Annotated in this window: 55 protein-coding genes, 1 tRNA gene, 1 other RNA gene and 1 pseudogene (1 of these 58 running past the window's edge); 24 read left to right on the top strand and 34 right to left on the bottom strand. The window is 65.1% G+C overall.

All coding sequences use genetic code 11. The features are described from left to right. The 3 genes from trpA to trpC all read right to left on the bottom strand — a co-directional run. On the bottom strand, nt 1-182 hold the 5' end (the start) of the coding sequence (gene trpA, locus C450_RS15760) for a tryptophan synthase subunit alpha (protein WP_005045128.1). It extends 658 nt beyond the left edge of the window; the window shows 182 of its 840 coding nt (coding positions 1-182); the start codon lies at nt 180-182; its stop codon lies off the left edge, out of view. Continuing rightward, entirely contained in the window at nt 179-1363 is a 1185-nt protein-coding gene (gene trpB / locus C450_RS15755) for a tryptophan synthase subunit beta (protein ID WP_241430415.1), read from the bottom strand. Before trpB ends, trpA begins: the two co-directional genes overlap by 4 nt. Nucleotides 1364-1458: 95 nt before the next feature. After that, entirely contained in the window at nt 1459-2223 is a 765-nt protein-coding gene (gene trpC / locus C450_RS15750) for an indole-3-glycerol phosphate synthase (protein WP_005045124.1), read from the bottom strand. Between the two features lie 95 nt (nt 2224-2318). Between trpC and C450_RS15745 the strand changes: the two genes are divergently transcribed. Further along, nucleotides 2319-2780, top strand: coding sequence for an MGMT family protein (locus tag C450_RS15745; protein ID WP_005045122.1), 462 nt, complete (start codon nt 2319-2321; stop codon nt 2778-2780). Between the two features lie 11 nt (nt 2781-2791). Here C450_RS15745 and C450_RS15740 read toward each other — a convergent pair whose 3' ends face one another. Both C450_RS15740 and lonB read right to left on the bottom strand, forming a co-directional pair. Further along, nucleotides 2792-3673, bottom strand: coding sequence for a CPBP family intramembrane glutamic endopeptidase (locus C450_RS15740; protein WP_005045118.1), 882 nt, complete (start codon nt 3671-3673; stop codon nt 2792-2794). 1 nt (nt 3674) lies between these two features. Further along, on the bottom strand, nt 3675-5729 hold the full coding sequence (lonB, locus tag C450_RS15735; protein WP_005045116.1) for an ATP-dependent protease LonB: 2055 nt from the start codon (nt 5727-5729) through the stop codon (nt 3675-3677). 240 nt (nt 5730-5969) lie between these two features. On the opposite strand from lonB, the gene C450_RS15730 reads away from it, so the two are divergent. The 3 genes from C450_RS15730 to C450_RS15720 are packed head-to-tail and all read left to right on the top strand — an operon-like array spanning nt 5970 to nt 7978. Next, a complete protein-coding gene (locus C450_RS15730; RefSeq protein ID WP_005045112.1) occupies nt 5970-6545 on the top strand; it encodes a nicotinamide-nucleotide adenylyltransferase in 576 nt (191 codons plus the stop codon). A gap of 24 nt (nt 6546-6569) precedes the next feature. Then, complete coding sequence (locus C450_RS15725; protein WP_005045108.1) at nt 6570-7370, top strand: SAM hydrolase/SAM-dependent halogenase family protein; 801 nt, start codon at nt 6570-6572, stop codon at nt 7368-7370. Beyond that, nucleotides 7370-7978: a trimeric intracellular cation channel family protein gene (locus C450_RS15720; RefSeq protein WP_005045106.1), complete on the top strand. Its 609-nt coding sequence runs from the start codon at nt 7370-7372 to the stop codon at nt 7976-7978. The genes C450_RS15725 and C450_RS15720 overlap by 1 nt, the downstream gene beginning before the upstream one ends. A gap of 98 nt (nt 7979-8076) precedes the next feature. Here the strand turns inward: C450_RS15720 and thsA are convergent, their stop codons facing one another. The 5 genes from thsA to C450_RS15695 all read right to left on the bottom strand — a co-directional run bounded on the left by thsA (nt 8077) and on the right by C450_RS15695 (nt 13087). Next, entirely contained in the window at nt 8077-9657 is a 1581-nt protein-coding gene (gene thsA / locus C450_RS15715) for a thermosome subunit alpha (protein ID WP_049910323.1), read from the bottom strand. Between the two features lie 164 nt (nt 9658-9821). Then, a complete protein-coding gene (locus C450_RS15710) occupies nt 9822-10820 on the bottom strand; it encodes a glycosyltransferase (RefSeq protein ID WP_005045103.1) in 999 nt (332 codons plus the stop codon). A 97-nt stretch (nt 10821-10917) separates the two neighbouring features. After that, a complete protein-coding gene (locus C450_RS15705) occupies nt 10918-11790 on the bottom strand; it encodes a hypothetical protein (RefSeq protein WP_005045102.1) in 873 nt (290 codons plus the stop codon). Between the two features lie 89 nt (nt 11791-11879). Further along, nucleotides 11880-12590 carry a class I SAM-dependent methyltransferase gene (locus C450_RS15700; RefSeq protein ID WP_005045100.1) on the bottom strand — a complete coding sequence of 237 codons (711 nt, stop codon included), beginning with the start codon at nt 12588-12590 and terminating at the stop codon, nt 11880-11882. 86 nt (nt 12591-12676) lie between these two features. After that, nucleotides 12677-13087 (bottom strand): pyridoxamine 5'-phosphate oxidase family protein, encoded by a 411-nt coding sequence (locus tag C450_RS15695; protein ID WP_005045097.1) that lies wholly within the window; start codon nt 13085-13087, stop codon nt 12677-12679. Nucleotides 13088-13222: 135 nt separating this feature from the next. Between C450_RS15695 and C450_RS15690 the strand changes: the two genes are divergently transcribed. From C450_RS15690 to C450_RS21740, 4 genes are all read left to right on the top strand, one after another. Further along, nucleotides 13223-13495 (top strand): MarR family transcriptional regulator, encoded by a 273-nt coding sequence (locus C450_RS15690; RefSeq protein WP_005045096.1) that lies wholly within the window; start codon nt 13223-13225, stop codon nt 13493-13495. A 42-nt stretch (nt 13496-13537) separates the two neighbouring features. After that, on the top strand, nt 13538-14347 hold the full coding sequence (locus C450_RS15685; protein WP_005045094.1) for an MBL fold metallo-hydrolase: 810 nt from the start codon (nt 13538-13540) through the stop codon (nt 14345-14347). After that, the gene (locus C450_RS15680; protein ID WP_005045092.1) at nt 14344-15015 is read left to right on the top strand and encodes a YkgJ family cysteine cluster protein; all 672 of its coding nucleotides are present in this window, start codon (nt 14344-14346) and stop codon (nt 15013-15015) included. The genes C450_RS15685 and C450_RS15680 overlap by 4 nt, the downstream gene beginning before the upstream one ends. A gap of 361 nt (nt 15016-15376) precedes the next feature. Further along, the gene (locus tag C450_RS21740; RefSeq protein ID WP_152424518.1) at nt 15377-16078 is read left to right on the top strand and encodes a DUF3800 domain-containing protein; all 702 of its coding nucleotides are present in this window, start codon (nt 15377-15379) and stop codon (nt 16076-16078) included. Nucleotides 16079-16403: 325 nt separating this feature from the next. Here the strand turns inward: C450_RS21740 and C450_RS15675 are convergent, their stop codons facing one another. Further along, nucleotides 16404-17141, bottom strand: coding sequence for a proteasome assembly chaperone family protein (locus C450_RS15675; RefSeq protein WP_005045089.1), 738 nt, complete (start codon nt 17139-17141; stop codon nt 16404-16406). 172 nt (nt 17142-17313) lie between these two features. Here C450_RS15675 and C450_RS15670 point away from each other — a divergent pair, with 172 nt between their 5' ends. Both C450_RS15670 and C450_RS15665 read left to right on the top strand, forming a co-directional pair. Then, nucleotides 17314-18222: an RsmB/NOP family class I SAM-dependent RNA methyltransferase gene (locus C450_RS15670; RefSeq protein WP_005045086.1), complete on the top strand. Its 909-nt coding sequence runs from the start codon at nt 17314-17316 to the stop codon at nt 18220-18222. Beyond that, a complete protein-coding gene (locus C450_RS15665; protein WP_005045082.1) occupies nt 18219-18767 on the top strand; it encodes a DUF7122 family protein in 549 nt (182 codons plus the stop codon). Before C450_RS15670 ends, C450_RS15665 begins: the two co-directional genes overlap by 4 nt. Nucleotides 18768-18782: 15 nt before the next feature. Here C450_RS15665 and sugE read toward each other — a convergent pair whose 3' ends face one another. Continuing rightward, entirely contained in the window at nt 18783-19103 is a 321-nt protein-coding gene (gene sugE, locus C450_RS15660; protein ID WP_005045081.1) for a quaternary ammonium compound efflux SMR transporter SugE, read from the bottom strand. 122 nt (nt 19104-19225) lie between these two features. Here sugE and C450_RS15655 point away from each other — a divergent pair, with 122 nt between their 5' ends. Together C450_RS15655 and C450_RS15650 are read left to right on the top strand one after the other, a co-directional pair. Continuing rightward, nucleotides 19226-20020, top strand: a complete 795-nt coding sequence (locus tag C450_RS15655; RefSeq protein ID WP_005045077.1) for a DUF7847 domain-containing protein — start codon at nt 19226-19228, stop codon at nt 20018-20020. Between the two features lie 173 nt (nt 20021-20193). Continuing rightward, nucleotides 20194-21045, top strand: coding sequence for a ZIP family metal transporter (locus tag C450_RS15650; RefSeq protein WP_005045075.1), 852 nt, complete (start codon nt 20194-20196; stop codon nt 21043-21045). 30 nt (nt 21046-21075) lie between these two features. On the opposite strand, the gene C450_RS15645 is transcribed toward C450_RS15650, so the two are convergent. Genes C450_RS15645 through C450_RS15640 form a run of 3 tightly spaced genes read right to left on the bottom strand, consistent with a single transcriptional unit; the run spans nt 21076 to nt 25071 of the window. Beyond that, nucleotides 21076-22659, bottom strand: a complete 1584-nt coding sequence (locus C450_RS15645; protein ID WP_005045074.1) for a DUF790 family protein — start codon at nt 22657-22659, stop codon at nt 21076-21078. Nucleotides 22660-22680: 21 nt separating this feature from the next. Further along, nucleotides 22681-23703, bottom strand: a complete 1023-nt coding sequence (locus C450_RS21735; RefSeq protein WP_152424517.1) for a hypothetical protein — start codon at nt 23701-23703, stop codon at nt 22681-22683. Between the two features lie 33 nt (nt 23704-23736). Next, nucleotides 23737-25071: a DEAD/DEAH box helicase gene (locus C450_RS15640; protein ID WP_005045072.1), complete on the bottom strand. Its 1335-nt coding sequence runs from the start codon at nt 25069-25071 to the stop codon at nt 23737-23739. Nucleotides 25072-25149: 78 nt separating this feature from the next. Here C450_RS15640 and C450_RS15635 point away from each other — a divergent pair, with 78 nt between their 5' ends. After that, nucleotides 25150-25806 (top strand): nucleotide exchange factor GrpE, encoded by a 657-nt coding sequence (locus tag C450_RS15635; RefSeq protein WP_005045070.1) that lies wholly within the window; start codon nt 25150-25152, stop codon nt 25804-25806. Between the two features lie 31 nt (nt 25807-25837). On the opposite strand, the gene C450_RS15630 is transcribed toward C450_RS15635, so the two are convergent. After that, the gene (locus tag C450_RS15630; RefSeq protein WP_005045068.1) at nt 25838-26536 is read right to left on the bottom strand and encodes a YqjF family protein; all 699 of its coding nucleotides are present in this window, start codon (nt 26534-26536) and stop codon (nt 25838-25840) included. Between the two features lie 229 nt (nt 26537-26765). On the opposite strand from C450_RS15630, the gene dnaK reads away from it, so the two are divergent. From dnaK to C450_RS15615, 3 genes are all read left to right on the top strand, one after another. Next, on the top strand, nt 26766-28700 hold the full coding sequence (gene dnaK, locus C450_RS15625; protein ID WP_005045066.1) for a molecular chaperone DnaK: 1935 nt from the start codon (nt 26766-26768) through the stop codon (nt 28698-28700). Between the two features lie 71 nt (nt 28701-28771). Further along, complete coding sequence (locus C450_RS15620) at nt 28772-29059, top strand: DUF211 domain-containing protein (RefSeq protein ID WP_049910319.1); 288 nt, start codon at nt 28772-28774, stop codon at nt 29057-29059. Next, nucleotides 29059-29646 (top strand): VIT1/CCC1 transporter family protein, encoded by a 588-nt coding sequence (locus C450_RS15615; RefSeq protein ID WP_005045061.1) that lies wholly within the window; start codon nt 29059-29061, stop codon nt 29644-29646. The genes C450_RS15620 and C450_RS15615 overlap by 1 nt, the downstream gene beginning before the upstream one ends. Before the next feature lie 170 nt (nt 29647-29816). Here the strand turns inward: C450_RS15615 and C450_RS15610 are convergent, their stop codons facing one another. The 3 genes from C450_RS15610 to C450_RS15605 form a co-directional block, all read right to left on the bottom strand. Further along, nucleotides 29817-31562 (bottom strand): Rieske (2Fe-2S) protein, encoded by a 1746-nt coding sequence (locus C450_RS15610; RefSeq protein ID WP_005045059.1) that lies wholly within the window; start codon nt 31560-31562, stop codon nt 29817-29819. 302 nt (nt 31563-31864) lie between these two features. Next, nucleotides 31865-32178: signal recognition particle sRNA (gene ffs / locus C450_RS20955), an RNA gene on the bottom strand. A gap of 350 nt (nt 32179-32528) precedes the next feature. Further along, nucleotides 32529-32942, bottom strand: coding sequence for a DUF7548 family protein (locus tag C450_RS15605; RefSeq protein WP_005045057.1), 414 nt, complete (start codon nt 32940-32942; stop codon nt 32529-32531). 102 nt (nt 32943-33044) lie between these two features. Between C450_RS15605 and C450_RS15600 the strand changes: the two genes are divergently transcribed. After that, nucleotides 33045-33452, top strand: coding sequence for a DUF5798 family protein (locus C450_RS15600; protein WP_005045056.1), 408 nt, complete (start codon nt 33045-33047; stop codon nt 33450-33452). Nucleotides 33453-33488: 36 nt separating this feature from the next. Here the strand turns inward: C450_RS15600 and C450_RS15595 are convergent, their stop codons facing one another. Together C450_RS15595 and C450_RS15590 are read right to left on the bottom strand one after the other, a co-directional pair. Further along, a complete protein-coding gene (locus C450_RS15595; RefSeq protein ID WP_005045054.1) occupies nt 33489-33896 on the bottom strand; it encodes a CoA-binding protein in 408 nt (135 codons plus the stop codon). A gap of 64 nt (nt 33897-33960) precedes the next feature. Further along, a complete protein-coding gene (locus C450_RS15590) occupies nt 33961-34800 on the bottom strand; it encodes a geranylgeranylglycerol-phosphate geranylgeranyltransferase (protein WP_005045053.1) in 840 nt (279 codons plus the stop codon). An 88-nt stretch (nt 34801-34888) separates the two neighbouring features. Between C450_RS15590 and C450_RS15585 the strand changes: the two genes are divergently transcribed. Beyond that, nucleotides 34889-34963 (top strand) — tRNA-Arg (locus tag C450_RS15585). A 275-nt stretch (nt 34964-35238) separates the two neighbouring features. On the opposite strand, the gene C450_RS15580 is transcribed toward C450_RS15585, so the two are convergent. After that, nucleotides 35239-35421, bottom strand: coding sequence for a hypothetical protein (locus C450_RS15580; protein ID WP_005045050.1), 183 nt, complete (start codon nt 35419-35421; stop codon nt 35239-35241). A 173-nt stretch (nt 35422-35594) separates the two neighbouring features. Between C450_RS15580 and C450_RS22165 the strand changes: the two genes are divergently transcribed. Further along, on the top strand, nt 35595-35753 hold the full coding sequence (locus C450_RS22165) for a hypothetical protein (RefSeq protein WP_161606974.1): 159 nt from the start codon (nt 35595-35597) through the stop codon (nt 35751-35753). 18 nt (nt 35754-35771) lie between these two features. Here C450_RS22165 and C450_RS15575 read toward each other — a convergent pair whose 3' ends face one another. The 5 genes from C450_RS15575 to C450_RS15555 all read right to left on the bottom strand — a co-directional run bounded on the left by C450_RS15575 (nt 35772) and on the right by C450_RS15555 (nt 42107). Further along, on the bottom strand, nt 35772-36479 hold the full coding sequence (locus tag C450_RS15575; protein ID WP_005045046.1) for a maleate cis-trans isomerase family protein: 708 nt from the start codon (nt 36477-36479) through the stop codon (nt 35772-35774). Next, entirely contained in the window at nt 36476-38161 is a 1686-nt protein-coding gene (locus tag C450_RS15570; protein WP_005045042.1) for a hydantoinase B/oxoprolinase family protein, read from the bottom strand. Before C450_RS15570 ends, C450_RS15575 begins: the two co-directional genes overlap by 4 nt. After that, entirely contained in the window at nt 38158-40179 is a 2022-nt protein-coding gene (locus tag C450_RS15565) for a hydantoinase/oxoprolinase family protein (RefSeq protein WP_049910335.1), read from the bottom strand. The genes C450_RS15570 and C450_RS15565 overlap by 4 nt, the downstream gene beginning before the upstream one ends. 38 nt (nt 40180-40217) lie before the next feature. Beyond that, nucleotides 40218-41426, bottom strand: coding sequence for an Nramp family divalent metal transporter (locus tag C450_RS15560; RefSeq protein ID WP_005045039.1), 1209 nt, complete (start codon nt 41424-41426; stop codon nt 40218-40220). 132 nt (nt 41427-41558) lie between these two features. Then, nucleotides 41559-42107, bottom strand: a complete 549-nt coding sequence (locus tag C450_RS15555; protein ID WP_005045038.1) for a ribbon-helix-helix protein, CopG family — start codon at nt 42105-42107, stop codon at nt 41559-41561. A 165-nt stretch (nt 42108-42272) separates the two neighbouring features. Here C450_RS15555 and C450_RS15550 point away from each other — a divergent pair, with 165 nt between their 5' ends. From C450_RS15550 to C450_RS15540, 3 genes and pseudogenes are all read left to right on the top strand, one after another. Next, complete coding sequence (locus tag C450_RS15550) at nt 42273-44027, top strand: MutS-related protein (RefSeq protein ID WP_005045036.1); 1755 nt, start codon at nt 42273-42275, stop codon at nt 44025-44027. A 186-nt stretch (nt 44028-44213) separates the two neighbouring features. Continuing rightward, nucleotides 44214-46488, top strand: a pseudogene (locus tag C450_RS15545) (DEAD/DEAH box helicase). A gap of 64 nt (nt 46489-46552) precedes the next feature. After that, nucleotides 46553-47011: a DoxX family protein gene (locus tag C450_RS15540; protein WP_005045034.1), complete on the top strand. Its 459-nt coding sequence runs from the start codon at nt 46553-46555 to the stop codon at nt 47009-47011. A 228-nt stretch (nt 47012-47239) separates the two neighbouring features. Here C450_RS15540 and C450_RS15535 read toward each other — a convergent pair whose 3' ends face one another. The 5 genes from C450_RS15535 to C450_RS15515 form a co-directional block, all read right to left on the bottom strand. After that, nucleotides 47240-48139: a polysaccharide deacetylase family protein gene (locus C450_RS15535; protein WP_005045032.1), complete on the bottom strand. Its 900-nt coding sequence runs from the start codon at nt 48137-48139 to the stop codon at nt 47240-47242. Between the two features lie 93 nt (nt 48140-48232). After that, entirely contained in the window at nt 48233-49219 is a 987-nt protein-coding gene (locus C450_RS15530) for an asparaginase (RefSeq protein WP_005045028.1), read from the bottom strand. A gap of 343 nt (nt 49220-49562) precedes the next feature. After that, the gene (locus C450_RS23010) at nt 49563-50201 is read right to left on the bottom strand and encodes a hypothetical protein (protein WP_241430414.1); all 639 of its coding nucleotides are present in this window, start codon (nt 50199-50201) and stop codon (nt 49563-49565) included. A 153-nt stretch (nt 50202-50354) separates the two neighbouring features. After that, entirely contained in the window at nt 50355-51494 is a 1140-nt protein-coding gene (locus C450_RS15520; RefSeq protein ID WP_005045025.1) for an NAD(P)/FAD-dependent oxidoreductase, read from the bottom strand. 263 nt (nt 51495-51757) lie between these two features. Next, entirely contained in the window at nt 51758-52645 is an 888-nt protein-coding gene (locus tag C450_RS15515) for a hypothetical protein (protein WP_005045023.1), read from the bottom strand. A gap of 52 nt (nt 52646-52697) precedes the next feature. Between C450_RS15515 and C450_RS15510 the strand changes: the two genes are divergently transcribed. Both C450_RS15510 and C450_RS15505 read left to right on the top strand, forming a co-directional pair. Next, nucleotides 52698-53411 (top strand): lipoyl protein ligase domain-containing protein, encoded by a 714-nt coding sequence (locus tag C450_RS15510; RefSeq protein ID WP_005045021.1) that lies wholly within the window; start codon nt 52698-52700, stop codon nt 53409-53411. A 24-nt stretch (nt 53412-53435) separates the two neighbouring features. Beyond that, entirely contained in the window at nt 53436-54722 is a 1287-nt protein-coding gene (locus tag C450_RS15505; RefSeq protein WP_005045019.1) for a dihydroorotase, read from the top strand. On the opposite strand, the gene C450_RS15500 is transcribed toward C450_RS15505, so the two are convergent. Both C450_RS15500 and C450_RS15495 read right to left on the bottom strand, forming a co-directional pair. Continuing rightward, complete coding sequence (locus C450_RS15500; RefSeq protein ID WP_005045017.1) at nt 54711-55055, bottom strand: DUF7268 family protein; 345 nt, start codon at nt 55053-55055, stop codon at nt 54711-54713. The two genes, C450_RS15505 and C450_RS15500, sit on opposite strands and share 12 nt — an antisense overlap. A 3-nt stretch (nt 55056-55058) precedes the next feature. After that, complete coding sequence (locus tag C450_RS15495; RefSeq protein WP_005045015.1) at nt 55059-56030, bottom strand: ABC transporter permease; 972 nt, start codon at nt 56028-56030, stop codon at nt 55059-55061. Nucleotides 56031-56135 lie beyond the last annotated feature (105 nt).

The raw sequence follows: 56135 nt of genomic DNA, 5'->3' as shown, positions 1-56135 counted from the left end.
GCCTGGATCGTCGGGCCCTCCGCGACGGGCTCGGAGAAGGGGAGGCCGAGTTCGATCACGTCGGCCCCGCCGCGTGCGAGCGCTTCGACGTATTCGAGCGACGCGTCGTAGTCGGGATCACCCGCCGCGAGGTACGGCACGAACGCCGGTCCCTCGGCGAAAGCCGCCTCGATGGCGTTCATCGGAGTCCCTCCGTGAAGACGTCCATTTCGGGCGCTTCGTCGATCTCGCGCCGATCGGTCTCCTCGATCACCGTTTCGAGGTCCTTGTCGCCCCGTCCGGAGACGTTCACGACGACTGTATCACCGAGGTCGTCGTGGGCCTCGTGGAGATGGGCGAGCGCGTGGGCGCTTTCGAGCGCCGGAATGATTCCCTCCGTGCTGGAAAGTCGATGAAACGCCGCGAGCGCGGCGTCGTCGTCGACGTTGGTGGCCCGAACCCGACCGGAGTCGACGAGGTGCGCGAGTTCCGGACCGACCCCCGCGTAGTCGAGCCCTGCCGAGACCGAGTGGGATTCGAGGATCTGGCCGTCGTCGTCCTGGAGGAGCCGCGTGCGCGCGCCGTGGAGCACGCCCTCTTCTCCCGTGGAGAGCGACGCGGAGTTGGGCGCGACGCCGCGTTCCTCGTCGACCGCGAGCGACGAGCCGCCCGCCTCGACTGCGTGGAGATCGACCCCGTCATCCGAAACGAACTCCGCGAACGCCCCCATCGTGTTCGATCCTCCACCTGCGCACGCGAGCACGCTGTCGGGGAGTCTGCCGGCCTGACCGCGGACCTGTCGCCTGGCCTCCTCGGAGATCACGGCCTGAAAGTCCCTGACCATCGCGGGGAACGGATGTGGGCCGACGACGCTCCCGAGCACGTAGTGGGTGTTTTCGACAGTCGTGGCCCAGTCGCGCATCGTCTCGTTGATGGCTTCCTTCAGCGTCCCGCGGCCCGCCGTGACCGGGGTGACGTCCGCACCGTTCAGCCGCATCCGGAAGACGTTGGGGCGCTGGCGGTTGATGTCGGTCTCGCCCATGTAGACCTCGCAGGGCATATCGAGGTGGGCGGCGGCCATCGCGGTCGCGGTACCGTGCTGGCCCGCGCCGGTCTCGGCGACGATTCGCTCCTTGCCCATGTACTTCGCGAGCAGGACCTGGCCGAGCGCGTTGTTCAGTTTGTGTGCGCCGCCGTGGAGCAGGTCCTCACGTTTGAGGTACACCTCGGTGTCGTAGCGCTCGCTCAGCCGCTCGGCGTGCTGGAGCGGCGTCGGTCGGCCGCCGAAGTCGCGGAGGCGATCGCGGAACTCGTCCATGAACCCGTCCTCGTTGTCGAGGACGTACCGCTCGTAGGCGTCGGTCAGCTCCTCGATCGCGGGCATCAGCGCCTCAGGGACGTACTGACCACCGTACTCGCCGAACTTCCCGTCCGTGTTCCGGCCCTCCGTGCCGATACCCGCACCGCCACCCGCGTCGCTCACGCTTCCACCTCCGCCGTCGTGAGTCGGCGTGTGTTCGCCTCAGGGTCGCCGTCCATGATCGCACTTCCAACGAGGAGTCCGTCCGCACCTGCCCGACGCATTCGCCTGGCGTCTTCGGAACTCCCGATACCGCTTTCGGCGATCAGCGTGACATCCGCTGGAGCCTCAGCAGCGACTTGCTCGAACGTCGAGAGGTCCACGTCGAGCCGCGCGAGGTCACGGTTGTTTACACCCACGAGCTCCGCACCCGCCGCGAGCGCGCGATCGAGCTCCGCCGCGGTGTGGACCTCGACCAGCGGCTGGAACCCGCGCTCGCGCGCCGCTTCGATCATCCCATCGAGATCGTCGAGAAAGCGCACGATCAGGAGCACGGCGTCGGCTTCGACGGTGTCCAGCTGGGCCTCCTCCAGCACGAAGTCCTTTCGGAGCACCGGAACGTCGACGGCCGCCCGTACATCGCGAAGGGCGTCGGGCGACCCGCCGAAGTGGGCGGGTTCGGTCAGTACCGAGAGCGCCGCCGCGCCGCCCTCGACCATCGCTTCGGCGAGTGCGACCGGGTCGGCGTCGCGCCGGCCGTCGGTCGTCGGGCTCGTGGGTTTGATCTCCGCGATCACCGGCACACGCCCGTCGGCATCGGCCGTCGAAAGCGCTGCGGGCAGCGAGCGCGCGTCGACGGACACTCGTTCGTCCCCACCCTCGCGCTCACGGGCGGCGGCGAGGATCGACTCGATCGCGGGGGCGTACCCCTCGCTCGCGTTCATAGTTGTACATCGAAGGACTGTTCTGTACATAAGACTTGCGTCGCGGGGGCGCACGGTAGCCGAATGTTGAAGGACGACACCGCTCAATCACCGTCATGACTGAGGAAGCCGGTATTTACGCCCGCGAGTCGTCGTATCTCGGTCGGTGTGTCCAGGTGGGGATCGCGAGCGGGCGCGTGGTTTCGGTCTCGTTTCCCGGCAGCCTCGCGAGCGAGGCAGAGTCCGATCACGACCTCCTCGATCGGATCTTCGACTATCTGGAAGGTGTCGAGGACGACTTCGAGGACGTCGAAGTAGCGCTGACCGTTCCCACCGACCAGCGGGCGGTGCTCGAAGCCGTCCGGGAGATCCCTTACGGGAGCCAGGTCACTGTCGAGCGCCTCACCCGCCGCATTGCCGATTTCGACGCCGACGAGGAGGACGACCGTGACCGCGTGCGGGCGGCACTCGACGGGAACCCCGTGCCGCTCGTGATCCCCGACCACCGCGTTCGCGACGCCCCGAGCGCCGCTCCGCCGAAAGTCGAACAGCGGTTGCGGTCGCTGGAAGGGTTGTAGAGAATCCGGGCTTACGACCACTCGACGGCGAGACTCTCGTGGACGACGAACTCCAGGGCGTTGACGAGGTAATGGGCGATCACGACGGCGAGGAAGCTGCCGGTCAGCACGAACACGCTCGCGAGCACGAACCCCAGCCCCCCGGTCGCGACCATTCCGATCGTGCCCTGCGCGCCGTGGCCGAGCGCGAACGCGATCGACGAAAGCACGGCAAGCAGCCACGGCGAGAGCCCGAACCCGGCCGCAAGCGCACCGATCAGCGCCGCCCGGAAGAGGAGTTCCTCGAAGATCGCGATGGTCGGCAGCACCACCCCGAGTAACACCGCCCACCCTGTCCGCGAGTCGGGGGCGAGCGACTCGCGGAGCGCGTCGGGCGTCTCGATCCCGGCCGCGTTCGCGCCGAGCGTGCCGAGTTCGTTGACGAGATAGAGCCCGACACCCACGACGATCCCGACCCCGAGCGCCGGTAGTCCGGTGCTGAGTGGGGCCCCATCCAACCCGAGTGCGGCGAGCGGGATCTCGGCGTACCACGCGCCACCGATCAAGACGACCGCGAACAGCCCCTGCGAGAGCGCAACGTTCGCGAGCAGCGCGCCGGTCGAAAACGACGGTGACCGACGAGTGCCGTCCGGCCCCGCCGATGGCTGTTCGATCGAGTCCCTGGCGTCGTAATCCAACGGACTGTCGGGTGAAACGTCCTCGTCACGACGAGTGGGAACGGGCTCGACGCTCGACGGCGTGTTGCCGACTGTCGAGGTTGTGTCGTCAATCGCCGAGGCGTCGTCGACCGTCGAAGAGCCGTCGTCGATAGTCGACTGTGAAGCGCGCGCGAGCGCGAGCAAAACGAAGAGAACGAGGGCGGTCAGGCCGGCGAAGACCGCCCACCGAGCCACGTTACTGCGGGCTCGGGCTGCCGGTGCTCTGTCCGACCTGTCCCTGCCGATCGAGCGCCTGGCCCGTGATCGACTTCAAGCGATCCACGAGACCGTCGGCCTCGCCCTCGCCGGCGAGGGCGACTTCGAGCACTTCGCTGATGTGATTGACCGGGACGATCTCGATCTGGTCCTTGTACTCGTCCTCGATCATCACGTCCTGTTCGTTCGCCGCCGGGATGATGACCGTGTCGTAGCCGGTCTTCGCCGCCGCCTCGATCTTGTGGGTCACCCCGCCGACCGGGAGGACGTCACCCCGGACCGAGAGCGATCCGGTCATCGCGATGTTCTGTTTGACCGGGGCGTTTTCGAGCGCGCTGATGACGGCCGTGGCCACCGTGATGGAGGCCGAGTCGCCGTCGACGCCCTGCTGGCCGGTTTGGACGAACTGGATGTGGATGTCCTTCTCGGAGATGTTCTCGTCCGAGAACTTCTTGATGATCGCCGAGACGTTTTGTACTGCTTCCTCGGCGATCTCCTGGAGCTTCCCGGTGGCGATCACGCCGCCGGGGCCCTGCGATGGCGTCACCTCGGCCATCACCGGCAGCACGATCCCGGAGTCGTCGCCCATCACCGCGAGGCCGTTGACACGGCCCACGACGTCGCCCTCCGAGACCGAGAGCTCGTAGTCCTTCCGGCGCTCGATGTAGTTGTCCGCGAGCTGCTGTTCGATCGAGCGCGACCGGCGTTTCGCCTGAAGCACGTCCTCGCGCTCGGTGAACTCCTTGTCCTCGGCACGAGCGATGTCGCCCGCCACTCTGACGAGCCCACCGAGGTCACGCATCTTGAGCGTGAGGTGACCCTTCCGGCCCGCACGGCGCTGGGCTTCGAGGATCATCTCTTCCATCGCCTCGCGGGTGAAGTGGGGCAGCCGACCGTCCTTGTCGACCTCCTGGGCCACGAACCGAGCGTACTTCCGGCGCATCTCGGGCTCGTCCTCGATGGTGTCGTCCATGTACACCTCGTAGCCGTACCCCTTGATCCGCGAGCGCAGCGCCGGGTGCATGTTCTCCATCGCGTCGAGGTTCCCAGCCGCGATCATGATGAAGTCCGTCGGGACGGGCTCGGTCTGGACCATCGCGCCCGAGGAGCGCTCGGACTGGCCAGTAATGGAGAACTCGCCCTCCTGGATCGCGGTCATCAGCTTCTGCTGGGATCGGATGTCGAGCGTGTTCATCTCGTCGACGAACAGCACGCCCTTGTTGGCCTCGTGGATCGCGCCCGACTCGACGCGGTCGTGGCTCGGCGTCTCCATCCCGCCCGACTGGAAGGGGTCGTGGCGGACGTCGCCGAGCAGTGCACCGGCGTGCGCGCCGGTCGCGTCCTTGAACGGCGCGGTCTGGGTGTCCGAAGAGTCGATCAGGAGGTTCGGGATCATCGCGTCGGTACTTCGGGAGCTGTACTTGAACGCGAGGTAGATCAGGACGGCGAGCACGCCACCCAGCAGGATCTGGCCCGCGATCAGGAAGGAGTAGCCCAGCACGATGGCGATGATGATCCACATCAGGAACTGGCGCATCTGGTTGCGCTTTTGGGCCTCCTCCTTGTGGGCCTCGATGATCTGTTGGCCCTTCCCCCCTGGAACGGTCCGCACCTTCGGCTCGTTCCCATCGTCGGGGTTGTGATAGACCAGTACGTCCTGGAGGTCTTCCTTCGGGAGGAGCTGGCTCATCGCCTTCGCCAGCATCGACTTGCCTGTGCCCGGCGTGCCGATCATCATGACGTGGCGGCGCTGTTTGGCGGCCTTCATCACCACGTCGCGGGCGTGGTCCTGCCCGATGACCTGATCGACGAGCCGGTCGGGGATCTCGATGTCCGCCGTGGTCTCGATCTTGAGCCCGCCGAGCAGCCCGTCCTCGGCGTCCTCGTCGATCTCGGCCTCGATCTCGACGTCGCTACCGAGCTCCTCCCCCAGAGGAACCCTCTCGTCGTCTCCCGCATCCGAGTTCGGTCCCGGGTCCGGATCCGGGTCGTGCTCGGTCGGGAACGCGTCGTCGGTGTCCGTGTCGTTACTCATGAGACTGTCTCTAACACCTCAAAGGAGGGCACGTTTACTGATATACTTTCTCCCCTCGGACGTCCCGGCCGCACTTCCGGAATACGCTGTCGAGAAGCCGTCTCGGCCGGGTGCCGATCGCGGAAAACCCCACGATTCACTTATAAACAAATCGGTCGATCGGGCGCTGTTTCACCGATCGGAACTCCTTCGAGACAGCCCGGAACGAATCGACGAGCAGCGACCCGAAAGCGGGAGTTTATGCACGATGGCGTTCTGGCCGATCACATGCGCCGTGGCTTCTACATCGGCCGGTTCCAGCCCTACCACGACGGCCACCACCGGATGGTCGAGCGGATCGCGGGCGAGGTCGACGAGCTCGTGCTCGGGATCGGCAGCGCCGACGATTCCCACACCCGCCACGACCCCTTCACCGCCGGCGAGCGCATCATGATGCTCACCAAGGCGCTCGACGATGCCGACCTCGTGATCTATCCCGTGCCGATCGAGGATCTCGACCGGAACGCGGTCTGGGTCTCCCACGTTCGGAGCATGTCGCCGACCTTCGAGATCGCGTACTCGAACAACCCCCTCGTGGTGCAGCTGTTCACCGAGGCCGGCGTCGAGGTGCGCCAGTCGCCGATGTTCGAACGCGAGAAACTCGAAGGCACGGAGATCAGAGAGCGGATGATCGCCGACGACGGCTGGGAGGCGCTCGTCCCCGACGCCGTCGTGGACGTCGTGCGGGAGATCGGCGGGATCGAACGCATCCAGCGCGTGAGCGACACCGACGGTGCGGACTCCTATCGCGCCGACGCCACGGCCGACCCCGAGTGATCGACACCGAACGAGCCATCCCACATGATCACGCTCACCTCCGACTTCGGTTCGCCGTACCCCGCCGCGATGAAGGGCGTTCTCTGTGCGCACACCGACGCCAGGCTCGTCGACATCGCCCACGACTTCCCCCGCCAGGACGTCCGGACGACCGCGTTCTGGCTCCGCGAGGTTTTCCCCTATTTTCCGCCCGCGACTCACCTCGTGGTGGTCGATCCCGGCGTCGGGACCGATCGGGCGGCGCTCGCGATCCGGGCGGGCGAGCACGTCCTCGTCGGGCCGGACAACGGCGTGCTAGCTCCCGTTGCCAGGCGACTCGCCGGCGACGCAGTGGGAGCGCCGGACGACGACGCCCAAGCGAGCGCGGGTATCGAACCGTTCGAGATCGTCGTCGACGAGCCCGAGAGCGCGACCTTCCACGGCCGAGACGTGTTCGCGCCCGCGGCCGCGTTGGCCCACGAGGCGGGCGCGGATCGCCTCGCCGAGTGTGAGGAGTTCGTCTCCGCCGACGGCTACGAGGACCTCCGGTTTCCGGAGCCAGAGGTTCGGGACGGCGACGCCACGGGCGAGGTACTCGTCGTCGACGGGTTCGGCAACGCCGTCACGAACGTCCCCGGTGAGATGCTGGATGGACGGTTCGGCGAACGGATCGCGGTCGACGGCGAGCACGTTCCGGTCGCACAGTCGTACGCACACGTCGCGGCCGGCGAGCGACTCGTCACAGTAGGGAGCCACGGCAACGTCGAACTCGCCGCGAATCGGGGCCGGGGCGACGAGACGTTCGGCGTCGGGGTCGGTAACCCGATCGAGCTGGCGTTCGAGTGATGATCGGTGCGTTCGGAGCGATGAACGCGATCGGGCTGGTGGCGTTCGCGGTCGTGGGCGCGCTCAAGGGTGCGGACGCCGATCTCGACCTGTTCGGCGTCGGCGTTCTCGGGATGGCGACCGCGCTCGGCGGCGGCATCCTCCGGGACGTGCTCGCCGGCCGTGTTCCCGTCGTGCTCCGGACGACTTCGGACGTGAGCGTCGCACTCGTCGGCGTCGGGATCGGTGTCGTGCTCGCGCGGGCGATGGGCGGCCGGCTCCGGAACCACACGGCGGTTCAGCTCCCTGACGCCGTGGGATTGGCGGCCTTTGCGGCCACTGGCGCGCTCGTCGGGACCGACGCCGGACTCTCGCCGTTCGGGGTGGTGGTGCTCGCGACGCTCACCGGCGTCGGTGGCGGAAGTATCGCGGACGTCCTCCTGGGGCGGGTTCCCGCGGTGCTTCACGAGGACTTCTACGCGACGCCTGCGGTGCTCGGCGGCGGGGCGTTCTGGCTGGCGACGGGGATCGGCGTCGCCGCCGGCCAGGCAACCCTCGGCTGTGCGGCGTTCGTCTTCGCTCTCAGACTCCTTGCGCTCCGGTACGACTGGCATCTGCCAACGATCTGAGTCCGTCGAACGATTACGGACGAACAGCCACACCGCGGCCTGCTCGGAGAGGTGAATCGGTTGCGAAAAATCAGTGATCGTGAAGCCGCTCGGCCGCCTCAGTTGTCGGCGGAGATGACGTCGTCGATCCGGGCGATCATCGTCGCGGCCTCGGTGGCGCTCTCGATCGCCTCGTGTTTGACCGCTGCCGGATCGAACACGCCAGCGTCGACGGGATCGTCGGCACGGCCGCTCTGACCCTCGCTGATGAGGCCAGCGCGACCCTCGCTGTCGTGGCGCGAGCGGAGGTCCACGAGCGCGTCGATCGGGTCCATCCCGGTGTTCTCCGCGAGCGTGCGCGGCAGGACGTCGATCGCGTCGGCGAACGCCTCGACGGCGAGCTGACGACGGCCCTCGATGCTCGCGGTCTGGTCGCGGACGTGGGCTGCGATGGCGACTTCGCTCGCACCACCGCCAGGCACGACACCACCCGAATCGAGCGCGGCGGTCGCGACGTCGAGCGCGTCGTGGAGTGCGCGTTCGAGCTCGTCGGTGACGTGGTCGGTGCCGCCGCGGGCGAACACCGTGACCGCCTCCGTGGCCGCGCCGCCCTCGACGAACGCGAGCTCGTCCCCGCCGAAGGACTCGACGCGGACGTGCTCGGCCTCACCGAGATCGGCTTCTTCGAGGTCCTCGATCGCGCCGACGCGGCTCGCGCCCGTGGCCTGGACGATCGAACGTGCCTCGTCGTCGTCGACGCCCTCGAACGCGAGGATACCCTCCTCGGCGAGGTACGCTGCCGCGCGGTCCTCGATGTCCTCGGTGACGAACGCGACGTCGACATCGAGGTCGGCGAGTGCGTCGGCGTACTGCTCGAACTGGCTCTCCTCGGCGTCGATCGCGGCGTTCAGCTGATCGACGCTGGAGACGTCGTACTCGGCGTCGACGTTCGCCTCTCGGATGTCGAACTCGACGTCGAGGACGGCGATCGAGGCGTTCTCGACGCTTTTCGGCATGTCCTCGCGAACCGGCTCCTCCTCGCTGATGACGCCCTCGACGAGCTCGGTGGCGCTCGAACTCGCGCCGGTCTGCGTTCGAACGGTGATCTCGTCACGCGCGACGCTGTCGCCCTCGACCTGTCGGACGGCCTCGACGACCGTTTCGGCGAGCGCGTCCGCACCCACGTCGCCGGTGCCCTTGCCGGTCATCGAGGTGCGGGCGACCCCGCGGAGTCGGTCGTCGTCGAGGTCGCCGCCGGCGAGCACCTGCTCGTCGACGGCCTCGTGGGCCAGCTGGGCCGCCTCGTGGTACCCCTCGACGATCGTCGTCGGATGAACGTCGTCGTCGAGCAGGGTTTCGGCCTTGGCGAGAAGCTGACCAGCCAGAACGGCGGCGGTCGTCGTGCCGTCGCCGACCTCTTCTTCCTGTGTTTCGGCGACTTCGACGATCATCTGGGCTGCGGGATGCTCGATGTCCATCTCGCCGAGGATGGTCGCGCCGTCGTTCGTGATGACGACGTCGCCCGCATCGGAGACGAGCATCTTGTCCATGCCGCGGGGACCGAGCGTCGTACGTACGGCCTCCGAGACCGCCTTGCCGGCGGCGATGTTCGAGCCCTGTGCGTCCTGACCGCGTGTCCGCTCCGAGTCCTCGCTCAAGATGAACATCGGCTGTCCACCCATGCGCTGTTGCTGTGCCATGATGGATTCCTCACCAACGGGTCGTTTGCGGTTCTATATAAACCTTCTTACTGCGTGGCGAGAAAACGCCGGACGTGAGCAGGGTGGTATGTCACGTCGTACCTAATGGAAACGCGTTCATATGGCCATCCGCAGGACGGGAACGGATCGAGTCGAGTGCGAGTTTAGCGTCGATCGTAGACCGCGACCGCACGATCCGACCGCGAGGAGATCCCGTTCGGGTTTCGTCGGTCCCGATCGCGCCATCGCGCGAGGAGGCCCGCCCCTTCACCGCGGCCCGAGCCCGTGAGCACGTCCCGGCCGTTGCCGAACCACGCCGTCGGCGTCCCGTCGCCCCTGGCGACCCCGACGAATCCTGAGAACGCGTCGCGCACGGCGTGGTTCGCGAGCCGGCGGGCAGTCGTTGGCCGAACGCCATAGTTTTTGACGAGCCGGTAGGCGAGCGCCCGATACTTCCAGTACCAGTCGCGCTCGGTCCGGCCGCCGTCGGAGATCACCGGACTGCCGGCGGCCCCCGGCCTCGTGGGACCGACGGCGGCCGCGTCCCGCACACACATATCGTCCTGCCAGTCCACCGCATACCCGTTTGCGGCGAGTCGGTGGGCGAGATCGCGCGCCCCGCCGGTTTGGAGGTACTCGTCGAACCCGTCGAGTGCGTCGAGCGCCGCGCGCGAGAACGCGACGTTCCGACCGTCGACGTACGTTACCTCACGTCCGGCGATCGCTCTCGATTCCGGGCCATCGCTCCGTTCGCCGTCGACTCCGGTGGGACCGGTGACCGCTCCAACCCGTTCGCGGCCGCCAGGCATGGGATACCCTTCGGCAAAAACGTGTGCGCCCGCGCGTGCCGCCCCGGGATCGAGCCCCGCCGTGACGGCGTCGTACCAGCCCGGTTCCACAGTCCGATCGTGGCCGACGAGCGCGATCCACTCGCCGGAAGCGTGCTCGATGCCTGCGTTCCGGGCGACGTTGAGGTTGCGGTCCGCGATTTCGACGAGTACGTCGACGTCGTCGCGCTCTCTGACCATCCCGGTGGTGCCGTCGGCCGAGGGGCCGTTCACGACGACGACCTCGCTCTCGGGGGCCGCCGTGGCGAGCGCGTCGAGACACGCCACGAGCTGGGTCCGGCCGTTGAGTGTCGGCACGACCACCGAGAGCTGCATGAACAACCGATAGACGATCTCTGTATAAAAATGCCCGTGTTCAGCGTCACGCTCGCGCCGCTCGAATCGATCGCGACACCGGAGGGATAGCCAGCCGTCACTCCGCCGTCGACAGCGTCCACTCTCCGGTCGCTCGGACGTTCAGATAGGCGAGACCGGAGAGCGTGCTGGTGCTCTCACCCTCGAACGAGCCGAGCTCGTTGAAGATCGACGTCGTGATTGGCCGATCGTCGGCCGCGATCGGGGAGACGACGAAGGGGCCATCGCCGTCGTGCGATCCCACGAACGTCGTCGGGCCGTCGAACGCGTACGGCCCGGCGTAGTCGAGACCCTCCCCGTCCACATCGATCGGTAGCGGTTCGGAGTCGGAGTCGGTGGGCTGGTTCAGCGTGAGTTCCCAGTCGTCTGCGGCAGTGACATCGAGCGTATAGGGCCCGGCCGCGTCCACACCTGTCACCTGGCTCCCCTCTACTTCCCCGATCGTGTTCACGAGCGTGACGCTCCCGGCGAGGTCGCTTTCGGTCGGGACCAGCCTCACGATGAAGTTCGATTCGCCCTCGTGGCTGAACGCGGCCGTGACGGGACCCGCCGTCAGTCCGAACAGTTCATTTTGCGGACCTTCACCACTCGTGACCGTCACCGGATCGTCGCTCCCGTGCAACGGAACGATGTCCCGACCGCCGACGCTTCCGTTGCCACCGGCAATCGCGGTGTTTGCGGTGGTTCCGCCGTCAGAGTGGTTCACAGCGTTCGTCCCGACGGTCGCTCCAGTCGTGGTTCCGGCTCCCGACACGTCCGTTCCACTCACTGTGCCCGTTTCCGCAGCCGTTTCGGTCGGTTCGAGCGTTTCGACGATGTCGGTCGGGGTTCCGTCGTTCTCGGCGGAGGCCCCATCGCCGGCGAGATTCGAACAGCCAGAGAAGCCGAGCATTCCGACAGACACCGCCGCGAGATACGTTCGCCGACGCATACTCGTTTGGCCCGAGGCTGGTCGTAAAGATGTGTCGCCCTTATCGCGTGGTTGGACGGCGAACGATACGACTCACGAGCGCCGGGATACTAACGCTTCAGTCGTGCGTCCCAGTACGACACCGACGCCACGTGGTCGCCGATCGGCGACTCCATGACGGCCGTATCGACCTCACGAAGACGACCCGCCAGCCGATCGGGGAGCTTGCGATACAGGCCGTACGGGAGGACGAAGTCGTGTTCCTCGTCGGCGAGCCGGAGGCCAGCGCCGTCGAGCAGCTGTTCGACCTCCATTCGAGCATAGAGCCGCGATCCCATCGGGAGGAGCCAGTTGTAGATGCTCCGGGTGCTGAAACGTCGGAAGGTGTCGAAGACCACCTGATCGCGTGCGACCCGCTGCATCTCCGCGAGGAAGGAGGCCGGAGTGTCGGCGAGGTGGAAAAACCGCATCGCGATAACAGTTTGAAAGTGATCGTCGGGGAAAGGGAGCCGAGCGGCGTCACCGCGCATGAACTCGAGGTGGTCGGCGACGCCCGCCGCGCGGGCCTTCTTTCGGCCCTCCTGCAACATTGCGGGGGAGATGTCGAGACCCACGATGTCCGCGCCGCGCTCGGCGAGCATCGTGGTGAATCGCCCCGTTCCGCAGGCGATCTCGAGCATTCGCTTGCCCTCGACCGGACCGACCGCCGAGAGCACGGCTCGCTTCTCGCGCTCGTCGATCAGCCGGCCGCCGTCGGAGAACCGCTTCGACTCGTAGGTCTCGGCGATCTCGTCGGCCTGGTACCACTCCTGTCCCTTCACGCTGTCCGATGTTCGCCCGCCCGGGGATAAAACCGTACTGGATGCGCTCGACGGGCTGCCTCCCACCTCGGTTCGCCGGCGGGCCCTCAGTCGGCCCCGCCGGCGGCGACGTCGTCGGGCCGGATCCGGATCTGGACGCGCGCACCCTCCTCGTCTTCGAGGCCAGGATACTCCTCGACGTCCATGTATCGGCGTGCGAGCTGGTGGATGTGCTCGACCGCTCCGTCCTCGGTGAGCTCGTCGACCTCGCCACGCACTGAGACGAACCGGTAGGGGTCGTCGGGATCGACCATCGAGAGCGCGACCTTCGGATTCCGGACGACGTTCTGCTCTTTCTGTCGGCCCCGCGCCGTATTGACCAGCACGCGGCCGGCGTCAGGGTCGTAATCCACCCAGACCGGTGTCGCCTGGGGCGTGCCGTCGGGCATCATCGTGGTGAAATGGGCGAACGTCTCGCGCTCGAACAGATCGTGGAACGACTCCGGGATCGACGCCATGCGCTGGCTTCGGTCGACCCGGTCAAAGCGGTTGTGCCGAAAAAATATAATGGCATATGTAGAAACTCATGTGGCCGTATTATACATGCGCATATATGGGGAAGTTTTACCAGTTCCCTCACTGGAGGGGCAGGTATGAGTGCCACGACGGACCACGCACAAACCGACGGCGCGCTGTCGAAGACCGAGTACCGCGATCGCTTGCGCGAACTCCCCCCGAGCGCGAAGCTCGTCGCCAAGGTCCTCGAATCCGATTCGCCGCTCTCGCAGGGCCAGCTCGCCGACGAGTCGCTGCTCCCCGACAGAACCGTTCGCTACGCGCTCAACAGGCTCGAAGACGTCGAGCTCGTCGGCTCACGGTACAGCTTCCACGACGCGCGCAAGCAGGTCTACTTCCTCAACACGTAGCGCTGCCGAGCGGTTTTTGCTTCATCGCACCCGCCAACCGGCATGGAGCCCGAGCGGGTCCCGATCCCGGTCGACACCGCCGCGCCCGGCGGCACGACGAACGCCTATGTGCTCGGCAGCGATCGCGCCGTGCTGATCGATCCCGCAGCCGAGACGGACACACTCGACGCCGTGCTCGACGGGCGGCAGATCGATACTGTTCTCGTCACCCACGCCCATCCCGACCACGTCGGTGGCGTCGCGAGGTACGCCGACCGCGGGGCCACCGTTCTCGCACGGGCTGGTTACGAAGACCGATTCGAGCGCGCGACCGGGGTCGTTCCCGACGACACGGTTCGTGACGGAGCCACGATCGAGACCGATGTGGGGACAGTGCGGGTGGCATCGACGCCGGGTCACGCTCCCGATCACGTCGCGCTCGCGTTCGATGGCGGGATTCTCGTCGGTGATCTCGCGATCGCGTCGGGGAGCGTGGTCGTGGGATCGGGCGAGGGTGACATGCGCGGGTACCTCACCGCACTCCGACGGCTCCACGCCCGCGATCCCGAGCGGCTGTACCCGGGCCACGGGCCGGCGATCGACGAACCACGGACAGTTTTGGAACGGCTGCTCACCCACCGTCTTGATCGAGAGACGGCGGTGCTGCGGGCGGTGATAGGGGGTGCGGAGACGGTCACGGAAATCACCGACGCGGCCTACGAGAAGGACGTCTCGGGAGTCCGGGGGCTTGCGGAAGCGACGGTCGAGGCCCATCTCGAAAAGCTCGCGGTCGAGGAGCGGGTGGCGTGGGACGGCGTGCGGGCGAGCGCGCGAGAAGCGTTTTTGCGGCGCGAGCGCGAAACGGGGTCGTGAGCCTCGAATCCGAACTCGACCGGGCGCGCGAACTCGACACCACGGAGCTGGCCGACGCGATCGAGTCGATCGGGTTCGAGTGTACGCGCTGCGGTGCGTGCTGTAAGGCCGCCGAGACGGAGACCGGTGAGGACGAGGAGCATACCGCGACGGTGTTTCCGGACGAGATCAGGGATCTGCAGGAAGGGGGCGAGTACGACCACCGGGACGTCGCCAGGCCGATGCCCTATGGCCTGACTGACGGCCCCGAAGGCCCGGAGGGAGAGACCTTCGAGTGGGCGCTCCAGACCGACGGTTGTGGCGACTGCACGTTCTACGCCGAGGACGACGACGGGACGGGGGCGTGTACCGTCCACGACGATCGGCCGCTGATCTGTCGGACCTACCCGTTCAGCGTCGCTGTCGAGGGATCGAGCCAGCCGATGGGCGAGGCGGTGGATCGGGTGGGGCAGGTCCGCGCCCACGAATGTGAGGGGCTCGGCCGCGATATCGACCGCGAGGACGCAGAAGAGTTGGCCGCCGCGCTCAAACGCCGCGCAGTGCGCGAACTCGAAGAGGCTATCGGGGTGCGCGAGAACTACGAGCCCGCCGACCCCGAGCCTGGCGAGGTGGTCGTCCACGACTCCGAGGGCGCGAAACGGCACGACGGCGAGCCAGTCGATCAGTGATTTCAGAGGCAGGGCAGATCTCGACCGGAAGGGGCAAGTATCAGGTGATATCCGTTCAGTAAGTTCGATCGTCCTATGCCAGCGACAAATGACTTCACATGCAAATGTTGATGGGATTTTCGCAAAACCGCATCACGGAGAAGGAGTCGATATCGAGATCGATCAAGAGTTACATCGGCTATCGATCCACCCGAAACATAGACCAGGGAAATTGAGTCTTTTTCGACAATTCATACCGAGCACTTGATTGAGAATATAAGTCAGACACTTGTCTATAATATCGTCTCTTCGATAGGTAGTCTATCGGATTTGTAAAGTATTATCCTGCAACAGAGCAGTAAAGGAAGCAGACTGATGATCTATGAGTAGTCTTTATGTGTTTGTTGATGAAAGTGGTACTCCTGGTAATGGCTCGTTCTTCACTGTTGCCGGGTTTTGGTGTGTCTCTGACCGACAACCTTCCGCAGTTCTCCAATCATCTAAGGATAAGCTGCTGGAGCAAATGAACACCAACTACGCGCGTCGAGGACCCGAAAATGAACTCAAGGGTAGCCAAATCCGCAATGACGGATTAGATGTACTTTTTAGCACGTTGCAATCCACCTTTCGTGGGGACGATTCCATTCATCAGAACCCACCAGTATGGACCGATGATCGAGTATTTCGATATACTGCTAACAACCTGAATCCAGGCCTCATGAATACCTTGGTCAAAGACGTTGCGGGGATCGACCAACAGTCTCCCGCTATGCTTCAGACATTCCTGCTATCATCAATATTAAATCCTATTTTGAACAATCACCTAGTAAATTGCTCTCCGGTCGAAAGTGTACGAGTGGTTTTGGATGCTGAAACATGGACAGCACCCGCGAACTACATCGACAGTGGGTTATGTCAAATTGAAAACGTACCAGATGATGTTGAATTTGCAATAAGAGACAGTAAATCTACACCAGGAATTCAGTTTGCTGACGTGGCTGCGTACTCATGGGCTCAGTTTGCTACAAAAGGCCGTTGCGAAACACCAGCCAGGATGATGAAGGACTTACTGCTACAAGGTTGAAAACGGCCGACAGACAGGGAGTCTCGTTCCCCTTTACCCGAGGGATCATTGACTCGCACGCTGCCAGCCATACTACTCAGCCAGATTAGGTGGGCTCATTCCCCTTTACCCGAGGGATCATTGACCGACCCATCCGGCTGCTAACTGTGAGTAGCACTTTCGCACCAATATATCTTTTGTATTGTTGCACGATATGTTGTGTCGTCAGAAACTATACGATGAAGGCGGGTGGCTTCACAACAGACGTGATCGTCCCCACAGGAGGGATAGACTGTTAATCGGTCAAGAGGGTTGATCCCCCCCCCCCCCACCTCAGTAAAAGGTACTACTGGAACATCCGTAGCGGCTCGGCCTGGGAGCTCTCGTCGTCGGCCTGCTGCATCTGCTTTGCGAGGCGCTCGCGGGCGTCCTGGATCTCCTCGGCCTGATCGACGAGCGCGTCGGTATCGATATCGATGCCGGCGATTGGTTCGACGCCGCCGTCGATCACCGCGCGGGCGGCCTCGGGGTCGGGGAACTGGGGGTTGGTTTCGGCGATCAGGCCCACGCTGTCGAGGTCGTTCCGGCCGGCGTGATAGAGCAGCGCGCCAGTCGGGCCGCTGACGAGGCCACCCTCTGCGGGTGGCACGATGCCGGCGTCGTCGAGCAGGCGCTCGCCTTCGCCGGTCGAGACGCCGTAGACCTCTGGTACCTTTTCCGACTGCTCCGGGAGGCCACTGAGATACAGCGGTGTGACGTCGTTCGCGTCGAGCCAGCCCGTGATACAAGCCGCGAACTCGGTTGCCTCGGCCGGCGACACCGGAACGTCGCTCTGGAGCACGAGCAGGTTCCGGTCTGCGTCGGCGTGGAGGCGGACGGGCGGCCGGAGCGGCGAGCGCTCGCCACGATAGACCGCCGCCTGCGGGACGCCATCGCAGTGGACGCCCGCGTAGTAGTCCATCTCGAACGTGCTGACGAGGTGATCGGCCACGATCTTCCCGACCAGACCCACCCCGGGCAACCCCTCGACGAGCGTCGGCGCGTCGAGGGACACGTCGTCGGCGACGACATCGATGCGTGCCATGCGTACTCTTTTCACTGAGTCGACTTAATTCCCGACCATACTGCCGGTCGGCATTCTGTTCGGAGCTGTCGGGACTGTCCCGTTCCGTGGGATGCACCCAACGTCGCTGATCCGATGGCCGACAGACACACACTCCGAAATCGACAAACGAGCCGACGACGATCGTCACCCAATGGACGTACTCTCCCGATACGAGCCACTGATCGACGATTTCGCGGCGTTCCGGGCGGCCTGCGAACGCCCGCTGCCGTCGGTCGTCCGCGTCAACGAGATCAAGGCGACGCCCGAGCGCGCTCGCACCGCCCTTGAGGAGGAGGGCGTTGGCTACGAACCCTGTGAGTGGCATCCCGGACTCCTGCGCCTCGATACCGACCATCCGGGTCGGACGTGGGGCGCGTTTCACGGTTGGGTCCACGGCCAGGAGGAGGTGTCAGCGCTGCCCGCAGTGGTCTGTGATCCCGAGCCCGGCGAGCGTGTCTGGGCCGCCTGCGCCGCCCCCGGTGGGAAGGCCACCCAGCTCGCGGCGCGCGCCGACGACGCCGGCCTCGTGGTCGCCAACGATCGCAATCTCGGCCGACTCTCGGCACTGCGGTTCAACGCCGAACGTCTCGGCGTGACATCGATGGCGGTGACGAACCGCGACGCTCGGAACTACTCGCTCGACCCCTTCGACTTCGAGGAGTTCGATCGCGCGCTCTGTGACGTGCCGTGTTCGTGCGAAGGAACCATCCGGAAGAACCCGGACGCGCTCGACAGGTGGTCGCTCGGCTATCTCGACGAGATCGCGAGTACCCAAGAAGCGATCCTCCGACGGGCGATCCAGGCGACTCGATCCGGCGGCACGGTGGTCTACTCGACGTGTACGTTCGCGCCCGAAGAGAACGAGGCGGTGCTCGATGACGTTCTCGACCGCGAGGACTGCCGGCTCGTCGATTTTACCTGTGCGCTCGACAGCCGCCCCGGTGTCACCGAGTGGGAGGGCGAGCACTTCGATCCGAGCGTGCAACGAGCCAAGCGGATCTATCCCCACCTGAACGACACGGGTGGCTTCTTCTGTGCGAAGTTGGAGGTCGGCGGATGAGCGAGCCGAGCGACGGACTCGCCGAAAACGATGGCTCCCGATTCGATCGCCTGCCCGCCACCGCCGCCGAGCGCGAGGTTTCGGGACGGGCGACCCGCGAGTCGGTACTCGATTTCTGGGAGGAGCGGTACGGTATCGACCCCGCGATCTTCGCCGACTACACGTTCTGGGAGAAGGGAAGCCGGAAGCTCTGGGCGTTTCGTGGGGAGATCGACTCGCCGATCGAAATCGAGAGCCTCGGGATCACGTTTCTCCGGACGCGCCAGGAACACTGGAAGCCCACCACCGACGCGGTGCAGCGATTCGGCCGACACGCGACCCAAAACGTGCTCACCCTCTCGCGGGAGGCGGCGCGGCGGTTCGTCGCGGGCGAAGATCAAGAGATCGAGTGGGACGGTGACTGGGGGTATCTGATCGTCGCCCACGACCTCGCGGGCGAGCGCGAACCGCTCGGCGTTGGGCTCTACCTCCACGGCGAACTCCGGTCACAGATCCCGAAGGGACGTCGTCGGGAGCTTCGAGAGGTCGATACGGGCGAGCAGTGAGCGCGCCGTGGATGATCAGTGGGTGGTGAAGTTCAGTCCGACGACGCCGAGGACGATACACGAGATGAACCCCACACGGGCGACGCTGATCGGTTCGTCGAACAGCACGACGCCGAGGGTCGCCGCCCCGACCGCACCGATGCCGGTCCAGACCGCGTAGGCCGTCCCGATGGGGAGCGATTGGACCGCCCGCGCCAGCAACAGCATGCTGATGACGAGCGCGACGACAGTCGCGATGCTCGGCAGGAGTTCGGTGAACCCCTCGGAGTATTCGAGGCCGATGGCCCAGCCGATCTCGAACACGCCAGCGACGACGAGCACGAGCCACGGGTTCATGTCGCCACTCTACCGGGATCGGTGATAGGGTCTGGGATATGCGTATCGATGCATACCGTCTTCGTGCACGACCCCGGTGTTGGATGCAAAATATTTATTAGATGCCTTCATGAGATGCTGTCATGGGTGCGATATCGGCAGGCCGACAGACGGTTACGGCGGTCGCACGGAACCCGATTCTGATCGTTGTCGCGTTGGTGCTCGGGCTCGTTCAAGTGCCACAGCTGCTCGCTCAGTCCGCCAACTCCACCGCCATCGTGACCGTCACCGGGCTTCTCTCGCTGCTCTTTTTGCTGCTCTACCCGTTTTTCTTTGGCGGCATCATCGGAATGGGCAACGAGGCGGTCGAAGGAAAAACGAGTCTCGGGACGTTCGTGAGCGCCGGGAAGGCGAACTACGTCTCGCTGTTCGGTGCGTACCTCATCCTGATGGGGGTGGCGATCCTGTACGTCATCGCGCTGTTCGTCGTCACCGCTGTCGGCGGTGTCGCTGTCGTCTCCGCCGGCGACGCGCTCGGCGGAGTCGCGTTCCTCGCCGTTGCTGGCGTCGCACTGGTGGCCTTTCTATTGTACTTCGTGCTGTTCTTTTTCATCCAGTTTTTCGGACAGGCCATCGTGCTCGATGACGTGGGTGCTGTCGACGGGTTCAAGCGAAGCGTCGGAGCGGTCCGGGGACACAAACTCAGCACGCTCGGCTATACGCTCGTCCTCTCACTCATCGGTGGCATCTTCGGTGCGTTCGGGGCGCTGTTCGCGCTGCTTCAAAACCCAACGACCGCCGACGGTCTCCCGACACTTTCGCCGAGCGCGGCAATCGTGGCCGTGGCCGTGTTCGTTGTTCTCACCGGCATCGTTGGGGCGTTTTCGATGACGTACGGGGTCGCGTTCTACCGGCAGATTCGGCCCGCCGCCACGTAGCGCCGCTCGCCGTTAGGAGATTGCCACCGACGGCCGTTTCAGAGACGCAATTCATATATTGCACTCGACTAAGACGTTACTTAGATGGAGCTCTCTACGGCCGGTTCGATCGACATCATGTCGAAGGGACCGATCGCCGGAGGTGTCAGCCTCCGATCGGGAGCGGGTCGCTCGTGTTAGAGAACGCGTTCGTTCGGCTCGTCGGAACGGACCCGCTGTGGCAGGCGCTCGTCGGCGGCTTGGTGATCGCCGGCTTCAACGCGGTCGGCGCGCTGTCGGTGCTCGTCTGGCGGAATCCGAGCGACCGTGCGCTCGACGGCGCGCTCGGCTTTGCGGGCGGTGTAATGCTCGCGGCGAGTTTTACGAGCCTCATCATCCCGGGCATCGAAGAGTACGCTGGCGGGAGCCTGTTCCCGGTCGTCGCCGGGATCTTGCTGGGAGCGGTCGTACTCGATCGCGGCGAGAAGTGGGTACCGTACGTCCAGCGGCTCGTCACTGGACGGCGCAGCGAGGAGTTCTCGACTGATGGTGGGGCGGAAGCAGAAGCAGCCGCGGCGAGCAGAGCCGCCGCCAGTGATCGGGTCGCGCCAGTGATCGTCTTCATCGTCGCCATCACGCTCCACAACATGCCCGAGGCGCTCGCGGTCGGGGTCGGGTTCGGCTCCGACAACCTCGGTAACGCCATCGCGCTGATGCTCGCCATCGGCATCCAGAACATCCCGGAGGGGCTCGCGGTCGCGGTCGCCGCCAGAAACGCCGGGCTGGGCTCGCTGTTCTACGCCGGCGTGACCGGAATCCGTTCCGGACTGGTCGAGGTCCCGCTCGCGGTGTTCGGCGCGGTCGCGGTTTCGGTCGCCGCCCCACTTCTGCCCTATGCGATGGGCTTTGCCGCCGGTGGCATGCTCTACGTCATCGTCGACGAGATCATCCCTCAGACCCACGCCCGTGGTCACGAACGGGTGGCGACGCTCGGCACCATCGTCGGCCTCGTCGTGATGCTTTCGCTCGACGTCGCGCTCGGGTGATCGCGTCCGGACGAGTCTCCCACTCGACGACTACTTTTCTCGGACGTCGCCGCCGCTCAATCCCTTCCACTCGATGCGGTAGCCGAGCCGCGACAGCACCGCACTCGCGTCATCGATGCCGTGCTCATCGAGCCGGTCCTCAGCAGTCGATAGCTCCATCCCTGGTTCGATTTCGCTGGCGAGCGCATCGAGCACGGTGGGGCGAACGAGCGTCCGGCCGACTCGTTCGTGCTCGGGAAACACCGTGTTCTCGATCGCGGTCTCGCTCACACCGTGATCGGCCGCGAGTGTGGCGAGCGTGATAGTGTCCGGCTCGGGAATCAGCTCGTCGGGCAACGCCGCCGCCTGCTCGTCGTTCAGTCGGTCTTCGTACTCTCGAAGCGCGTCGCGGACGTCCGCGAGTCCCACGGTGCCCGAGTACGGAATTGCGCGGGCGTCGCGGGCTTCGAGGTCCTCGCCGACGCCGAGCGACTCGTCGACCGCCACGAGCAGTTCGACGTCCTCCAAACCGTGGATCTGATCGAGCTTCTTTTCGACGTACTCGGGCGTCCAGAAGCCCATGATCTCGAAGAACACCCGGAACGCGCGGGAAGAGACAGTCTTCCCTGCTCTCGAGTCGCCGTCGGCGACGTCGCGAGTCCCGTGTTTCCAGTCGAACGCGAAGTCCGGGATCATCACCCGCGAGCCGGTCGCGAGCGGTTCGGGTTCGCGCACGAGCTCCCAGTCGAGATCGAGCGATTCGAACCGCGCGGCGAAGTCCGCTTCCACGGCGCTATCGTACTCGATTTCGACCACGGGCTCGGTGCCTGGCATCCGGAGGTCATCGTGTGTGAGTCGGAGTTCGCGGTCGGTCCCGCGGTCGTCGATGGTGGCCGAAAGTTCCCACTCGCCCGCCTTCGTGATCGTCCGGAGCAGCCGGGCGAACCGCGTGCCGTACCGCCGCGTTCGCCGGAACAGACTATCGGGGCCGGTGACGATCACCTCGCGATCCGAGAGCGCGCCCGCAGCCGAACCGGGACTCGCGTCGGTGTTTCGGATCTCGTACATGAGTCGCAGACGTTTGACCGCCGAGACCAGCGCCTTCGGGTCCGCACTCCGCACCCGGAGTTCGGTCGCGTCGAACAGTACTGTTTGGGCGAGTGAGAGGTCGTACTGCGCGCAGAGTGCTTCGGGATTCCACGGCGAATCGAACGCCGCGAGGATCTCGCGTTCTTCGAGGTCGGCGTACAACGAGCGCTCGACGGTTTCGGGGGTGGTGTCGAGTCGGTCGGCGGCCGCAGTGAGTGCCTGGCCACGTTCAGCCGTGGTGACGATCCCGACGGACTCCGCGGCCGCGAACGTCGCGCGCCGCGCGCGCTCGGGGTCGATTGCCGCCCGCGTCTCGAAGGTGGCCTCGCGATCGAGCAGCTTCGCGAACCCCCGGACGAGCTTGAAGTCGTCGGCCGCGCGTTCGAGTTCTTCGAGCGCGGCGTCGAGTTCGTGGCGGGCCTCGCCGACGTGGCCCTGGTAGACCCCGATGACCCGCGCCGCGAGCGGGCGGTCCTCCCGGATCGAAAACTGCGGGTGGTAGCCCCCGCCCGCGCGTGACACCCGGAGGAGGTCCTTCGTGAGCATAGTCCCAGATATGACTATAAGTTACTCTGTGATATCTTGAATTGTATTGGTGACAAGTTGTTCATCCAGTCCCTCTCGATGATCTTCATTATTGAGGAGAGTTACCCCGATAGGACTTGCTTGTGATTGAAGACTTGCGTATGTCTGCTCAGGAATATCGTTCACAATCATGATCAGAGAAAGCCCAATCCGTTCAGCACTCACCTTTGGCTGATTTATGAGCTTAGATTGAAGATTGTCTGCACTTAATTCTGATTCGCGTTCTTCCTCGTCTATAGACTGCTGAACACTCTGAAAATTCTTTGCCTCGATAGCAAATTTGCTACCCTGTCCTCCTAATGGAAGCGCAACTACATCATATTCTCCGTTGCCCGAGTCAAAATATACCCTTACGTTTCGTATAGAGGGCCCCACAAACTCTTCTACATTCAGTTGGACATTTTCTTCAAAATCGTTCTGAGATTCTGTTGTCTCCCAACTTTGTATCTGATCATGACTATCTAGATACTCCTTCACGAGTTCCACTCCATTTGACAACCCATCTAAAGACACAAATTCACCGACAACTTCTGATATAGACTCTATTTCCGACTTCATGAACTGAACGAAATTTTGACAATCGTCTGAAGATTCTGCAACTAGTTGCAATCGAGTGACATAGTTGTTAATACTAGTCGTTCGTCTTGGCTGAGAATTTCTATTGAAAAATGCCAGAATTTGGCCATCTGTTTCAGGTCCACCATATATTAAAAGTGAACTGCTTTCTCGGAAAAATTCCTTTATCATAGATAACTCCCGCTCTGGAGCCAGCGCATCCCAAATACTATTACTTACCACTGGACCAAACGAAGATAATTTCTTTTTCACACCTTCTTCCCGGTCCTCCATATAGTTTTGAACCTCTTGGTTAATCTCTGTACCAGGATCTAACACCTCGAAATGGTCCTCATTCTGCTCGATCGTTTTGTTGGTGAAAAATAACGGATCTATACTCTCAGATCCTTCTCTTGGTGCAGTTACAATCTTAATCGTATCCAGATACATAACGAGGTGCTCTGCGGTTCAACCGGATCATTGTTAATGCCTCCGGTCAGCAATATTCTCCTCGGCGGTTTCCTCGGTGACGACCTCGTAGAGCAGCGCCCGTCCCCCGTCCTCTGTCGGACGCAGAATCCGCCCGAGCCGCTGAGTGAACTCCCGGGTCGAACCACTCCCTGAAAGAACGACCGCGACGTTCGCGGCCGGCACGTCCACACCCTCGTCGAGCACGTTCGCCGCGACGACCCGCGAGTAGGTCCCCTCGCGGAACTTCGCGAGGACCTCATGGCGCTCGGCCGCTCCCGTCTGGTGGGTGATCGCCGGGATGAGAAACCGCTCCGAAAGCCGATACACGAGGTCGTTGTGCGCCGTGAAGACGATCACCCTGTCCTCGCGGTGGTGATCGAGGAGGTCGGCGAGCGTCTCTACCTTGGCGTCGGCGTTCATCATCACCTCGCGAGCGCGCTGGTTGGCGAGCAGCGCCTCGCGCGCCTGCGGGTCGTTGCCCGAGCGCATCACGAGCTTCCGGTAGTCGCTCCCGCTTTGCATGTCGAGGTTCGAGCGAGCGAGGTAGTTCGTGAACGTCTCGCGGTGATCGTCGTATTCTGCTCGTTCCTCCTCGGTGAGTTCGACTTCGAGTCGCTTGATGTCGTAGGCCGCGAGATGCTCCCCCGCCAGATCGTCGGGCGCGATCCGATGGACGAGCGGGCCACAGAGGTCCTCGACGATCTCGTGTGCCCCATCGGGGCGTTCGAACGTCGCGGTCAGCCCGAGCCGCGCGGGCGCGGCGACCAGGCGCGCGATCTCGCGGTACCCCTCGCCGCCGAGGTGGTGGACCTCGTCGAAGATCACGAGCCCGAACCGATCGCCGATGTCGTCGGCCCGGAGGTAGGCGGAGTCGTACGTCGCGATCGAGAGGGCTTCGACGCGCTGTTCGCCGCCACCCAACTGCCCCACCGGCACGTCGAACTCGGTTTCGCACTCCCGCCGCCACTGTTCGAGCAGATCGATGGTCGGCACGACCACGAGCGCCGCGGTGTCGAGCGCCTCGATCGCCGCGAGCCCGATCACGGTCTTCCCGCTCCCGGTCGGGAGTTCGAGACAGCCCCGATCGTCGTTCGCACGCCACGCATCGAGCGCTTCCTGTTGGTACTCTCGGAGTTCGTACGCCGACGCCACGTCGATCGAGGGGGCGTCGAGCACGCGATCATCGACGGCGACGCCCCGCTCGTCGATCGCCTCGCGGAGGGCGACGTAGCGGACGGCGGGCGCGCGGGCGGTCTTCGAGCGCGGATCGGTCTCGACGAACGGGAGATCGGGAACGCTCCCCTCGATTCTGATTGTTCCGTCCTCGAACGCGAGCGTGACGGCCACACCGCTGCTCGGGGTCCCGAGCGCTTAACCCTGGGTGATTTCTGAATCCTTTTACCCGCGTGTCGGCTGGTTTCGACCATGAGCGAGGACGACGCCGCGGACGTGACCGATCCGAGCGAACCGGCCGAGAGCGCGGCGGACGAGCCGACGTCCGAGGCGAGTTCGCCATCGGAGTCGGCGGCCGGGGGCGCGGAGACGGGAGCGGTCGGCGAGGAGCTCGAAGCCCGCGTCGCGGACGCCTCGACAGAGGAACTTGCTCGCGAGATCGCCGGGCTCCGCGAGCGCGCTGCGGCGGCCGAGCGCGAACTCGAAGAGCGAACCGAGGAGATCGACGATCTCGAATCGAAACTCAAGCGCAAGCAGGCCGACTTCCAGAACTACAAGCAGCGCACCGAGCGCCAGCAAGAGGAGCTCCAGGAACGCGCGACCGAGGACCTCGTCGAGCGCCTGCTCGACGTTCGGGACAATCTCGCGCGCGCTCTCTCTCAGGACGACGACGCCGACATCCGGCCGGGCGTCGAGAGCACGTTCGCGGAGTTCGACCGGGTGCTCGACGAGGAGAACCTCACGACCATCGAGCCCGAACCGGGCAGCGAGGTCGATCCCCAGCGCCACGAGGTCATGATGAGCGTCGAGAGTGACCAGCCAGGGGATACTGTCGCGGAGGTCTTCCGACCAGGCTACGAGATGGGCGAGAAGGTGCTCCGGCCGGCCCAGATCACCGTCAGCGAGTAGCGTTCACGATCGCTCGACCGATATCTGGTTACTACTCTTGGAGTCGCTTGCTCGCCGAGGCAGTGATCTCGACGCCAGGGCTGTAGTAATGAACCGGCTCACCCAACGGATCAGCGAACCCGTTCGCCCGGAAGATGGTGTTCTCGTCGATCCGGACGTTTGCGGGATAGAGCGGCCACGGATCGTGTTCGACCGTCGAGTACCGCACCGTGCCGTCGGGGGCCTCAGTGTGAAAGCGATAGCGTTCGGTCAAAAACGCCGCGAGGGAGTCCGGCTCCGGGTTGAGGCGCTCGCCGGCGGGTTCGTACGTGGCAGCGAACTCTACCGGCCGCGCACCCGGATGGAGCCGACGACTCTCGAACCGGCTCGTCCCGCTCTCGCTCCGGCGGTGGTTCATGCGGGCGTAGTAGTACGGCAGGTGATGAAAGAGGCGTGCGCCGAGCACCCCGAGGATGCCCTCGGCGTCGAGGCTGAAGAAGTAGACGCTGGGGGTGCCCTCGCAGGTGACGTAGGTCCGGAGGTTGAGTTCGGGGAGGTCGACGCCGAGTCGGGTGGGCAACCCGCACGGGCGGACGGCCGCGTTCGTGAACGGCACCACCGAAAGCCACGCGCTCCCGTCGTAGGTATCGACCGCGAGCGCGTCCGGCAGGTGTGCATCGACGACGTCGGGATCGACGGGCCAGTTGGCGAAGAGGAGCTCCTGCCAGTCCATCGCGAGGGCGATGACCATATGAATGAGGAAGGGGCCGCGAGGGTTCGTGTGTTTCGCCGCGAACGCAGATCGGAGCGCGTTTCACCGATCGCCCGCCGAACGGTCGTATTGCGGTCGGAATATAGGCCGGTGGCGAGCACGGCTCGTGAACCACGAAATCGCAACCGGGGAGTACGATCCACGAGACGCGGCTGGTGACGCATCTTAGCAACTTTTAACCCGCCGAAAGCGATACGCGTACCCAACAATGGCGAGCAACAAGATCCTCGGTATCGATCTCGGCACGACGAACAGCGCCTTCGCAGTGATGGAGGGGAGCGACCCCGAGATCATCGTGAATGGCGAGGGCGACCGCACCACACCCTCCGTGGTGGCCTTCGACGACGACGAACGACTCGTCGGCAAACCGGCGAAGAACCAGGCGATCCAGAACCCCGATCGAACCGTCGAATCGATCAAACGCTACATGGGGGAGGATCACACCGTCGAGATCGACGGCGAGGACTACACTCCGGAAGAGATCTCGGCGCTGATCCTCGGCAAGATCAAGCGCGACGCCGAGGAGTACCTCGGTGACGAGGTCGAGAAAGCGGTCATCACCGTCCCCGCCTACTTCTCGGACAGCCAGCGCCAGGCGACGAAGGACGCCGGCGAGATCGCGGGCTTCGAGGTCGAGCGCATCATCAACGAGCCGACCGCGGCGTCGATGGCGTACGGTCTCGACGACGAGTCCGACCAGACCGTGATGGTCTACGATCTGGGTGGCGGGACGTTCGACGTCTCGGTGCTCGATCTGGGTGGCGGCGTCTACGAGGTCGTCGCCACGAACGGTGACAACGACCTTGGAGGAGACGACTGGGACGACGCCGTCGTCGACTGGCTCGCCGAAGAGTTCGAATCCGAGCACGGGTTCGACCTCCGAGAGGATCGCCAGGCCCTCCAGCGGCTGAAGGACGCGGCCGAGGAGGCCAAGATCGAACTCTCGAACCGCAAAGAGACCACGATCAACCTCCCGTTCATCACCGCCACGGACTCCGGACCGGTTCATTTGGAGGAGGACCTCACCCGCGCGAAGTTCGAGTCGCTGACCGCCGATTTGATCGAGCGAACCGTCGAGCCGACCGAGCAGGCACTCTCCGACGCGGGCTACGACGCCGACGACATCGACGAGGTGATTCTGGTCGGTGGTTCGACCCGGATGCCCCAGGTCCAAGACCAGGTCTCGGATCTCGCCGGCCAGGACCCCCAGAAGAACGTCAACCCCGACGAAGCCGTCGCGCTCGGCGCGGCGATCCAGGGCGGCGTGCTCTCGGGTGACGTCGACGACATCGTGCTGCTCGACGTCACCCCCCTGAGCCTCGGGATCGAGGTCAAAGGTGGCCTCTTCGAGCGCCTGATCGACAAAAATACGACGATTCCCACCGAGGAATCGAAGATCTTCACGACCGCGGCGGCGAACCAGACCCAGGTTCAGGTTCGCGTCTTCCAGGGCGAGCGCGAGATCGCCAACGAGAACGAGCTGCTGGGCGAGTTCCAGCTTTCGGGCATCCCGCCCGCTCCTGCGGGGACGCCCCAGATCGAGGTGACGTTCAACATCGACGAGAACGGCATCGTGAACGTCGAGGCCGAGGACCAGGGCTCGGGCAACAAGGAGGACATCACCATCGAGGGTGGCGCGGGTCTCTCTGACGACGAGATCGACCGGATGCAGGACGAAGCCGAGGAGTACGCCGAAGAGGACGAGCAGCGCCGCGAGCGCATCGAGGCGCGCAACGAGGCCGAGAGCGCGGTCCAGCGCGCGAACTCCCTCTTGGAGGAGAACGAGGAAGAGGTCGACGACGATCTGCGGGCGGACATCGAGGACGCGATCGGCGATGTCGAGGACGTTCTGGAGGACGAGGACGCCACGACCGAGGAGCTCCAGGATGCCACCGAGGAGCTCTCGACCGAGCTCCAGGAGATCGGCAAACAGATGTACCAACAGCAGGAGGCCGCCCAGCAGGCCGCGGGCGGAGCCGGCGGCGCGGGTGCCGGTCCCGGTGGTGCGGCGGGCGGGCCTGGCGGCGCGGGGCCCGGAGGAATGGGTGATATGGGCGGCGACGGTGCGGCCGACGACGACGAGGAGTACGTCGACGCCGACTTCGAGGACGTGGACGAAGACGACGACGAGTCATCTTCGTAACCCGGAGCCCCCCAGCGAGAGCATAGCTCCACCAGTACATCCTTATCATAGCGGCCCCGTATTGTGAACGTATGGCTATGATTCGCCAGCTAGTGCTGGACGTTCTCAAGCCGCATGAACCGACGATGCTCTCGGTCGCCCAGGAGATCGCCGAGACCGACGGCGTCGACGGCGTGAACGCCATTCTCATCGAGATGGACGAGGAGGTTCGTAACATCAAGTTCACCATCGAGGGCGAGGACATCGATTACGACACCGTGACCGGGGTGATCGAGGACACGGGCGCGACGGTCCACTCGGTCGATCAGGTCGCCTGCGGGGACCGTATCGTCGACGAGATGCCGACGCCTCAGGACTGATGAGTGCGGAATCGGACCCGGAGTCGCTGGTAGAGCGGATCGGGACCGACATGATCGGTCCGATCGCCCGGCGGTATTTCGTCTCGAACGGGTTCGACGGCGCGCTCACCGGCGTCGGGGTCACGGTCGGCGCGTATCTCTCGGGGATCGACGACGGGCTCACCGTCATCAGCCTCGGGCTCGGTGCGGCCGTCGGTCTCACCACATCGGGCGTGTGGAGCGTCTGGGAGATCGAGCGTGCGGAGATGCGCGCCGAGATTCAGGAAACCGAAGAGGCGATGCTCACCGACCTGAGTGACACACAGGTCGAGCGTGACAAAATGAGCGACCAGGTCGTCAACGCACTCATGAGCGGCCTGGGACCGCTGCTCGGGCTCGTGGTGCCGCTTACCCCGTTCCTGTTCGAGGGATCGGTGTTCACGCTGTTTCAGGCCACGCTGGCCTCGGTCGCCATGGCGGTCGGTATCCTGTTCACCTTCGGCGCGTACATGGCCTCGATCTCCCGACAGCGGTGGTATGTCGCCGGCATTCGGATGGGGCTCGCTGGCGTCGTCGTCGCGGTGCTCAACGTCTTCCTGCCTGGATAACCGCCTACTTTTTACTTCATCGGGTGCGCTCGCTCGTTTCGCTCACGGGTCGCTTTGCTCCCCGTTCGCTTGGCGGCCCTCGCTTCGCTCATTCCTCGCGCGAGTCGGGCGTCTTCGACGCCCTCCCGCGCGCCACCGTCAAAACATAGCAGATTCTTGACCGACAGCGGCTACTCCACTTCGTGGAGGCGCTCGCCGCGGTGGAGTCTGGTCGCGATCGAGAACGTCTGTTCGGCCGAGCGCCGCGTCGGGAAGTGTGCGGCCATGTATCGCGCACACGCCATCAGCGCCGTTCGCTGTTCGTTCTCCTCGTCAACGACCCCGAACCGGCCGAAGGCTCCCTCCACGTTCTGGAGAGTGTGGAAGTTCGCGTCCTCGCGGAGCAGCCCCCGGCCGAGGGTACGCTTGAGGTCGTCAGGATCGCCGCTGGCGTCGAAGTGTTCGCTCACGAGCGCCGCGGCCTGATTGACCTGGCCCTGTTCGTCGAACGCGTCGAGCAGGTCGGCGCGGATTTCGTCGGGTGCGCGGTCGGACTCGCCCGGATCGGGCACCGGCGCACGCGGCGAGTTGAGGAATCGATCGAGGTAGACCGACATGGCACCGTCGAAACACGCCCGATAGAGTTCGGTCGCGTCGGTCTTTCGGGTCGCGCGGTGGACCGCGTTCGCGTAGGTGAACGTGTGGTGGACGGTGTTCCAGTCGTTGAACTCGTTGTTCGTGGCGAACCACAACACCCGTCGCGTGGCCGCGCGCGCGACTGCGTCCGCGAGCTGGCTCGTCGTCGCCCCCTCCTTGATCGCGTCGGTCAGCGCGTCGATGATCGCCTCAGCGTCCTCCGAGAGCAGCGTCTCGACGAACCCCTCTGGTCGCTCCCAGTCTTTCCCCTCACCGGCCGCCACCAAGTCTGGCAGGAGATCGTTCGCGTCGGCGCAGAGACTGGCGATGTCGACGGGCTGTCGCCACGACGAGAGTTCTTCCGAGCGGGTGGCGTCGGTGATCTGGGCGACCGTCGCGGCGAGCGCGCTCTCGGCGTGCTCGTCCCACCCGAGACGCTCCGTAGTTTCGAGTGCCGTATTGATGAAATCCAGCGTGTGGCCGGTGTTCATGTACCGATGGTCGGTCGCGGCGGCGAAGACGATCTCCGCGACGTCCTTGGGCGGGAGAGAGTCGATCGCGGTGAGCAGACACCGCTCCGCGCCGTCGGTGTCGCGCACCTCGCAGGTGTTCCGGAACCACGACTTGAGCCGGGACTTCGAGAGGTCCTGGTTGTCGAAGGCGTACTGCTGGAAGCGGGGCGGCTCGCCGGCGGAGTCGTCGGCGACCTCGCGAACACCCATAAACATCGCGCGGCGCTTGTCCCGGCCGCCGACGTGCTCGTGGAGGTTCGCCATGCAGCCGAGCGTGGTGAGACCGCGCCCCCACCCCATCGCTCGATACCTGGTGCCGAAGTTGACTGCTGTTTCGAGTGGCGTGTAGAACCCCTCGTCCTCCTCGTCAAGGCCGATAACCGACTTCGCCATCACGAGCGAGATGTTCTCCTGGAGGCCGTCGGCGAGGCGATTGCGTCGTCGGGTCGCGGGCGGCACGTCGGGTTCGGGATCGGGATCGAGATACACCTCGCCGTCGTCGATCTCGGTCGGGAAAGTCTGGACATCGTCGGCGAACAGATCGAACGTGTCGCCCTCCTCCAGTTCGAAGCGCGCGTGGTGCCAGTGACAGGTGAGGATGCCGTCCTCGACGGTGCCGCGAGTGAGCGGAAATCCCATGTGCGGACACCGGTTGTCGACGGCGTAGACCTCGCCCTCGTGGTGAAAGAGTGCGATGGGTCGGCCGTCGCTACTCACGACCTGCCGGCCCTCGTCTTCGAGATCCGACAGCGATGCGACCTGAACGTACTCCGTGTCTTCGACCGCCATGTACGTGTGTTGCTGGCACACCCACAAAACGATTCGCTGAAACGACTTTTAGTTGTCCAGTTGTCTATTTTCGCATGAAGGACGCGTTCGGTAGCCCTCCCAAGCTTCACGCTGTGCAGGTTTCGAACGATAGAGCAGTGCGATTCTGGTGTCCCATTCTCCTGGTGGATGAAGGGCGAGGTCCGAACGGAGTGAGTGGCCGAGGGCTTCGGCAGTGCGGTTGCGGGGCGGTCGGCACGAGTAACCGTACTGCGAACGCCAGCGAAGCGACTAAGCTAACAGATGTGATTGATGAAGTAGTAGATCGGACGGCCCGGGATTGCCCGGCGTTCCGGCACGGGGAGACCCGCGCGCCTTCTCCACCCCGCGACCCGGCGAGCGACGGCTGTCCGGCGGTCCGCTGCTCACTTCCGTGCCTGACGGACTGCCGCCGGTTAACCACGGCGAGTCGTCCCTGCGGACGAGGTGCCGTGGACCGCCGCCCCCGACGGACGAGGCTTCCATGTTGGCTTGCGAGGCCCGTGCCGGTCGGCACGGACGCACCCGGGGTTCGGCCCCCGCTGAAGACCGTATCGCGGGTAACGAGCAGGGCCTAACTGCCCGGCCTAGTCCGGTTTCATCCTTGCCTGCTCGCCCATAAGGACTTTTCGGACCCTACCTCCACCTTTTGCTGTCGCTCGAAAGACGCGAAGCGTCTTTCGCGATGACGAGACGGCGAATCCGTCTCGAACCACGCTCGCTCACTGCGTTCGCTCGCGGGACGATCGCTTGCCGACCGCCCCACGACCGCAACCGTCCCACGACCGCAACCGTCCCACGACCGCAACCGCACGCCCGAAGCCCTCGACACTCCCTGCGGTCGCGTCTCGCCCTTCATCCGCCAGGAGAGCGTTGCTCTCCTGAGCCTCGACTCGCCGTGCTCGTCGAGACGCCAGGCCCGCCCCGCAACCGCACCGCCAAGCCGAACTACACCAGCCCGAGTGCACGGGTGTACCACGCGCTACCGATCGGAACGGCGAGCGAGACCGCGGCGAGCACCCATCGATGGAACGAGACGAGATCGGTCCGCGAGAGCTGGAAGACGATCGCGTCAGGGACCGTCACGGCCCACACGAGCGCGAGCGCCGCGATACAGACGCCAAAGACCAGCGCGACACCGGCGGCGGTCGCCGGATCGGTTCGGTCCGCGCGCCCCGCAGCGAGGGCGATGACCGTGACGGCAGCGAACAGGCCGACGAGGAGCGGGGTCGGCCCGGTGCCAGCGTCGTAGTAGACGCCGACCGCCCCGGCGTCAGCGACGAGATAGGGGGCGACGAGCGCGGCGAGCACGGCGAGGCAGCCGACGATGCCGACCAGCGGGGCGGACCGCGTACCGTCCATACCACGGCTCCGAACGGCGGCGTCTTAATCGCCGCGTTCGACGGGCCTCCGTGACTGCTGTCGAGCACAAAAGCCACGTAGCTCCGTCCCCAGTGACCGGATATGGGACTCGGAACCACGGCCAAGAAGCTCCAGACGGTGACGGAGATGGCCGAAAAGCTGTACACGAAAGTCGACGAACTCAGAACCCAGGTCAACGAAGTCAAGACTCACGTCGAGGCCACGAGCAACCGAGTCGAACGCATCGAACGCGATCTCGACGAACAGCGGGCGATCCTCGACGCGCTCGCCGAGGAGCAGGGGATCGATATCGACGAGCAGGTCGCCGAAGCGACGATCAGAGAGGCCGAGCCCGACCACGCAGCCGACGCGAACGCCGATATCTCGAGCGAAGAGGGGGCCGACGCGGACAACGCCGGAACGGGCGGAGTCGAGGTGAACGAGACCGGAACAGACGAAACAGAGACGGACCGAAGCGGGGCGGAGGGGACCGCCGGAGCCAACCGATAAGTCGGCTCGATCGTCACCCGAAGCCGGGTCGTCGCCTCAACAGAGCCGCCCGTGTTCGACTTTTATGCATTTGTCCTCGACGACCTGCCGACCCGAATCCTCGGCCCGATCGGTCGCTTCCGGGTCGCGGATCCCGAGCTGCGTCCAGATGACGGGTGCATCGTCGCGATCGAGCGCGCTATCGACGATCCCGCTCACCTCGTCGCTCGGACGGAACACGTCGACGATGTCGATCGCTTCGTCGACGTCAGCGAGCGAGTCGGCGGGCTCGCGCCCGAAGATTTCGTCGGCGTAGGGGTTGATCGGGATGACGTCGTAGCCGTGTTCGCGGAGGTAGCGCGGGATCTCGTGGGCGTCCTTACCCGGTGTGGACGAACACCCGACGACAGCCACCGTTTCCAGACCCAGGATCTCGCGGAGTTCGTCGTCGTCAGTCACTGGCATACCCGTTCGGAGGCGATCCGCGGACAAAAACGCACCGCCGATCGGGGTCGTGGCTGTGGCCGATTCAGAGTGCGACCGCGACCCGGCCGACGACGAACGCGGCGGCAGCGAGGAACATCGCGTAGCTCAGATGCTCCTGGCCGGCGGTCGGATCGGCGAAGCTCTCGACTGCGGCGTAGATCATGGCGAGATCCGCGAGCGCGACCACGACGAGATACGGCCAGCCGAACGTCCCCTGGACGTACGGCAGCGGGCTGGCGGCAAGCGCGACCGCGAGCAGCCCGACCGCGAGCCAGAGCGCAGTACGCTCGCCGACGGCGATCGGGAGGGTTTTCAGCCCTTCTTCGCGATCGCCGGCGAGGTCCTCGACATCCTTCACGATCTCGCGGGCTACCGTCGAGAGCGCCGCCAGCGCGAACAGCACGACGACCGCAGCCGTGACCCGTCCGACCGCCGCCGCACCGAACAGAAACGTGCTCCCGCCGAGATAGCCGACGACGGCGTTGCCGACGCCCGGTAGCCCCTTGAACAGCTCCGTGTAGGCGACGAGCGCGAGGAGGTTCACGACCGCGATCGCGACCGCGAGCAGGGGAAGAAAGAGTGAAAGTGCGACTGCGCCGGCGAACAGCACGAGACTGGAGACGAGTGCCTCGCGCGGCGTGACCGCACCGCGCGGGATCGCCCGATCGGGCTGGTTGATCCGGTCGATCTCGCGGTCGAAGTAGTCGTTCATCGTGTTGCCCGCGGCCACGGCGAGGACGGTCGCACCTGCCGCCGCGGCCACCATCGCAGGTCGATCCAGCCCACCGACGACGAACGCACCGATGAACGTCAGCGCGCCCGCAGCGACCGCGTTGATCGGGCGCGTGAGTTCGAACAAGCCACGGGCGCGCTCGCCAGTCATATCTGCGACTCCCGGGGGCTGGCGAATAAAGGGCGCGGAACGCGTCGATCGCGGGGTTTAACTGCGGCTCGCCTGTACCGACGGTCGAGGGCGCTTAGCTCAGTTTGGACAGAGTGTTTGGCTTCGGACCAAATTGTCGCGGGTTCAAATCCTGCAGCGCCCATTCGGTTTTCGAACGGTCCGCATTTGGCCGACGGCGTACGGATGCTTTTAAACGATCCTCCGGCTGTGCGTTTGATTTCATTCGATTATCGAACGCGGTGCCTGCCGTCTTGCGGTTCACAACATCCGAAACGGTGTCGGACCATATAATCAATCGGCGGTTGCGGTAGATTTATACCGAATGACCCACTCTCACGCGCCTTCCACTCGTACGGTACTTTCGCTTGCGGGAGTCGAGATGCTACTGAACGATTTCGTCACCTCTCGATTTGCGTGCTACTCATCGGCGAACACCGCCTTGCGAAGCGACTGCAGCTCGTCGGTCCCGTACACACAGATTCCCTCGGCGAAAATCGTCCGGAGATCGTCGCCGACCAGACGTGCGCTGTCGACCGACTCGACGTACTGCTCGAAGTCGAATCGGTCACCGTTCGACCGCGAGGCGACCGCCGCCGCCATCCTCTCCTCAGAGAACTATCGGGCATGGCTACTCGATACCGAAGACGCTATCGAGCGATTCTCCGAGCGCCGCCAGTTATGGAGGCAAAAAGCCGAGGAAGTCACCAACGAGGCAGAGGCTCTCTCTGAACGCCAGAGGACATCGAAACTCGCATCGACGAGCTACACTCCGAGTGGGACGGCGCCTTCGAGCATCGATCGGCCGAGAGCCAGCCGAACCTCAGCTGAAAGCGGAACTATCCAGCGACGACGAGTTCTACGGCGGCGAGGTTCCCGTCTGGCGGTCCGAGGAGGCAGCCGACAGCGACGACAGTGCCGAATCGACCGTCTAACAGTGGACGACAAGCCCATCAGTGTCGTCGACCGGGAACGGCTTCGGCATCGACGTCGACTGTCCGCAGTGCATCCCACGCTGTGGCTGCGTTGCTGGTGACGACCGGGAGTCCGAGATCGGCTTCGAGTGTCTCCACGACCGACAGGGATGAATAGTTCGTACACGAGACGAAGACGCCATCGGGTTCGTCGACGTCCGCGAGAAGCGCTTTGACCTGTCGGTAGGCGTCTTCAGCCGTGAGCGAGCCGATGGCCGTGTTCGCCTCGATCTCCCGGCCGTCGACGGCGACGACCTCGCGGTCGCTCGCTTCGAGATACTCGACTTCACGCCGTGTGAGGTCGTTCACGTACGGTGTCGCGAGGGCGATACGCTGACACCCGAGCGCATCGAGACACCGCTCGACCGAGAGTGCAGTCGCCACCGTCGGGCAGTCTGCCGTCGCCTCGATTGTCGCTTCCAGTTCGGCGTCGAAGCCGTGTCCGTGCAGCAGGCTGCCGGTCGTACACCCGTAGGCGACGACGTCGACAGCGGCGTCGTTCAGAAGCTCCGCGCACTCGATCGCACGGTCCGCCATCGTATCGAGATCGTCCGCAGTGACGTTTTCCAGCGGCATTCGAGCGGCATGAACGCTCACGCCTGCCGGAGTGGCTGCCGAAAGCTCCGGCTCGGCGGTCGTGTTCGAGGAAGGGACGATCAGTCCGATCCGGGCGCGCCAGCCGTTCATGACTGGTTCTCCATACCCGTCTTGCCGTCCGCACGGTCGCGTGCTTCGAGTGTCTCGTCGCGCTCGTCGGGATCACCATGACCGCCGCCGCCCGGCGTGCGCACAGTTACGGTCGTTCCGGCATCGACCTCGCGAGTCGTCTTTGCTGGCACCGGCTCGTCGTCAATGAAGTTCTCGCCGGTCGCGCCGTCCGCACCGCCAGCGATGCCACGCGGCGGGATTCGGCGGCGCTCGGTGAGCAGCGAGACGGTCGCGTCGGTGCCGAGCGTGACGGAACGTTCGATTCCCAACCCACCACGATACCGTCCGTTCCCACCGCTGCCCGGCCGCAGCGCATACCGCTCGACGGCAAGTGGGTAGGCCGCTTCGAGCGCCTCGACTGGGGTGTTCAACGTGTTCGTCATTCCCACCTGTACGCCGTCCATGCCGTCTTTGCTTGGACGTGCGCCGAAGCCACCGCCGATGGTTTCGTAGTAGGAGAACTCCTCGGCCGTGATCTCGTCATCGCCGTCGGTCCGGCCGCCAATAGTGAGGTTGTTCATCGTCCCCTGACCACCGGCAGGCACCACCTCGGGGGCGGCATTGGCGAGCGCAGCGAAGGTCACGTCGGTCACGCGCTGGCTCGTCTCGACGTTGCCACCGACGACGGCGGCCGGCGACTCGGGGTTCAACAGCGATTTCGACGGGACATGAACCGAGATCGGGTCGTAACACCCTTGGTTCGGTGGTATTTCCGGGTCCGTCACGCACCGGATGACGAAATACACCGCACTTTTGGCCACCGCCAGCGGCGCGTTCAGGTTGCCTGCGACTTGTCCAGCGGTGCCCGTGAAATCGACGGTCGCTTCGCCACCATCGAGTTCGACCGTCACTTCGATTGGAATGTCCACGTCGGTCACACCGTCGCCTTCGAGTGCATCGCTGGCTTCCCACGTGCCATCGGGAAGCTCGGAAAGTTCGCTTGCGACCCGGTCGCGCGAGTAGTCGATGACTGCATCGAACGCCGTGAGGAGTTCCTCGTGGCCGTGTTCGTCGAGCAGCGCTCGGAGCCGTTCGCCGCCACGCTCGTTGGCCGCGAGCTGGGCGCGCAGGTCCGCCCAGCGCTCGCGGGAATCGCGAACGTTCGCGAGGATCAGCTCCCGGACGTCCGCGTCGATCTCGCCGCCGTCGACGAGTCGCGTCGGCGGGAGGCGAAGCCCTTCCTGCTGGATGTCGCGCGCGCCGGCCGGCATGCTGCCGGGCGTCATCCCACCCACGTCGGCGTGATGAGCGCGTGAGACCGCATAGCCGACGATTTCCGGGCTGGTCTCAGCATCCGAGCTGGCCTCAGCACTTCCGGTCTCCGCTACGGAGATCGGGGAGACCATCGTGATGTCGGGGAGGTGTGTGCCACCCGCGAAGGGGTCGTTGAGCACGAACACGTCGCCCGGCTTGGGCTCGTCGTCGAGCACGGCATCGACCGCCTCGGGCATCGCGCCGAGATGCACGGGGATATGTTCGGCCTGAGCGACGAGCCGTCCGTCCGCATCGAAGAGCGCCGTCGAGCAGTCCCGGCGCTCCTTGATGTTGGGAGAGTACGCGCTCGTGATGAGCACCTCGCCCATCTCCTCGGCGACGCCTTCGAGCTGATTGCGAATGATTTCGAGCGTTACTGCGTCGAGGGTCGATTCGGTATCACTCATGGTTCATCACCCCGTTCGAGAACGAGCGTTCCATCGGTCCCGACCGTTCCGCACCATCCCGGTGGGACGACGACGGTACTTTCGTTCCCTTCACAAATCACCGGTCCAGTCAGTTCGTCCTCGGCGGGAAGCGCTTCACGAGCATAGACCGGCGTTCGGTGTCGCTCGTCACCGAAGACCGCCTCCCGCTGGTCCTTCTGCGGCTCGCCCTCGCCGGCGTACGCGGGGGTCGTCGGTTCGCGCTCGATGGTTGCGGTCGTCCGCAGCGTGACGAGTTCGACCGCGTCGTCCATCCGATAGCCGTAGGCGGTGTCGTGGGCCGTCTGGAAGCGCTCTTCGAGCGCCGTCGGATCGAGCGGCTCCGCGACCGGGACGGTGAGTTCGAAGCTCTGGCCAGCGTACCGACAGTCCGCCGCCCGCTCGATGGACGCGGCGTTCGGGGCAGAAGCGTCCGCTCTGACGCTTTCGGCGAGATCGTCGTAGGCGTTCTCGACCGCGTCGGTGTCGATAGCCGCAAGCGGCGTCCGGTAGGTCTGGACAGCATCGTGTTTCTCGTCGGCCGCCAGCAGCCCGTACGCCGATAGCACGCCGCAGGCACGCGGGACGACGACCCGCTCGATGTCGAGCGCGTCGGCGAGTGCGGTCGCGTGCATCGGCCCTGCACCGCCAAAGGCGACGAGGCCGAACTGCCGCGGATCGTGGCCGCGCTCGACGGTAATCGAGCGAATCGTGCGCGTCATCGTCGCGTTCGCCACCCGATAGACCCCGCGTGCGGCTTCAACTGCATCGTCGAGCCCCGCCTCGGCCGCGAGGCCAGCGAGCGCTTCGTGGGCGGCCACCTCGTCGAGTTCGAGTTCGCCGCCCAGTGCGGAGCTCCCACCGATATAGCCGAGCACGACGTTCGCATCGGTCACTGTGGGCGTGGTTCCGCCGCGCCCGTAGCAGGCGGGACCGGGGTTCGCGCCGGCGCTCTCGGGACCGACACGGAGTGCGCCGCCCGCATCCACCCACGCAACCGAGCCGCCACCAGCGCCGACCGTGGTCAGATCGACCATCGGGACGCCGATGGGGCGGTTCCCGATCGTGGCGTCGGTCGTGCGTTCGACCTCGCCATCGCGGACGAGGCTCACGTCCGAGGAGGTCCCGCCCATGTCGAAGGTGATGAGGCCCGCCAGTTCGTCCGCTCGGTCGGCGGCAGTCGTGTCGGCTCCGACGACGCCCGCCGCCGGTCCCGATAGAACGGTGGTAACGGCGTTCTCACGCACGGTCGTCGGGTCGGCGATGCCACCGTTCGACTGCATCACGCGCGGCGTCGATATCCCGTGCTCGTCGGCGCGCGCTTCGAGCTGACCGATGTAGCTATCGATTGCGGGCGTGACGTACGCATCGGCGACCGTGGTTGCAGTGCGTTCGTACTCGCGGAACTCGGCCAGTACCTCGTGGGAGACCGAAACGTGGGCGTCGCACTCCTCGCGGAGGATCTCGGCGACGCGGCGCTCGTTTTCGGGGTGGGCGTAGGCGTGCAGCAGACAGACCGCGACGGAATCGATGTCGTCGGCGAGTTCGTCGGCGAGCGCCCGCACGTCCTCGTCGTCGATCGGCGTCTCGATACCATCGACGGTCGCGCGTTCGGTGAGTTCGTGACGTCGGCGGCGGGGAACCAGCGGCGTCGGCTTTTCGGCGTCGAGATCGTACAGCGCGGGGCGATCCTGACGGCCGATTTCGAGCACGTCGCCGAAGCCCTCGGTCGTGACTAGCGCGGTCTTCGCACCTGTCTCTTCGAGAAGTGCGTTGACCGAGACGGTCATGCCGTGGGCGAACGAGTCGATGTCCGCGGGGTCGATGCCGGCCTCGGCGCAGGCTTTCTCGATGCCCTCGATGACGCCGACGCTCTGGTCGTCGGTGCTCGGCACCTTCGCGGTCGTGAGGTCGTCACCGCTGAGCACCACCACGTCGGTGAACGTGCCACCGACATCGACAGCGAGGCGCACATCGTGATCCTCGATACCGAGGCGCATATCGTGGGTCTCGGCATCGAGGCGGGCTGTATCGTCCATTAGAGCACTCCCGTCACCGTGAGGAACGTCCGGACGCCGAGCCAGACGACGATTATCGTCACGAGACCACCGAGAACGTTCGACACCGTGCCGTTGGTGTACTCGCCGAGTAGTGTATCGGAGTTCATTGCGATGATGAGGAAGATCGCGATGATCGGGAGGAGAATACCGTTGACGACCTGTGCGAACACGATGATTTCGACCGGACTCCCGCCAAGAAGGACCGACGAGACGCCCACCAGAAGAATGACACCCCACACCGCCTGAAACCGGGGCGCGGAGAGGTCGGTATCCCACCCGAGCGCGCCCGTGGTGGCGTAGGCACCAGCCAGCGGGGCGGTCGTTGCGCTCGTGAACCCGGCCGCGAACAGTCCGATGCTGAAAAACAGCGTCGCGTACGGACCGGCGATCGGCCGGAGCTGCTCGGCCATCCGCCCGACGTCGGAGATCTCGGTGCCGGTCGGGAACGCAGCCGCCGCCGTCACGAGCACGGCGATAGTGATGAGCCCGCCGATGAGGATCGATAGCACCGTGTCCGTCCGACAGTCGGACAGTTCCGCTGGACCGCTCCAGCGCTCCTGGACGTTGCTCGCGTGCAAGAAGAGGTTGTAGCCGACGACTGTCGTGCCGATGAGTCCCGTGATGAGAAACACCGATCCGTCGGGAATCGTCGGGACGAACCCGGCCGCGAGCGCACCGAAGTCCGGGCCGATGAGTGCTGCCGACACGAGAAACGAGATCGCCATAATGGCGACCAGCCCGACGAGCGCGCGCTCAATGAGCTTGTATTTCCCCGTATAGAGGAGCGCTCCGGCCACAACTCCCATCGTGATCCCCCAGATCGTCGAACTCACGCCGGTGATGGTTTCCAACCCGGCCGCCCCGCCGAGGATGTTCCCGGCTTCGTACGCGGCCGTGCCGGCCCCGATGGCAGCAACGACGAGGACGATCGATCCCCATTTGGCGATCGGATTGTCAAACTGATCACGCAACGCTTCGCCAAGCCCCTCACGAGAAACGAGCCCCAGGCGAGCGCTCATCTCCTGAAGGACGATCGTTGCGAGTATCGAAAAGCCGAGCGTCCAGACCAGTGCATAGCCGAAGCGTGCGCCCGTGACGCTCGCCGTCGTGACGGTTCCGGGTCCGATGAACGCCGCCGCGACCATCGCTCCCGGGCCGATCGTCCGCAATCGTTGGATGAGTCCCATTCCCAATCTACCTCACGATAGATCACTACACAATCGGGTGAAAAGGGTTGCTGTGAACGGTGTGCATACAGTATGCAGCCGTATGAACTGGCCAAGCAAGACCACTGCGAACCGGACTCACTGCATCGGTATTCATTCGTGTCGTTCGGTGAGCAGCACTTTCGAAACACCCTCGTTGACATCGATATCGAAGTCGAGCGATGCGGTGCTCCGCTCGATGAACCGAAGCATGAACCACTTCATCGACTCCGTCGGAAAGACGATGTGGTAGGTGTCCGCTTCGGTTTCGCGAACCGTGAGAAAACCACAGAACGACAGCCAATCGAGAAGTTCGCCGAGATCGGTGAATCGCTCGTCGTATTCGCTCGTATGATACTCTGCAACGCGATCGGTACACTCCAGAAAGTCGGGGTCGGGATCGCCCGACTCACCCTCGATATGTTCGAGAAAGCAGTGCAGGAAGTCGACATCGAGAAGGACGTGTTCACCACCAGCGAGCATTCGATGATACTCTTCCAAGTTGGCGCTCGCATCGGCCGTCGCCGCTTCGAAATTTGCCGCATAGAACGTGAGTGCCTGGCGGACGAGCTCACTTTGTCCGTTCTCTGTGCGGCTAGTGAGCGTTTCGAGGGCGGCACTTGCATCGCTATCCAACGAGACCGTGACGCGGTCGCCAGTCATGGTGCTCCGAACATCCGTACGAACTACACTCTTTCGTCGGTGCTGACCCGCTCTCAGTCCGCGCTCTTGCTCGTCCTTGGCTCGCCAATCGCGTGTGCTTCACGCAGGAGCCCGGGGATCACGAGCCAAGCACCTATTTGGGTGCTCGCAGCGGAGCGGGTTTCTATGCACCTCCAGGACTACTGGGGAATCGGCCCGAAGACAGCCTCCCAGCTCGAAGACGGACTCGGCACTGAGCGCGCGATTCGGGCGATCGAATCGATGGATATCGGCGTCCTCGTCGATGCTGGACTCGCCCGCGGGCGGGCAACCCGGATCCTTCGGCACGCCCACGGCGAACAGGGGATGGGAATCCTCACGACGCCGGATGCACGCACCGTCTACAAGGACCTCCTCGCACGGGTCCAAACATACGCTGTCACCGATCACGCGGGCGACCGTATCCGTGTGCTGGCACCGCTTACCTCGCGCGACGCTATGGAAGACCGCCTCGACGAGGTGATCCTCGCAACGGACACCTGGGGCGATCTCGACGACGCCACTTGCGAGGAAGTTCTCGACGTCTTCGCCGGCTTCGATGAGATGGGTGGTGGCGACCGCGCCGCGGTCGAGACTGTGCTCGCACTCCAAGACATCGGCGTCAGCATCGGTGTGTTCGCCTCGATCGACGCCATCGACCCCGACGCGCTCGACGATGCCCGCGAAGCGCTCGGCTCCCTCGACACAGAGGGAGGTGAGCCCACCGTTCGCGAAGGCATCGACGACGAACTCGATACGGCCCGCGAGCAGCTCACGGCGGTCGAACAGCTCGAAGCGCAGGGCATCGACGTCATCGAGGCCATCCAATCCGACGGCGTTCGTTCGAGCGAGGAGTTCCGTGAAGCGTTCATCAGTCATGTGGCGAGCGAGACGCCACTCCCGGCACCGCGGGTCCGGGAGGCAACCCCCACCGGGGCTGCCGACGCCACGGATTTCGTGACGCAGGGCCTCCGCGAGCTGCTCGGGACACTCCGCGAATCGGTCGAAGCTCGCGAGCAAGCGGTCGCAGACGAACTGGAGGCCGCACTCGACGATAGCCGCGACGAGATCGAAGCTGCCGTCACCGCAGTGAGCGAGACGGCCTTCCAGCTCTCGCTCGCACGGTTCGTCCGCGCCTACGATCTGACTCGCCCCACGTTCGTCGAGTCGGGTTGTGTTGGGGCTGTGAACGCACGCAACCTCTCGCTCGTCGCGGCCAACGACGATGTGCAGCCAGTCACGTACGCCGTCGGCGACCACGAGTGTGCGGCCGAGGTACCGACCGGGGATCAGGTCACGGTACTCACCGGGGCGAACAGTGGTGGGAAGACCACCCTTTTGGAGACGCTCTGTCAGGTGGTCGTCCTCGCGCACATGGGCTTGCCCGTCCCGGCCGATGAGGCCGAAGTGAGCCGCGTCGACGCCATCGTGTTCCATCGCCGGCACGCGAGTTTCAACGCTGGCGTGCTCGAATCCACGCTCCAGACGATCGTGCCGCCGCTGACCGAAAGCAACCGGACGCTGATGCTGGTCGACGAGTTCGAGGCGATCACCGAACCGGGAAGCGCCGCCGACCTGCTGTACGGATTAGTGCGTCTCGCGGTCGATGCGGGAGCCGTCGGCGTCTACGTCACCCACCTCGCGGACGATCTCGAACCCCTGCCGGATCGGGCGCGTACCGACGGCATTTTCGCCAGAGGCCTGCGCGACGATCTGACGCTCGACGTGGATTATCAGCCACAATTCGGGACCGTCGGTCGATCCACGCCGGAGTTCATCGTCTCACGACTGGTGGCGAACGCGAGCGATCGGAGCGAGCGTGCTGGTTTCGAGGTGCTCGCCGACGCCGTCGGCCAAGACATCGTCCAGCAGACGCTGCTCGATGCAGAATGGTCGGGATGAACGGATAGGTGGATCACCGGAAGTGACAAGATCGACTGGCCGACGAGGCTGCTGTTTGCTCCAGTCACGTCACCCGACCCCGAACGAAGAAACCGTGTCACCGACTACTGTCAACAGTAGCCGAGTACATCAGCGAGCGAGGTCCGGGATCGCAACCGTTAGCTCCGCGGACTGCGTACTGATTCTGTGGAGAACACCGTCGCGTGGCTCCGGGACCGGCCGTACTACGATGGGCAGGTGCAGCTCCACCAGCAAGTTTCCGGCCGGTCCGCTACCTTCCGAGATGTCGATGTCGAGTCCCGCCTCGGGGGTGTCCTCACCGACGACGGGATCGAGCAGTTCTACGACCACCAGGCCGCCGCGATCGAAGCCGTCCGCGACGGCCAGAACACCGTCCTCGCGACCCGGACCGCGAGCGGGAAGAGTCTCGCCTACACGGTTCCAGCCTTCGAGCGCGCGCTCGCGGACAGTCGCTGCACGCTCTACATCGCGCCACAGGTCGCGCTCATCAACGATCAGGCCGATACCCTCTCCGAGCTCGCTCACGGCCTCGGCTTCGGCAGCCGCGTCCGCGTCGACCAGTACACCGGCCGCCTCTCGAAATCAGAGAAACGCGGCGTCCGCGACCGCCAGCCCACGGTCCTTCTCACGACACCGGATATGCTCCACTACGGGATTCTGCCGCACGCTCGCCGGCTCTGGGACTGGTTCGTCGAGCGGCTCGACACCGTCGTGATCGACGAGGTTCACGAGTACCGTGGGGTGTTCGGCAGCCACGTTTCGCTCGTGCTCCGCCGGCTGGCGCGCGTCTGCGAGGAGTTCGACGCCGATCCCCAGTTCGTCTGCTGTTCGGCCACCATCGGCAATCCCACCGAGCACGCCAGTGCCGTCACCGGCCAGCCTGCCTCCTCGTTCGCGCTGGTCGACGAGGACACGAGTACGACCGGGCCGACCCACTGGCTGTTCTGGAACCCGCCCGAGTACGACGACGAATCCCAGCAGGGCCGCAGCGACAGCAGCGGACGACGACGATCGAGCCATACCGAGACCAAACGGCTGTTCGCGGACCTCGTGAGTCGGGGCTTCCAGACCGTGGCGTTCACGAGCGCCCGTCAGGCCGCCGAACGCTACGCGTCCGAGAGCGCCGACGCTCTCCGCGACCGCGGTCACGGCGACCTCGCCAGCAGCGTCACCGCCTATCAGGCGGCGCTCCCGCAGTCCCGCCGCAACACCATCGAAGACGGGCTTCACGATGGGTCGATCCGCGGCGTCTGGTCGACGAACGCGCTCGAACTCGGGGTCGACATTGGCGAACTCGATGTGGTACTGCTCGACGGCTATCCGGACACGCGAATGTCGACTCACCAGCGTGCCGGGCGGGCAGGCAGGGGCGACGATCCGAGTCTGGTCGTGCTCGTCGCCGGCGAGGATCAACTCGACCAGTACCTGATGGATAACCCCGCGGACTTCTTCGATGGCGACCCCGAACAGGCGGTCGTCAACCCCGCGAACGACCAGCTCATGCCCGATCACGTGCTGAGTGCAGCGCGGGAATCGTGGCTCACGCCCGAGGATCGCGAGCATTTCAGCGAGGCGTTNCAGTGCGGTGACTGAACGCAGGCGGGACAGCCCTCAGCACAAGATGAGCCTGCGAACGATCGAGGACCGCACCATCCAGCTACGGGACCGCCAGCGCGGCGAGACGGTCGGCCAGCTCCCGTTCGGTGACGGGCTCCGCGACGCTCACCCCGGCGCGATCTACCACCATCAAGGACAAACCTACGAGGTCGCGGAGCTCGATCTCTCACACGACACCGCCGGGCTCGAATCCACGTGGGCGGACTACTACACGCAGGTGCTCCACGACAAGCAGATCACCGTCGAGGAGGATCTCGATGCAGTCACGCTGTCGACCCGCGAGGACGTCACGGTCCGGTTCGCCGAGGTCACGATGCGCAAGCAGATCACGGGCTACGAACGCCGCGACCGGGCCACCGGCGAGTCGCTCGGGCGCTTCTCGCTCGATCTGCCCGAGACCTCGCTCCGAACGCGGGCGCTATACTTCACGGTACCCGAATCGGTCGAGACGGCGATGCGTGCGGCGGACGGCAACTTCGACGGCGGGATCCACGCCGCCGAGCACGCCATGATCGCCATGTTCCCTTTCGAGCTGCTCTGCGATCGACGCGACATCGGCGGGCTCTCGACGCCGCTGCACCCACACACGAACCAGAGCACGATCTTCATCTACGACGGCTATCCCGGCGGTGTCGGGCTCACGAGAGCTGGCTACGACGACATCGAGACGCTGCTGCGCCGAACGCGGGAGATGATCGAGAACTGCTCGTGTGCTGAGGGCTGTCCCGCCTGCGTTCAGTCACCGCACTGCGGGAACGCGAACGATCCACTCGACAAGGGCCTCGCGGTCATGCTGTTGGATCGATTGCTCGATAGTGCGTAGCTGAGAGCCGTGCCGCATCGCGCGAAGGGGACACTATCTTCAGCCAGCGTTCCTCAACAGGTGCATGAGCACCGATACCGACGACACGCCACCCCGCCTCAAACGACCGCTGCTCTACGTGATGGGGGTCTTCTACGCCGCCGCGGGGGTGATGCATTTCGTTGCACCGAAGGTGTACGCTCGGATCGTTCCACCACGGTTTCCCAAACCGGCCGCACTCGTGTATCTCTCCGGCATCGCGGAGATCGTACTCGGCATTGGCGTCCTGCTCCGGCGGACGCGCCAGCGGTCCGCGTGGGGACTCATCGCGCTCCTGATCGCCGTGTTTCCGGCGAACGTTCATATGGCGACCAGCGACGTGGCAACTGATGCAGCCCCCGACTGGGCCGAGGGCATCACTCGGGCGGCGATGTGGGCACGACTCCCGCTCCAAGGCGTCCTGATTCTCTGGGCGTGGTGGTACACGCGCCTGATGCCCGAGAGTTCGGAGAAAGACGCCTCAAACCCCGAGACACACCAGTAACGGACGAGTAGGCTCCATCGAAGCACTGTCTTCATCCACAGACCGCTGTCGTGTACCGAGAGCCTGTCTCACGCCGCTGGTGGCGCAACGTCGGCAGTCATCGCTTCCGAGCCGCTCGCTTCGGGTTGTCACGTCATCGGTTGTGAATCAGTTCGAAACGGCAGTCGATGTCCGATATACAAGTAGCAGTACGAAGTCGATCAAAAGTCGCCGGAGAAGCGACCCGGTTCAGACGTATTCACCACGAGCTTCGTAGACGGATGGATCGTCGTCGTACTTGCGCGCGACCTCTTCCAGCGTTTTGAACTCCGCGTTTTCGTGGTTTTTCACGTAGTTGATGAACGCTTCGAGGTGGGGAATCATGTGGGGTAGTCCATGCAGGTCGGGGTGGATAGTGAACGTGTAGACACCAGCACCGCGGCGATTGTAGAGGTAATCGAACTGCGGTTTGTAATACTGCTCGTACATCATCTCCGGATTTTTGTAGCCGGCGTGATAGAGTGGCTGCTTGATGAACAGCATCGATGGGATATCATCTCGATACCAGCTGATAGGAATCTCCACGACATCGGTTTCGTCACCGTATTCGTACGGTGTCGTCCACGAATCAGGCTCCTGATCGTAGTCGATTTTCTCCCAGCTATCGCCCTTGCGCATGTAGCCCGGTTCGAACTCGCGCTCCATGAGGCTACTATCGTAGAGGAAGTCGTACTTCTCGACGAGATCTGGCGTGTTTTCGCTGAACTCCCACCAGCTCGCGCGGTGGCCGACCGGTTTCTCACCCGTCACTTCCTCGACGAGATCGATCGAGAGTTGAAGGATCTCGTCTTCCTGTTCGCGTGAGAGGTCGGTCGGGTTTTCGTGAGAGTAGCCGTGAACGCCGATTTCGTGGCCAGCGTCCGCGACTGCCTGAATCTCCTCACGGAAGGTTTCGATAGTATGCCCTGGAACGTACCACGAGGTGTCGATAGCTTCGTCTTCGAACAGCTGGAGCAGACGCGGAATGCCCTCATTTCCGGCGGAGAGTCCACGCGAGAGATCCGCCGGTGAATCCGCGCCGCCGTACGATCCCAGCCAGCCAGCAACACAGTCCGCATCGACACCGATTGCGACATCGATATCACTCATTGTGACCGCATATCGGTTCACACCCACGGCCAATAGCAATGATCGTCGTCGCAAGTATTTCCGGAGTCTGCTCGTGTTCGTTCTCCGTCTTCGTCACGAATTCGCCTCGAATGCCTCGCGGAGAGTGGTGAGATCGGCCGCCTCATACTCTTCGATGAGTAGCATGAGTTTCAGACGTGCCTTGTGAGCGGGGAGATCACCGCCATCGATTATCCCATGCGAGCGGAGCGTTTTCCCGCCACCGGGCGTTCCGTACACGGGCGCGACTGCCCCGCCCTGACAGCGCGAGGTGATGACAACTGGAACATCCGCTTCGAGGGCGTCACGGATCGCACCGCCGAGTGGACTCGTCGTATTGCCGAGACCGGTCCCCTCGACGATGAGGCCATCGACACTCCCACCGAGGGCGGCGTCGACCTGCTGTGTACCGACACCGATCCCCGTTTTCACCACTACGACATCAGCCGACGTTGTGGTGGCCTCGATCGTGTCCGACCGACTTCCCGGCTCGCGGTGGACGCGTACGCTTTCGCGGGTGAAGTGTGCGACTGGGGATTTATCCGGAGAAACGAACGCCGAGAGGTCACTCGTGTGTGCTTTCGTGACGTCTCGTGCGGCGTGCAGCTCTTCGTCGAACGCAATGTAGACACCGCCTCTGTCGCGGAATCGGTCGTGGCTTGCCGCCCGGGCTGCGGTGAGAAGATTGCTCGGGCCATCGGGACTGACTTCGTCCGAACGACGCTGTGCTCCCGTGAGAACGACCGGTGCATCCAGATCGAGGACGAGATCCAAGTAGTAGGCGGATTCCGCCATCGTGTCCGTCCCGTGGGTGATGACGACGCCATCAGCGCCATCATCGACGGCCGTGCGTGTTTGTTCGACGATCACTGCAAGCGACTCGATATCCATATCGAAGCTCGGCGTCTGCACGACTTCCGTCACCGCGATATCGGCGTACGATCCGAGCTCCGGTACGGCTGCAATGAGATCGCCACCGCTTCTGCTTGGCGTTGCACCGTCCTCCGCTTGCGTACTTGCGATCGTCCCGCCGGTGCTCAGTACAGTGATGGATGCAGACATTCTCGGCATGTGGTGTGCACTACTGCCACTTAAACGAACGGCGTCGATGTCCGAGACGGCGAAACCCGATGTCCGAGACGGCGAAACCCGATGTCCGCACGACGCTACATGTGCTGTGTGAGCTTGGGTTACCACGGTGTCGGCGAACGCACTGCCCGTCGGGAACCGTATCAACGTCTCTGCCACGAACGGGAACTGTTGGCGGCGAAAGAGGGTCGAAGGCATCGAAGAAGGAACCGACAGCGTGATCGCCACGGTCTCGTGGGGAGTGGTTGTCAGTCGTTCCGAGATCGGCCGCACGAAGACGTGCGATCGGGCCAGTGATCGGTTACAACCGTCCCTCTCAATCGTCGGTCTCGATCCGTTCGCCGTCGACGTACACGTCGACCGCACCCTCGCTGGCGGCCTCGAAGTCGGTGATCTCGCCGGTGATCCGGTAGGCGTCACCACCGCCGCCGAGTCGGCCGCTAACGCTCGAACCGTTCGGCGAGATGATATCGATGTCGGGATCGCGGGTCACGCCATCGTCGTTGATCGGTGCGCCGTAGCTCTCGCCGCGGCGCTCGATCGTCCCCGTGACCGAGAAGTCGTAGGTCACCTTGTCGTCGGGGCTCCCGCCGATGATGACGACGAAGTGGGACTCGAGCGATGGCGTCGCGGTCGGGGAGGGTGTTCCGGTCGTCGTCGGGGCTGCCGTCGAGGTTCGGGTTGGCGTCGTGGTTTCGGTCGCTGTCGGCGTGCTGCTCGTCGGAGCCTGCCCCTGGATGGTTTCCGTGGTGGTGTTCGCTGCGGCGGTCGTGTTCGGTGTGGTGGTCGCGTTTGCTGTGGCGTTTGTGGTCGTCGGGGACGGCGTTGCACTCTGCACGTCCGTTCCGGCGACCGTCGTGTTCTCGGGCTGCTCGTTCGGTGCCGACGCGAGCTGCGAACATCCCGCGAGCAGGAGGAGGACTGCCAGCAAAACGGGGGCGAATCGTCCGGTCATACCCCATTCAGGTCGCGTCCGGGGTATAACTTCCTCGGTCGTTTTCCGTTCGGCCATCGTTTCGGGCACGAAACGGTCGGCAGAACGGTTTCGAATCGGCTCGCCGGCGATGACCGAAAAGCACGACACGGACGGCGTTAGCGCCGGACGGCCTCAGTCGCCGGCGAGTTCTTCGCGCACGAGTCCGGCCGCGTTCTCGATCGCGCCGACCGAGGAGAGATAGCCCGCCCCGACGCTCGTTTTGAGCGCCTTCGCGGCCGGTCCCCGGAACACCGTCGGTCCGACCTGGGCCACCGCACCGTCGCCGACGCTGACCAGCCAGCCGGGCGCGTCGAACCTGAATCGCTCTGGCCGTGGCTCGAACAGCGCGTCGTCTCCACCGCCATCCTGTCGGTGGGACACGATCCCGGCGATGCTGTCGGCGACGCTTCGTGCCTCGCGGACGGCGGCCGCGGCGCTCGCCGGGACCGCCGCGCCGTCGGCGTCGGTGACTCGCGCGGCGTCGCCGAGCACGAACGTGTCGCCGCCGAGCCGGAGCGTGTCGGGCACGATCGGGCGCTCGCCGGCAAGCGCGTCCGGTCCGCGGATGCCGCCGGTCCAAATGAACTGGCCGTAGGGCAGCTCGTCGGTGTCGAGTTCGATGGCGTCGTCGGTCGCGCGCTCGACCGCCGCGCCGGTGTTGACGATCACGTCGCGGGCTTCGAGCTCCTCGTGGACCGCCTCCTGAAAGTTCGCCGGGAAGTTCGGGGCGACGCTGTCGAGGCGTTCGAGCAGCACGATCTCGCGATCGATCCCCTCCTCGCGGGCGAGCGCGGCGAGTTCGCCCGCGATCTGGACGCCCGAGAGGCCGGCTCCACCGACCACGACCCGATCGCCGGCGGCGAGTTCGAGGAGCTCCTCGCGGATGCGCGCGGCGTCGGGCAGACGTTTCAGCGGTGTGGCGTGTTCCTCGACGCCCTCCAGATCGTGAAACGCGGTTTCGGCCCCGAGACAGACCGCACCGACGTCGTACGAGAGTTCCTCGTCATCGTCGAGTTCGGCGACGCCTCGCTCGTGATCGACGTTCGTGACTCGCGCGACGCGGAGGGTCGCACGATCGAGGACGTCGGCGAGATCGACCGTGATCCCGTCGGCGAGCGACGGCCGTCGGACGACGCGGTGGAGTTCGTGCTGGACGAGGTGATCGGGGCGGTCGTTGACGACGACGATCTCGTCCGACTCTGACAGCCGTTTTTCGAGCTGTCGAGCGAGCGTGAGACCGGCGTAGCCGGCTCCGAGGACGGCGATTCGCATCGGTGTTCGGTAGGGGTGCGTCGGTTAAATGCGTTGAGAACGCCGAAGTCGACCTAGGTATGTAGGGTGCAGAGGACGAACAACAACGCTGCTCGCACGGGGCAACTGAGAACCACAGGCCACACAGCACCACCAGCACCGCAACCATCCACATGCCTCCCAACCGACTCCCTCACTCGCTTCACTCGTGCAGATCTCGCACGCGAGTCGCGCCTTCGGCGCTCCCGCGCGCCAACCGCACCGTCCGGCCTGCGGTGTGCGGATCAGCCGAGTCGAATCGGATCGTCGCTCGGGTGGAGTTCGACCGTGACGCGCTCGCCGCAGGCGAACTCGGTGTCGGGACAGACGAGTTTCGCGCCGAAATCGGCCTCGCGGCCACAGAACAGCGAGAGGCCGGTGATGCGCTCGCCGTTGGCGAGCACGTCGAGCGACTCCCACGCCACGTCACGGCCGGAGGCGTGGCCCACCGCACGCCCGAGCAAGGACACCGCGCCGTCGCGTTCGCGGTCGCCATCAGTGGCGAGCGCGCCGCCGCCCGTGTAGTGGATGAGGCCGCCGTCGAGAACCCCTCCGTCGTCGGCCGCGATCCCGACGAAGCGCTCGCCTGGATCGGGATGGGAGGGAGCGTCGAGCACGGCGTAGGTGTCGCCCGTCTCGACGACCCTACCTGTCCCGTCCCAGTCGAGCCCCACGATCGGGCACTCAACCGCGAGCGGAAGCGACCCGCTCGCACGATACGAGTTCGCGTCGGGCGAGCGAAATTCGAGATGAACGTGGTTGTCGACCCACGGCGCGAAGAATCCCGCCCGGACGAGCCGACCAAGCGGATCACCGACGGCGATCGAATCACCTGGCGAGACGGTCGGCTCGACGTGAAGCACGCGGGCGACGTGCTCGCCGGTGTCGACGAGAAGGAGGTGGTCGTCAGCCTCGGCGTGGGATTTCGGTGGGGCGCGCACGGTTCGGGTGTCGAGCACCTCGCCAGCGACCGGCGACGGTGCGATCGAGGGCTCGCCGTCGGTCGCCGGGCCGAGCCCCGCATCGGGGTAGAGATCGATCGCGTGTCCCTGCTCGTGGGCGACGTAGGGGGAGTTATACAACGAAAAGCGACGGTACTGCGAGAGGACGTCGGCACCGAGCGAGACGGCCATTGGCGAGACGACGAAGCGCGGGCGTTTAGCCCCGTCGCCCCCTCCATCGACTATGCGCGTCTTCGAGGGGCGAGCGGCCGACATCGAGGCCGATCGCGAGCGCACCCGCGAGCTGGTCGCACACACCGCAACGACCGGCGAGCCGGCAGTGCGCGCGTGGACGCCCCACCGTCAGATCGCGTTCGGTCGGCGCGACGCCCGCGCCGAAGGCTACGACCGGGCGCGCGAAATCGCCGCCGACCACGACTTCTCTCCCATCGAGCGCGAGGTCGGCGGCCGCGCAGTCGCGTACACCGGGTCGACGGTGGCGTTCGCGCGAGCAGAGCCCATCGAGGGGCGGGAGATCCAGCAACGCTACGCACGAGCGACCACCAATCTCCAAGCGGCGTTCGACCGGCTCGGAGTCGAGGCGCGCGACGGCGAACCGCCGAACTCGTTCTGTCCGGGGTCGCACTCACTTCAGGCCGACGGCAAGATCGCGGGGCTCGCCCAGCGCGTGCGGAGCGACGCCGCGCTCGTCGCGGGAATCGTCGTGACCCGCGACGCTGCGGCGATGGCGGAGGTGCTCGAACCGATCTACGACGCCCTCGATGTGGCGTTCGATCCCGACTCGGTCGGGAGTGTGGCGCGCGCCGGCAGCGACGCCGACCCCGAGACCGTCGCCCGCACGATCGAGCAGGCACTCGCGGAGGGGTATCGGAGTACGAACGACCAGTCGACGGACGAATCGGCGGCAGACGACCCAGCCGACGATCGGGACGCTTAGGCCTGCGGGCGGTCGAGCGTCACCATGCTCATCGCGAACGCGACGCTCGTCGACGGTCGCCAGCGCGACGTCCGAGTGGCAGGCGAGCGGATCGCCGCCGTCGAGCGCCGACTGTCGGCCGGTGCTGACGAGACGACTATCGACGCCACCGGAAAGCTCCTACTGCCGGGGATGATCGACGCCCACGTCCACTTCCGCGAACCGGGCTTTCCCGAGAAGGAGACGTGGGCGAGCGGCAGCCGGGCGGCAGCGGCCGGTGGCGTCACCACGGTTGTGGACCAGCCGAACACCCAGCCCCCGACGGTCGACGGAGAAACGTTCGACGAGAAGGCCACCTGTACTACGGATTCGGTCGTCGACTTCGGAATCAACGGCGGCGTCACGCCCGACTGGCAGCCCGACGAACTGCTCGATCGGCCCCTGTTCGCGCTCGGCGAGGTCTTTCTCGCGGATTCGACGGGCGAAATGGGAATCGACGCCGACCTGTTCGCCGACGCCGTAACGGCCGCGACCGAGCGCGGCGTTCCCGTCACCGTCCACGCCGAGGACGCGACGCGGTTCGACGCGTCCACTAGGGATCGTGACGACGCCGACGCGTGGAGCGCGTTCCGAACCCCGGAGGCCGAGCGCGCGGCGGTCGAGCGCGCGTGCGAGGTCGGCAGAGACACCGGCGCACAGCTCCACATCGCCCACGCGAGCACGCCGGAGGGGATCGACGCCGCGGATAGTATGGAGATGACCTGCGAGGTGACGCCCCATCACCTCCTGCTCTCGCGCGAAGACTACGACGACCTCGGCACTCACGGACGGATGAACCCGCCGCTGCGGAGCGAGGAGCGGAGGGAGGGGGTGTACGAGCGCGTCGCCGATGGGACGGTCGATCTGATCGCAACCGACCACGCGCCGCACACCCGCGAGGAGAAGGACGCGGGGATCTGGGACGCCCCGAGCGGTGTTCCGGGTGTCGAGACCGCGCTCCCCCTGCTCCTCGCGGAGGCGCGCGCAGGACGGCTCGACTACGAGCGGGTGCGTGATCTCACGGCCGCGAACCCCGCCGCGGTGTTCGACCTTCCACAAAAAGGCCGTGTCGAGGCCGGGAAGGACGCCGATCTCGTGCTCGTCGACCCCGACGCGACCCGCGATATTCGGGGCGAGGAACTGGCGACGGACTGCGGGTGGACGCCGTTCGACGGGTTCGAAGGCGTGTTCCCGGAGTGGACGATGGTACGCGGCGAGACGGTCTACGAGCGCACCGACGGCGAAGAGCGATTCGGCGCGGCGATCGGCGAGAACGTCCGGTCACGAGAGTAGCGTCGTCGCGACCACGACGCCGATCATCACACCCACACCGAACCCGACCAGCCGAGCCATCGCGCGCCGCGAATCGCGCTCGGTCCAGCCGGTATCGGTGTCGAGATGGGTTTGGAGGGTTTCGACAGCGTTGCCGGCGAGCACCGAGCCCGACCAGCCGAGCACCGCGAACCCGAGCACGAGCGCACCGACCGCGAAGGTCTGTGTGCTGGCGAACTCGGGAGTGCGAACGGCGGCGAGCGCGAAGAGGGCGAGTGCGCCCGCGACGACCCCGACCGCACCCGCCGTGGCGAGCAGTCGGATTCGCGGGCGGAGCCACGCACCGAGCGCCACGGATCAGTCGATGGCCTCGCGCATCCGTGGGTCGAGGGCGTCGCGCATCCCGTCACCGAGGAGATTGAACCCCAAGACGGTGATCGCGAGGAACAGTCCCGGGAAGAACGACCACCACCACTGACCGGTCAGAAGTCCCTGCTCCACGCCATTGGAGAGCATCAGCCCCCACGAGGGCGTGCCGGTGGGCGCACCGAACCCGAGGAAGGACAGCGCGGCGAGGTCGATGATCGCGAGCCCGAAGTTCAGCGTGCTCTGGACGGTGATGGGCGCGAGACAGTTCGGGAGGATGTGCCGAACGATCACCCGGGGATCGGTCGCACCGAGCGCCACCGTCGCGTCGACGTACTCGTCCTCCAGTACGGCGAGCGCCGCGCCACGAATGACGCGGGCGAACCGTGGCGTGTAGACGAGGGTGAGCGCGGCGACCGCGCGCCAGAGCCCGAGATCGTCGGGGAAGATGGCGACCAGCGCGAGCGCGAGCAGGAGCGAGGGGAACGCGAGCAGCACGTCCATCGTCCGCATCACGACGTTGTCGGTGACGTCGCCGAAGTACGCGGCGACGATCCCGAGTCCGACGCCGGCGACCGTCGAGATCGCAACGGTGATCGTGCCGTAGAGCAGGGCGTACCACGCGCCGTAGAGCACCCGTGGGAAGATGTCCCGCGCCTGGCCGTCGGTGCCGAACGGGTATTCGAGGAAACCGACCGTCGTGGCCGTCGCCCCGCTGCCGAACAGGTTCGCCCACCAGCCCGGAGCCTGCCGCGGCGGGTTCTGGCCGAACTGGGTGAGCGAGATCGCCTCCAGATCGACGAACAGCCGCGCGTAGATCGCGACCGCCGCCATCCCGAACACGATGACGATGCCGGCGAGCGCGAGCCGGTTCGAGAGGAGATCCGAGAGGAACGGCGACGCCCGGAGCCGATCGAAGACCCCGCGCGTACGACCGCTGCCCATCTCCGTTTCGGTGCTCATCGCCGTCCCTCCAGTTTGCGTGTCATTGTTGGATCCTCGGATCGAGCGCGGAGTAGGTGATGTCGACGCCCAGGTTCACCAGCGTGAACAGGAACGCGAACACCA

Origin of the sequence: Halococcus salifodinae DSM 8989 (assembly GCF_000336935.1) — an archaeon.
In the GTDB taxonomy this organism is placed as follows: Archaea; Halobacteriota; Halobacteria; order Halobacteriales; family Halococcaceae; genus Halococcus; species Halococcus salifodinae.
Note: the sequence above shows the minus strand (reverse complement) of the source record. Positions and strands in the feature narration are given on the sequence as shown.

Bases quoted from the DNA above. Each gene is read 5' to 3' on its own strand.
- C450_RS15665 (WP_005045082.1), top strand. From the start codon at position 18,219: ATGAGCGAGCCGAGCGACGGACTCGCCGAAAACGATGGCTCCCGATTC.
- C450_RS15520 (WP_005045025.1), bottom strand. From the start codon at position 51,494: ATGCGAATCGCCGTCCTCGGAGCCGGCTACGCCGGTCTCACGCTCGCT.
- C450_RS15575 (WP_005045046.1), bottom strand. From the start codon at position 36,479: ATGAACGGCTGGCGCGCCCGGATCGGACTGATCGTCCCTTCCTCGAAC.
- dnaK (WP_005045066.1), top strand. From the start codon at position 26,766: ATGGCGAGCAACAAGATCCTCGGTATCGATCTCGGCACGACGAACAGC.
- C450_RS15720 (WP_005045106.1), top strand. From the start codon at position 7,370: ATGATCGGTGCGTTCGGAGCGATGAACGCGATCGGGCTGGTGGCGTTC.
- C450_RS15730 (WP_005045112.1), top strand. From the start codon at position 5,970: ATGCACGATGGCGTTCTGGCCGATCACATGCGCCGTGGCTTCTACATC.
- trpC (WP_005045124.1), bottom strand. From the start codon at position 2,223: ATGAACGCGAGCGAGGGGTACGCCCCCGCGATCGAGTCGATCCTCGCC.
- C450_RS15610 (WP_005045059.1), bottom strand. From the start codon at position 31,562: ATGGCGGTCGAAGACACGGAGTACGTTCAGGTCGCATCGCTGTCGGAT.
- thsA (WP_049910323.1), bottom strand. From the start codon at position 9,657: ATGGCACAGCAACAGCGCATGGGTGGACAGCCGATGTTCATCTTGAGC.
- C450_RS21735 (WP_152424517.1), bottom strand. From the start codon at position 23,703: ATGTATCTGGATACGATTAAGATTGTAACTGCACCAAGAGAAGGATCT.
- C450_RS21740 (WP_152424518.1), top strand. From the start codon at position 15,377: ATGAGTAGTCTTTATGTGTTTGTTGATGAAAGTGGTACTCCTGGTAAT.
- lonB (WP_005045116.1), bottom strand. From the start codon at position 5,729: ATGAGTAACGACACGGACACCGACGACGCGTTCCCGACCGAGCACGAC.
- C450_RS15745 (WP_005045122.1), top strand. From the start codon at position 2,319: ATGACTGAGGAAGCCGGTATTTACGCCCGCGAGTCGTCGTATCTCGGT.
- C450_RS15685 (WP_005045094.1), top strand. From the start codon at position 13,538: ATGGAGCCCGAGCGGGTCCCGATCCCGGTCGACACCGCCGCGCCCGGC.
- C450_RS15565 (WP_049910335.1), bottom strand. From the start codon at position 40,179: ATGCGCCTCGGTATCGAGGATCACGATGTGCGCCTCGCTGTCGATGTC.
- C450_RS15605 (WP_005045057.1), bottom strand. From the start codon at position 32,942: ATGGACGGTACGCGGTCCGCCCCGCTGGTCGGCATCGTCGGCTGCCTC.
- C450_RS15725 (WP_005045108.1), top strand. From the start codon at position 6,570: ATGATCACGCTCACCTCCGACTTCGGTTCGCCGTACCCCGCCGCGATG.
- trpB (WP_241430415.1), bottom strand. From the start codon at position 1,363: ATGCCCGCGATCGAGGAGCTGACCGACGCCTACGAGCGGTACGTCCTC.
- sugE (WP_005045081.1), bottom strand. From the start codon at position 19,103: ATGAACCCGTGGCTCGTGCTCGTCGTCGCTGGCGTGTTCGAGATCGGC.
- C450_RS15510 (WP_005045021.1), top strand. From the start codon at position 52,698: ATGCGCGTCTTCGAGGGGCGAGCGGCCGACATCGAGGCCGATCGCGAG.
- C450_RS15580 (WP_005045050.1), bottom strand. From the start codon at position 35,421: ATGGCGGCGGCGGTCGCCTCGCGGTCGAACGGTGACCGATTCGACTTC.
- C450_RS15655 (WP_005045077.1), top strand. From the start codon at position 19,226: ATGGGTGCGATATCGGCAGGCCGACAGACGGTTACGGCGGTCGCACGG.
- C450_RS15635 (WP_005045070.1), top strand. From the start codon at position 25,150: ATGAGCGAGGACGACGCCGCGGACGTGACCGATCCGAGCGAACCGGCC.
- C450_RS15620 (WP_049910319.1), top strand. From the start codon at position 28,772: ATGGCTATGATTCGCCAGCTAGTGCTGGACGTTCTCAAGCCGCATGAA.
- C450_RS15630 (WP_005045068.1), bottom strand. From the start codon at position 26,536: ATGGTCATCGCCCTCGCGATGGACTGGCAGGAGCTCCTCTTCGCCAAC.
- C450_RS15570 (WP_005045042.1), bottom strand. From the start codon at position 38,161: ATGAGTGATACCGAATCGACCCTCGACGCAGTAACGCTCGAAATCATT.
- C450_RS15710 (WP_005045103.1), bottom strand. From the start codon at position 10,820: ATGCAGCTCTCGGTGGTCGTGCCGACACTCAACGGCCGGACCCAGCTC.
- C450_RS15535 (WP_005045032.1), bottom strand. From the start codon at position 48,139: ATGAGTGATATCGATGTCGCAATCGGTGTCGATGCGGACTGTGTTGCT.
- C450_RS15690 (WP_005045096.1), top strand. From the start codon at position 13,223: ATGAGTGCCACGACGGACCACGCACAAACCGACGGCGCGCTGTCGAAG.
- C450_RS15590 (WP_005045053.1), bottom strand. From the start codon at position 34,800: ATGACTGGCGAGCGCGCCCGTGGCTTGTTCGAACTCACGCGCCCGATC.
- C450_RS15705 (WP_005045102.1), bottom strand. From the start codon at position 11,790: ATGCGTCGGCGAACGTATCTCGCGGCGGTGTCTGTCGGAATGCTCGGC.
- C450_RS15540 (WP_005045034.1), top strand. From the start codon at position 46,553: ATGAGCACCGATACCGACGACACGCCACCCCGCCTCAAACGACCGCTG.
- C450_RS23010 (WP_241430414.1), bottom strand. From the start codon at position 50,201: ATGACCGGACGATTCGCCCCCGTTTTGCTGGCAGTCCTCCTCCTGCTC.
- C450_RS15615 (WP_005045061.1), top strand. From the start codon at position 29,059: ATGAGTGCGGAATCGGACCCGGAGTCGCTGGTAGAGCGGATCGGGACC.
- C450_RS15645 (WP_005045074.1), bottom strand. From the start codon at position 22,659: ATGCTCACGAAGGACCTCCTCCGGGTGTCACGCGCGGGCGGGGGCTAC.
- C450_RS15600 (WP_005045056.1), top strand. From the start codon at position 33,045: ATGGGACTCGGAACCACGGCCAAGAAGCTCCAGACGGTGACGGAGATG.
- C450_RS15555 (WP_005045038.1), bottom strand. From the start codon at position 42,107: ATGACTGGCGACCGCGTCACGGTCTCGTTGGATAGCGATGCAAGTGCC.
- C450_RS15670 (WP_005045086.1), top strand. From the start codon at position 17,314: ATGGACGTACTCTCCCGATACGAGCCACTGATCGACGATTTCGCGGCG.
- C450_RS15530 (WP_005045028.1), bottom strand. From the start codon at position 49,219: ATGTCTGCATCCATCACTGTACTGAGCACCGGCGGGACGATCGCAAGT.
- C450_RS15675 (WP_005045089.1), bottom strand. From the start codon at position 17,141: ATGGCACGCATCGATGTCGTCGCCGACGACGTGTCCCTCGACGCGCCG.
- C450_RS15515 (WP_005045023.1), bottom strand. From the start codon at position 52,645: ATGGCCGTCTCGCTCGGTGCCGACGTCCTCTCGCAGTACCGTCGCTTT.
- C450_RS15560 (WP_005045039.1), bottom strand. From the start codon at position 41,426: ATGGGACTCATCCAACGATTGCGGACGATCGGCCCGGGAGCGATGGTC.
- C450_RS15695 (WP_005045097.1), bottom strand. From the start codon at position 13,087: ATGGCGTCGATCCCGGAGTCGTTCCACGATCTGTTCGAGCGCGAGACG.
- C450_RS15595 (WP_005045054.1), bottom strand. From the start codon at position 33,896: ATGCCAGTGACTGACGACGACGAACTCCGCGAGATCCTGGGTCTGGAA.
- C450_RS15495 (WP_005045015.1), bottom strand. From the start codon at position 56,030: ATGAGCACCGAAACGGAGATGGGCAGCGGTCGTACGCGCGGGGTCTTC.
- C450_RS15505 (WP_005045019.1), top strand. From the start codon at position 53,436: ATGCTCATCGCGAACGCGACGCTCGTCGACGGTCGCCAGCGCGACGTC.
- C450_RS15550 (WP_005045036.1), top strand. From the start codon at position 42,273: ATGCACCTCCAGGACTACTGGGGAATCGGCCCGAAGACAGCCTCCCAG.